Consider the following 57,671-nt stretch of genomic DNA (forward strand, 5'->3'; position numbering starts at 1 on the left):
AGCAGGACGAAGACGAAGGGCAGGGTGAAGAACAGCGCGGCGGCCACCCCGAGGGCGTGGACGGCGATCCACTCCAGGAGCGCCCGGCGCCGCGCGGTCCGCTGCGCGGGGGAGCGGGCGGGCGCGGGCAGTCGCACCGGCTCGTCCAGTACGTGGGCCATCTCAGTCACCTGCCTGGAGGAGACCGCCCCGGCGCCGCATCAGGAACGCGGTGAACGCCATCGACAGGGCGAAGAGGACGAGGGCGACGACGCAGGCGGAGCCGTAGTCGAAGCGCTGGAAACCGAGGTTGTAGACCAGCTGGGGAAGGGTGAGCGTGGACTTCTGCGGATACCCGGGCTCGAACTGCGTGCCCGCGCCCTGGATCACCCCCGAGGCGACCTTCCCGGCGATCAGCGGCTGCGTGTAGTACTGCATGGTCTGGATCACTCCGGTGACCACGGCGAACATGACGATCGGGGAGATGTTCGGCAGCGTGACGTACCGGAAGCGCTGCCACGCCGAGGCACCGTCCAGCTCCGCCGCCTCGTACTGCTCCGCCGGTACGTCGAGCAGCGCGGCCATGAAGATGACCATCAGGTCGCCGACCCCCCACAGCGCCAGCAGGGTCAGCGCCGGCTTCGACCAGGAGGGGTCGTTGAACCAGCCGGGAGTCGGCAGCCCGACCTGCTCCAGAGCTGAGTTCACCGGCCCCGTACCCGGGTTGAGGAGAAAGGCGAAGGCCATCGTCGCGGCCACCGGCGGGGCGAGGTAGGGCAGGTAGAACAGGGTGCGGAAGACGCCGGTGCCCGTTCTGATCCTGGTGATGAGCATTCCCACGCCGAGTCCGAAGACGACCCGGAGGGTGACCGCCACGAGCACCAGCCACAGGGTGTTGCGCAGCGCGGGCCAGAAGAGGGGGTAGTGCTCGAAGACGTAGGTCCAGTTCTTCGTGCCGCTCCACGTCGGCGCCCGGAAGCCGTCGTAGTGCATGAACGAGAAGTAGACCGTCGAGATCAGCGGGTACGCGAAGAAGACCGCGAAGCCGATCAGCCAGGGCGACATGAACGCGACCGTGCGAAGCGCTGCCCGGCGGCGCTTCGACGCGAGGGTGACGGTGCTCATCTCCGTGGCCCCGGGCTACTTCGCCTGCGCGATGTCCGTGTCGATCTGCGCGGCCGTCTTCTCCAGACCGGCCTTCAGATCGGTGACCTTGCCGCTCTCGTAGTCGTAACCGAACTGCTGGATGGTCACCAGGTAGGTGCCGCCGTCGACCGACGCGGGGGTCGTGGTGGAGTGCGGGTCGGCGGCGATGTCCAGGAAGGTCTTGAACCGCGGGTCGTACTTCAGCTTCGGCGACTTGAGGGCGGCCAGCGTGGAGGGCAGGTTGTGGATGGCGTTCGCGAAGCCCACCACCGCGTTCGTGTCGGTGGTCATGTACTTCACCAGTTCCCAGGCCGCGTTCTGCTTCTTGCTGGTGGCGGCGATGCCCGCGATGGTGCCGGTGACGTAGCCCTTGCCGTACTGGTCCGCCAGCTCGTCGGGCACCGGCAGCGGCGCCACGCCGATGTCGAAGCCCGACTGCGCCAACTCGGCCATGCCGAGCCGCCACTCGCCGTCCAGCTGCATGGCCACCTGCCCGGTGTGGAAGGGGTGGTTGATGCCCCACTCGTCGCCGAGCGTGGCGCGGAACTTCTCCAGCTTCTGATATCCGCCGAGTTCGTCCACGAGCTGCTTCTGGCGGGTGAACCCGGCCTCGAAAGCGGGGTCCTTGGCCAGGTTCGACGTGCCGTCCGGGGCGAAATACGTGGGTGAGTACTGCGCGAAGTAGTGCTCGGTGGTGGATTCCCAGCCGTGGTAGTTCGGCATGAATCCGAGCTGTTCGTAGCTGTCGCCCTTGGTGATCGTCAGTTTCTTCGCGTCCGCCACGAACTCGCTCCAGGTCTTCGGCGGTCCGGCGATGCCCGCCTTCTCGAACTCCTTCTTGTTGTAGTAGAGCCCGTAGGCGTCGCCCAGCAGTGGCACCGAGCAGCGGTCGCCGTCGAACTGGGTGTACTCGTTCATCGCCTTCGGGAACGTCGCCGCGGGATCGATGCCCGACTTCTTGAACAACGGGTTCAGATCGATCAGCGCGCCGGAGGAGCAGAACTTGCCCACGCTGTTGGTGGTGAAGGAGGAGATCACGTCGGGCGCCTTGGTGCCGCCGGTGCGCAGCGCCTGGTTCATCTTGTCGTCGGTCATGTTGCCGACGACATTGACGTGGATGGTGGGGTGGGCCTTCTCGAAGCCCGCGATCAGCGACTTGACCGCCTGCACCTCGCTCGGCGCGCTCCAGGCGTGCCAGAAGTTGATGGTCGTCTCCTTGGAGGGGTCGTCAGCACCCCCGCCCGACTGGCCGGTGCAGGCGGTGGCGAGCAGAGCCAGCGAGGCGGTGAGGGCGAAAGCCGTCTTTCGGACCACTCCGGGTGCCGGCGTTCGGACCACTCCGGGTATGGCGTGGGGCATGGCGGTGTCTCCCTAGGGCGGGCGGTGCGGGACGGGGGCCGTGCGGTGCGGGGGCCGTGCGGTGCGGGGGCGGTGCGGTGCGGTGTGGTTGCGGGAAAGGGGTGGGCGGGAAAGGAAGCGCGGGCTCGGCTCAGCGCGAGGTGTCGAAGACCTCGTCGCGGGTGGTGGCGAGCGCGCTCTCCAACGCGCCGCGCAGCACGGGGTGTTCTAGCACCTCGCCGACGACGAGGCGCGGGCGGGGCGCGGCCAGTTCCTCCAGCTCGGCCTGGACGAGGGCGCGCAGCACCTCGCCGCCCGCGGTGAGGGCGGTGCCGGTGAGGACGACGAGTTCGGGGTCGAGGACGGCGACGAGCGAGGCGAGACCGGTGGCCAGCCGGGTGGCGTACGTCCGCAGAAACTCCCGGTGGGGGCCGCCGCCGTGGTCGGCGGCGCGGCCCACGAGCGCCGCCGCGGCCTCGGCGTACGGTCCGCCCGGCACGTCCTGGACGCCCAGCTCCCGGGCCAGCCGGGGCAGCGCCTGGGAGCCGGCGAGTTCCTGGTAGCCGCCACTGTTGGCCTTGGCCACCTGGCGCACCAGCGGCGTACCCGGCACCGGCAGGAAGCCGACCTCGCCGGCGCCGCCGGTCCAGCCGCGGTGCAGTCTGCCGCCCAGGACCAGGGCGGCGCCCAGGCCCTCCTGGTTCCACAGCAGTACGAAGTCGCCGTGTCCGCGGGCCGCGCCGAGCCGCTGCTCGGCGATGGCGACGAGGTTGACGTCGTTCTCGTACTCGACCGGCATCGGCAGCGCCGCGGCGAGTTCGTCGAGCAGCGCCGGGGCGTGCCAGCCGGGCAGGTGGGAGGCGTAGCGCAGACGGCCGGTGCCCGGGTCGAAGGCGCCCGGGGTGCCGATGACGAGGCGGTGCACGTCGCCCCGGGCCAGTCCGGCGGCCTTCACCGCGCCGTCCAGGGCGTCGGCCACCTGCCGTACGACCGGCTGTGCGGGGCGTCGGCCGGGGGTGGGCAGTTCGTACTCGCCGACGGTGCGGCCGGTGATGTCGGCGACGGCGGCGCGGATGCGGCCGGGGGTGACGTCGAGCCCGGCGGCGTGCGCCGCGGCCGGGTTGACCGCGTAGAGCTGGGCGTTGGGGCCCGGACGGCCCTCGCTGGTGCCGGTGGCCAGCACCAGCCCGGCCGCCTCCAGACGGGCGAGCAGTTGGGAGGCGGTCGGCTTGGACAGGCCGGTGAGCTTGCCGATCCGGGTGCGGGACAGCGGCCCGTGCGCCAGCAGCAGGTCCAGCGCCGCGCGGTCGTTCATGGCGCGCAGGACGCGGGGAGTGCCCGGCGTGCCGGCGGATCCTGCCATCAGTGATCGACACCTGCCCTTCCAGCTGACCAGCCGCTCAGTGGCCCTGGTGGCACATCCACCCATGGTCACTGTTAGGAAAGTTTCCTGTTGGCTGGAAAACGTAAGCTGCCGCGCGAGGGGCGTCAAGAGCGAGTTCGGGCGGCAATCCAGTCGTTACCTGCGGGATCCGGCTGGAGCGGGGCGATCGGTGGGGGACGGGTGACACTGCGGGGCGGGCTGCTGGTACGGCTCTGGGGGACGGCGCTTGCGGAGGTCGTGCCGTTGATGGCGCTCACGGGTCTGTCCGACGCCGTCCACGACGAGGCCGCGCGGCACCTGCGGATCGAGGTCCGGGCGACGGACACCCTGCGGGCCGCGGCCGGTCTGGACAAGGGCGGCGCCTTCATCGCCCTGTGCCAGGTGGCGCGGTGGGCGCGGCCGACCGGTTGTGGCGCGCTCGGTGAGATGGGTGCGGAAGGGGTCAGTCCGTGAGGAAGGCGGTGGTGTCCAGGGCGGGGTAGGGGGCGGGGAGGGGGAGGGGGAGGCCCAGGTCGACCTTCACCTCCCGCCGATAGCGGTGCTTGACCGTGGCATCGCCCGTGGTCGCAGGAACCGTGGTGTCCTCGGTGGCCGCGGGATCCGAGAAGCAGTAGGCCACTTTTTCCTTGCGATGGATGAGGACGTACACGGGAACCCCGGCACCCGCGTAGATGCGCAACTTGGGACCAGTGTCGACTTCGTGGTTCGTGGACGTCACCTCTCCGACCACGGCCAGCATGTCGATGGGATACCAGCCCTTGTGAGTTTTGGAGTACGCCTCGTCCAATTCCGTGGCCTTGCGGCGGCGGACATAGAAGTCCGGGATGACCAGGGCCGCGGTCCGGCTGTCCTCGTGCGCGGCGCGGAAGCCCATGCCGAAGCCCGCGAAGCGGAATCCCGCGTCGTTGAACTGGAGAAAAAGCTGTGCGATACCGTCGCTGTGTTCTTCGTCCGGTTGAGGCGGCACGATGCCCGTCTCCTCGATGTACTCCGCTCGAATCGGCATCGGCGACGCCTCCTCGAACGCGATCAACAGGTCGATGGGGTCCACCTGCGTCATCACCGGCTCCATGATCGGTTCGGCGCTCATCGCTGGTTCTCCTTGCCGCGCTGCTGTCAGGCTAAGCCCGCGCCGGGTGCCCCGGCACAACAATGGACGGCCCGGTCGGCGTGCGGTACCGGAACAGCGGGCGCCGTCACTCGAACGAGCGTGCCGAATCGATCCGTCGCCGACCGCCCCGCTCCGTCACTTCGTCGGCGGCCGCTGGGGTGTGATCGGGGCCGCCGCCTCCGCCTGCGGGGACGCCGAGTTGCTGAACGCCGACGGGGCCGCGACCGACGCCGTCGGGTCGGCCGCCTCGGCGTCCACCGCCGGAGCCTCCCCGCCGACGATGCGGATGTCCGCCGCGTCGAAGGCCCGCTTGATGCGCCAGCGCAGCTCACGCTCCACGGACAGGGACTTGCCCGGCATCGTCCTGGCGGACATGCGGACCACCATCGAGTCGATCAGGACGCTGTCCAGGCCGAGCACCTCTACCGGGCCCCAGAGCAGTTCGTTCCAGGGCTCCTCCTTGCTCATCCGCTCGGCCACCGAGTCGAGGGTGGCCCGCACCCGGTCCAGGTCCTCGCTGGGGCGCACCGTCACGTCCACACCGGCCGTCGCCCAGCCCTGGGAGAGGTTGCCGATGCGTTTGACCTCGCCGTTGCGGATGTACCAGATCTCGCCGTCGCCGCCGCGCAGCTTGGTCACCCGCAGGCCGACCTCGACGACCTCGCCGGTGGCGACGCCCGCGTCGATCTGGTCGCCGACGCCGTACTGGTCCTCCAGGATCATGAAGACACCGGAGAGGAAGTCCGTGACCAGGTTCCGGGCGCCGAAACCGATCGCCACGCCCGCCACACCGGCCGACGCGAGGAGCGGGGCCAGATTGATCTGGAAGGTGGACAGCACCATCAGCGCCGCCGTGCCGAGGATCAGGAACGAGGCGACCGACCTGAGCACCGAGCCGATCGCCTGCGAGCGCTGCCGACGGCGCTCGGCGTTGACCAGCAGCCCGCCCAGCGCCGTGCCGTCGACCGCCTGGACGGTCCGGGTCATCCGGTCTATCAGCTTGGTGATCGCCCGCCGCACCAGCACTCTCAGCACCGCCGCGATCACCAGGATCAGCAGGACCCGGAGCCCGATGGCGAGCCACGTCGACCAGTTCTGCTCGACCCAGCTGGCGGCGCCCACCGCACTCTCGTGGGCGTCCTGGAGCGTGGGCAGCGTCGGGACCGTCGACTGCGACGGGGACGGGGGCAGTGACGAGGTGGCGGTCGTCACGGCGGCGGACAGGGACACGGCGGGTACCTCCAGGCGCAGCGGTCTGCCTCCGGCACGGCGGTCATGGTCGGCAGGGCGTCATGGTCGTCGGCGACGCCGAGGTGCTCGTGGCGTCGGGGTGGGCGAGATCACGGAACTGTCACCGGACGGGCAGAACCAACACACTAACGGGGCATTGTGTGTGCGCTGTGCGGCGAGCACGGGAGAGACCCGGGTCACGCGGGCTTGAACAGGCCGTGATCCGGGGGATGAATCCAGGTGTGGTCGAAAACACTCCCAGCCCGTTACCGGGACATGGTGGCGCTTCCACCAGGCATGAGGGGAGACTGACTGCAGATCGTCCCGGCGCGAGCCACGCGCCGCCGGCGTACAAGGAGGCATCCGTGCCGCATGTCCTGGTCCTCAACGCGTCGTACGAGCCGCTCGGCGTCGTACCGCTCCGCCGCGCGCTCGTCCTCGTCCTGGAGAACAAGGCAGTCGCCTTGGAGGAATCGGGCGCCTTCATGCACAGCGCAACCGTCACACTCCCCGCACCTAGCGTGGTCCGGCTCAAGCGATTCGTTCGGGTTCCCTACCGGGGGCCCGTTCCTCTGACCCGACGGGCACTCTTCGCCCGGGACGGGGGCCGGTGCATGTACTGCGGTGGCGTCGCAACCAGCGTCGACCACGTCATCCCGCGCAGCCGCGGGGGCAAGCACGTCTGGGACAACGTGGTGGCCTCCTGCCGCCGCTGCAACCACGTGAAGGCCGACCGACACCTCTTCGAGATCGGCTGGCGGCTGCGCCACAAACCGGCCCCGCCCACCGGCCTTGCCTGGCGCATCATCGGCACCGGCCATAGGGACCCGCGCTGGCTGCCCTACTTGCAGCCGTGCGGCGCGGAGGACGCCATGGCCCGGATCGACGGCATTTCCGCCTGACGATCCGGGCCTTCGCACACCCCGTGGCCACCCCCGGCCACGGGGCACTGCACGCTGCCCCGCCCACGAACGCTCAAGCCCCCTCAGGGGGCGCGGGGAACTGCGCGCTCAGCCCCATTCCACTTGCACGGCGCGGCACTCCCAAGCCCATCCCGCCCGCACACACCGACGCCCCGAGCCCGCACGGCGAGTGCGCCCCACCCCGCGGAGGGGCGAGTGCGACCGTCGCGACTGGGTAGGGCTGCCGTTACCCGCAGAACGCTATCGTCGGAATCCGTCGTTACCCGACAAAGGAGACCACCGTGCCCGCACCGGCTCATCTCTCGTTTCCGGCCCAGCACAAACCGGGTCACAAACCCGGTCACAAGGCCGGTCACGAACCCGTCCGCGCACCCGGGTACGAACCCGGACCGGTGCCGCCGACCGACCCCGAGAACACCCACCACTGCGTGTTCAGCGCGGAGGGCGCACACGTCGAGACCCCGCTGACCAGCGAACCACCGCTGCCCGACGCCGAGCCCCTGACCAGCGAGCCGCCGCTGACCGACCTGGCCCCGCTGACCAGCGAGTCCGACGCGGCCGAGGACCCCATCGGTGCGGACATGCTCACTCCGGGACGGTAGGTGACCGCGCCCGGACCGGCCGCCGCCCCCGACGACGAGGAGCTGCGCCGGCTCGCCGAGCTGTACGGCGTTGCCACCTCCTACCGCCCCGCCCCGGACCGTACGGTCGCCGCCTCCACCGCCGCCGTGGTGGCCGCCCTGGCCGCGCTGGACGTCGCCGCCTCCACCCCGCAGGAGGTCCGCGCCGCGCTCGCCGCCCGCGAGCGTGAACTGCGCGAACGGCTCCTGCCGCCCACGATGGTGCGCTGGACCACCACGGCGAGTCCGCCCGACACCGCGGGCGACACCGAGCCGTCCGGCACCGCGAGCCCGCCCGACACCGCGGGCGACACCGAGCCACCCGGCACCCCGCCGCCCGGCACCGCGAGCCCGCTCGGCGCCCTGCCGCCCGGCACCCGGCTGCGCGTCGACACCGAACAGGGCGAGAGCCGCGCCACCGCCGACCGGCTCCCGGCCGGGGTCCACCGGGTGACGGCCACCGCCCCGGACGGCCGCATCGCCGAGAGCCATCTGATCGTCGCCCCCGACCGGCTGCCCACCCCCGCCGGACGCTCGTACGGGCTCCTCGTCCAGCTCTATTCGCTGCTGTCCGGGCGGTCCTGGGGCATGGGCGACCTCGGGGACCTCAGCGAGCTGGCCGACTGGGCGGCGCGTACCGCCGGTGCCGGATTCGTTCAGGTCAACCCGTTGCACGCGGCCGTACCCGGCGCGCCGACCGACCCCTCCCCGTACCGGCCGTCCTCCCGCCGTTTCCCCGACCCGGTGCATCTGCGGGTGGCGGACGTGCCCGAGTTCGCCCAGGTCGAGGACCGCGCACAGGTCGGCGGCCTCCTGGACCGCGCCGCCCGGCTGCGCGCCGACGTGCTCGACAGGGGCGCGCTCATCGACCGGGACGCGGTGTGGGAACTCAAGCGGGAGGCGCTGGAACTGGTCCGGCAGGTGCCCCTCGCCCCGGACCGGCAGGCCGCCCTCGCCCGCTTCCGCACCCAGGAGGGCCAGGCGCTGGAGGACCACGCCACCTGGTGCGCGCTCGCCGAACTGCACGGCTCCGACTGGCACACCTGGCCGCCGGAGCTGCGCGACCCCCGCTCGCCCGGCACCGCCAGGGCCCGCACCGAGCTGACGGACCGGGTGGACTTCCACTCCTGGCTGGCCTGGCTCACCGACACCCAGCTCGGCGCCGCCCAGCGCACCGCACGCGAGGCGGGCATGCCGGTCGGGATCGTGCACGACCTCGCCGTCGGCGTGCACCCCCGGGGCGCCGACGCCTGGGCCCAGCAGGAGTTCTTCGCCGCCGGGATGTCGGTGGGCGCCCCGCCGGACGCCTTCAACGCCCTCGGCCAGGACTGGGGCCTGCCGCCCTGGCGCCCCGACCGCCTCGCGGCCTGCGGCCACGCCCCCTACCGGCAGCTCCTGCGCGCCCTCTTCCGCTACGCGGGCGCGGTCCGCATCGACCACGTCATGGGCCTGTTCCGGCTGTGGTGGGTGCCCCAGGGACAGCCGCCGACGGAGGGTACGTACGTCCGCCACGACGCCGAGGCCATGCTCGCGCTCCTCGCCCTTGAGGCGTCCCGGGCCGGTGCCGTGGTGATCGGCGAGGACCTCGGCACCGTGGAGCCGGGCGTCCGCGAGACCCTGCGGCGCCACGGGGTGCTCGGCACGTCGGTGCTGTGGTTCGAACGGGACTGGACGGGTGACGGCCTTCCGCTTCCGCCCGACCGCTGGCGTGCCGACTGCCTGGCCACCGCCACCACCCACGACCTGCCGCCCACGGCCGCCCGGCTCACCGGCGAGCACGTCGACCTGCGCGACCGCCTCGGCCTGCTCACCCACCCGGTGGCCGAGGAGCGCGCGGCAGCCGCCGTGGACACGGAGGAATGGCTGGACCTGCTCACCCGCCTCGGACTGCTCCGGCCGCCCGCCGGTGACGGCTCGCCCGCCGGTGACGGCTCGCAGATCGGTGACGTCGCGCAGATCGGTGTCGGTTCGCAGACCGGCTCGCAGGCCGCCGAAGAGGCCCGGATCCAGGCAGTCCACCGCTTCCTGCTGCGCACCCCGGCCCGCCTGGTGGGCGTCTGGCTGCCGGACGGCATCGGCGACCGCCGCCCGCAGAACGTGCCGGGCACCTGGGACCAGTACCCGAACTGGCGCCTGCCCGTCGCCGACGCCCAGGGCCGCCCGGTGACCCTGGAGGAGCTGACCGCCGCGCCCAGGCTGCACGCGCTGCTGGAAACCCTGCGCACGGCCGGATGAGCCGGGACCGGGGCCCTTTTGCCACCTGTCGTCGGCGCGCCAAGGGCACCCCGGACGCGCACCGGGTTCCGGCGTTCGCTACTTTTGCACCGTGGACAAGAAGAACGCCCTGCGCGCCGGCGCCCTGGCCGCCGGTACGACGCTGATGATGCTGCTCATGTCGTCCCCCGCGCTCGCGCTCACCCGCGACGACGGCGACGATCCCGGCAAGGGCCTGAGCGTCATCCAGACGCTGGGCCTCTTCGTTCTCGCCCCGCTCGCGCTGTTCGTGATCATCGCGGGTCTGGTGATGGTGCTGGACAAGTCGAAGATCCGCGTGACGAAGGGCAAGGCGAGGGTCTGACCCGCCGTCGGCCCGCGCCGAGGGCGCCGGCCGCCACGCCGCACGACACGCCGGAAAGACGACGAAAAGGGGCGCCACGCCGGGCGCCCCTTCGTCGTGCGCGTGTCGACGCGCCGCGGACGACTACGCGGTCGCCGCCGCGGCGTCCGCGGCCTGGGCCTTCAGGGCCCGCTCGACGCCCGCGCGGGACTCCGACACGAGGCGGCGCAGGGCCGCGCCCGGCTCGGCCGCGGCGAGCCAGGTGTCCGTCCTCACCAGGGTCTCCTCGGACACCTGGATCGACGGGTAGAAGCCGACCGCGATCTGCTGGGCGATCTCGTGCGAGCGGGAGTCCCAGATGCCCTTGACGACCTCGAAGTACCGCTCGGCGTAGGGCGCCAGCAGCTCCCGCTGGTCGGTCTGCACGAAGCCGCCGATCACGGCCTCCTGGACGGCGTTCGGGAGCTTGTCGGACTCGATGACCGACGCCCACGCCTCCGCCTTGGCCTCCGGCGTCGGACGGGCCGCCCGCGCGGTGGCCGCGTGCCGCTCGCCCGCGGCGGTCCGGTCCCGCTCGTACTCGCCCGCGATCTCCGTCTCGTCGAACCGGCCGACCGCCGCCAGCCGCTCCACGAACGCCCAGCGCAGGTCCGTGTCCACGGCCAGGCCCTCGACGGTCTGCGTGCCCTCCAGCAGACCCTCCAGCAGGTCCAGTTGCTCCGGCGTGCGGGCGGTCGCGGCGAACGCGCGGGCCCAGGCCAGCTGGTGGTCGCTGCCCGGCTCGGCGGAGCGCAGGTGCGCCAGGGTGGCGTCCGTCCAGCGGGTGAGCAGCGCCTCGCGCGCGGAGGGCGCGGCGTACATCTCGATCGCCAGCTTCACCTGGCGCTGGAGCGACTGCACGACGCCGATGTCGGACTCCTTGCCGATGCCGGACAGCACCAGGGACAGGTAGTCACGGGTGGCCAGCTCCGCGTCCCGGGTCATGTCCCAGGCGGAGGCCCAGCACAGCGCGCGGGGCAGCGAGGACGCGAAGTCGCCGAGGTGCTCGGTGACGAAGGCCAGCGACGCCTCGTCCAGGCGGACCTTCGCGTACGACAGGTCGTCGTCGTTGAGCAGGATCACGGCCGGGCGGCGCCGCCCGGCCAGCTGCGGTACGGCCGTCAGCTCGCCGTCCACGTCCAGTTCCAGCCGGTCGCCCCGCACCAGCTTGCCGCTCGCCGCGTCCAGGTCGTACAGGCCGACCGCGATCCGGTGCGGGCGCAGCACCGGATCGCCCTTGGCGCCGGCGGGCAGGGCGGGGGCCTCCTGGCGGATCGCGAAGGACGTGATGACACCGTCGGCGTCCGTCTCCACCGCCGGGCGCAGGATGTTGATCCCGGCCGTCTCCAGCCACTTCTTCGACCACGTCCGCAGATCGCGGCCGGAGGTCTCCTCCAGGGCGCCCAGCAGGTCGGACAGGCGCGTGTTGCCGTAGGCGTGGCGCTTGAAATAGGTCTGCACGCCCTTGAAGAACTCGTCCATGCCGACGTAGGCGACGAGCTGCTTGAGCACGCTGGCGCCCTTGGCGTACGTGATGCCGTCGAAGTTGACCAGCACGTCGTCCAGGTCGCGGATCTCGGCCATGATCGGGTGCGTGGAGGGCAGCTGGTCCTGCCGGTAGGCCCACGTCTTCATGGAGTTGGCGAAGGTGGTCCACGAGTGCGGCCACCGGGATCCGGGCGCGTACGCCTGGCAGGCGATGGAGGTGTACGTGGCGAACGACTCGTTCAGCCACAGGTCGTTCCACCACTCCATGGTGACCAGGTCGCCGAACCACATGTGGGCCAGCTCGTGCAGGATGGTCTCGGCCCGCGTCTCGTAGGCCGCGTCGGTCACCTTCGACCGGAAGACGTACTGGTCCCGGATGGTCACCGCGCCCGCGTTCTCCATCGCGCCCGCGTTGAACTCCGGCACGAACAGCTGGTCGTACTTCTCGAACGGGTACGGGTGGTCGAACTTCTCCTGGAACCACTCGAAGCCCTGCCGGGTGACCTCGAAGATCGCGTCCGAGTCGAGGTACTCGGCGAGGGAGGGACGGCAGTAGATGCCGAGCGGCACGCTCTGCCCGTCCTTCTCGTACACGCTGTGCACCGAGGTGTACGGCCCGGCGATCAGCGCCGTGATGTAGGTCGAGATGCGCGGCGTCGGCGCGAAGACCCAGACGTCGTCCTTGGGCTCGGGCGTCGGCGAGTTGGAGATGACGGTCCAGCCCGTGGGCGCCTTCACGGTGAACTGGAAGGTCGCCTTCAGGTCCGGCTGCTCGAAGGAGGCGAAGACCCGGCGGGCGTCCGGCACCTCGAACTGGGTGTACAGGTACGCCTGCTCGTCGACCGGGTCGATGAAGCGGTGCAGCCCCTCACCGGTGTTCGTGTACGCGCACTCGGCCACGACCCGCAGCTCGTTGCGGCCCGCCTGGAGGCCCGGCAGCGCGATCCGCGAGTCCGCGAAGACCGCGGCCGGGTCGAGCGGGTCGCCGTTGAGCGTCACCTCGTGGACCGCGGGGGCCACCAGGTCGATGAAGGACGCGGCGCCCGCTTCCGCGACATCGAAGCGCACGGTGGTCACGGACCGGTAGGTGCCCCCCTCCTGCGCGCCGGAGAGGTCGAGATCGACCTCGTACGAGTCAACGGTGAGCAGCTTCGCCCGCTGCTGCGCCTCTTCCCGAGTCAGGTTTGTGCCAGGCACGCGGTCATCTCCTCGTTATGTGTGGGTTGTGCCATCCTTCCACGGGTCATCCACAGAACGCGATGTCCGCATCCCGCCGGTGACCGGGGCGGACGCGCGCCAGCCTGGTGGGATGACGACATACACCGCACGTCCCCTCGACCCGGCGGCCCTTGAGGAACTGCGCGCCGTGGACGACGCGGGGCGCGAGACGGTTCCCCTGACCGACGAGGAGGGCGGCGCGCCGCTGCGCTGCTGTCTGCGCCGCAGCACGCCCGGCGAGTCGACAGCGCTCGTGTCGTACGCGCCGCTGCGCCGCTGGGCGGCCGGGACGGGCGCCGAGCCCGGCGCCTACGACGAGCAGGGGCCGGTCTTCATCCATGCCCGGGAGTGCCCGGGGCCGGTCGCCGGGGGCGGCCACCCGTTCGCGAACGCGCACCGGACGGTGCGCCGCTACTCGGCCGACGGCCGGATCCTCGGCGGGCGGCTCGTGACGGAGCCCGACGGCTTCGAGGCGGCCTTCGCGGAGGCGTTCGCGGATCCGGAGGTGGCGCTGGTCCATGTGCGGGCGGTGGAGTACGGGTGCTTCCTCTACGAGGTGCGCAGGGGTTAGCGCCCGCACGGTAGTACGACTGGTGGCTAGCTTGGTCATACCCTGCTAGCGTGGTGGTATGAAGATCAGTGTGAGTCTGCCGCAGGAGGATGTCGCCTTCGTCGACGAGTACGCGGCCCGTACCGATGCGGAGTCCCGTTCGGCGGTGATACACGACGCCATCGAGCTGCTGAGGCAGGCGCGGCTCGTGGAGGAGTACGCGGCGGCGTTCGCCGAATGGGACGGCAGCGAGGACGCCGAGTTCTGGGACCGGTTCTCGGGGGACGGACTGATCGATGAAGCGCGGTGACATCTATCTCGTCGACTACGAACCGTCACGGGGCAGCGAGGCGAACAAGGCCCGTCCCGCGGTGATCGTCTCGAACGACAGCGCCAACGCGGCGGTCGAGCGAACGGGACTCGGCGTGGTCACGCTGGTCCCACTGACGACCAACACCGCTCGTGTCCACCCGTTCCAGGTGCTGCTCCCCGCGGGCGAATGCGGTCTTCTCAAAGACTCCAAGGTGCAGTGCGAGCAGGTGCGTGCGCTCGCCCCCGACCGGTTGCTGCGGCCGCTCGGCACGGTGCCCCGGCAGCAGATGGCGAAGATCGACGTCGCTCTGCGCAGACATCTTGCCCTGTGAACCCCGAAGGGGCGCCCACCGGCCGGTGGGCGCCCCTTCTCGTGTGCCTGCGTGTCTCACCCCGCCAGTTCGGCCGCGACCAGCTCCGCGATCTGGACGGCGTTCAGGGCCGCACCCTTGCGCAGGTTGTCGTTGGCGACGAACAGGGCCAGACCGTGGTCCGTCGTCTCGTCCCGGCGGATCCGGCCGACGTACGACGGGTCCTGGCCGGCCGCCTGGAGCGGGGTCGGGATGTCGGTGACCACGACGCCCGGCGCCGCGGCGAGCAGCTCGGTGGCCCGCTCCGGGGACAGCGGACGCGCGAAGCGGGCGTTGATCTGGACGGAGTGGCCGGTGAAGACCGGGACCCGGACGCAGGTGCCGGAGACCTTGAGGCCGGGGATCTCCAGGATCTTGCGGGACTCGTGGCGGAGCTTCTGCTCCTCGTCGGTCTCGTTCAGACCGTCGTCGACGAGGTTGCCCGCGAAGGGGAGCACGTTGAAGGCGATGGGCCGCTTGTAGACCTGCGGTTCGGGGAAGTCGACGGCCGCTCCGTCGTGGGTGAGCCGGTCGGCGTCGGCGACCACCTTCTGGGCCTGGCCGTGCAGCTCCGCCACGCCCGCGAGGCCCGAACCGGAGACCGCCTGGTAGGTGGCGACGACCAGGGCTTCGAGGCCCGCTTCCCGGTGCAGCGGCTTGAGCACCGGCATCGCGGCCATCGTGGTGCAGTTCGGGTTGGCGATGATGCCCTTGGGGCGGTGCGCGATCGCGTGCGGGTTCACCTCGGAGACCACCAGGGGTACGTCCGCGTCCCGCCGCCAGGCGGAGGAGTTGTCGATCACGACGGCGCCCTGTCCGGCGACCTTCTCGGCCAGCGCCCGGGAGGTGGCGCCGCCAGCGGAGAACAGGACGATGTCCAGGCCGGTGAAGTCGGCGGTCGCCGCGTCCTCCACCGGTACGCCGTCCAGGACCGTCCCCGCCGAGCGGGCCGAGGCGAACAGCCGCAGTTCCTCCGCCGGGAAACTCCGCTCGGCGAGGATCCTGCGCATGACCGTGCCGACCTGACCGGTGGCTCCGACGATTCCGACCTTCACGGGTTCCTCCGTACTACGTGTGTGTGCGGCCTCTGTGCGTGCGGCACGGCGGCCGCTCCAGGATGCGTCTGTCCATGCCCGTCCTGTCCAATCCATTGTCCGGGTGGTGGGACGGGGAGGCGAAATCCCCGGGCCCGCAGCGAACGTTTCGCCCCGCTTCCGCGTCGTAGGGGAAACGCGGGGAGGGGAGAGGTGGCTGTGCTGCGTAGAAGGGCCCGCCGCGGGCAGGAGGCGGTCCGCGGCGGGGACGATCCGCTGGACGCGGCCCAGGAGCGACGGGTGCGGGCGGTGCTCGCGCTCGGCGGCGTGCCGCAGTCGGACCTGCCGGACGGGGTGCAGCAGGTCCGGCTGCGGCTGCTGGAGCGGGCCGCGAGCGGTCGCGAGGCGCCGCGGGACGTGTCGGCGTGGGTGGCGGTGGTCGCCTCCAACCTGGCCATGGACTGGCACCGGGCCAGGCGCCGCCAGGAACGGCTGGGGGAGCGGCTGGCCGCGCTGCGCGAGCCCGCGCACCCCTCGGGCGAGGAGACCAGCCTGCTGTCCCTCGCGGTCGCCCGGGGTCTGGACGGGCTGCCGGCCGCCCAGCGGCAGGTGGTCGTGCTCCGGTTCTTCGCCGACCTGTCGGTGCGGGGGATCGCCGAGGAACTGGGCATCCCGGAGGGCACGGTCAAGAGCAGGCTGCACACGGCGGTCCGCGTGCTGCGCGACCGGCTGCACGAGGACGAGGTGGTGTGACATGACCGCCGGACACGAGGATGCGCGGGACACCGGAGGAGCCGGAGGCGCCGGTGGCACCGGTGGCACCGGAGGCGCGGGAGGCGCGGGAGAGCAGCACGGGGAGTACCGGGAGTACGGGGGGTACGGGGAGTACAGGGCGATCGGGGAGCACGACGACGCGGACGCCCTGATGGCCGCGATCACCGGGGACCCGCTGCCGCAGGAGGTGTGCCGCGACCCCGCCCGGCTCGCCGCACACCGGGCGGCCGAGGCCGACGTGGCGGTGCTGCGGGACCAACTGGCCTGGCTGGCCGAGGCGTTGACGGGGGAGGAGACGGCCAGGGGCGCGGTGGCCGGGGCAGCGGTGATCGGCGGGACCGGTACACCGCAGGGCGCCGGCGGACCGGAGGGCCCCGGTACGGCGGAGGGCCCCGGTCCGGCGGTGCCCCCCGCACGGCGTGCCCGGAGCCGTACTCGCCCCGCCGGTCCCGGCCGGCCGCCGGAGCCCGGCCGTCCGGGCGGCCGTCGGCGCGCCCTGCGGATCGCGCTCGGCTCGCTCGCCGGTGCCGCGGCCTTCGCCCTGGTCCTGGGCTTCGGCTGGGTGGTGACGCGGGCCGGCGGCGGCGCGGACGACAGCGCCGGGGCGGCGGCCAAGAGCGACGCCGGGGTCGCGGGCCGGGACGCCGGGCCCGCCGGCCGGCCGGCGGACCCGGAGCGCGAGCTGGCCTGTTCCCGCCTGGTCGTGGAGGGCACGGTGGCCCAGGTGGAGCCGCGGCCGGGCACCTCCGGGGGCAGCAGCGTCACCCTGACCGTGCTCCGCTCCTACAAGCCCGCGCACGGCCCGGCCGAGGTCCGTGTCCTGCTCGACGCGGCCGCGTCGCCCGCGCCGCGCCCCGGACAGCACGTGCTCGTCCTGGTCGGCCGGGGCGAGCGGGACGCGACCCGGTGGGTCGTGGGCGACATTCGCGTGGCCGTCGAACGCGACTGGATCACGGACGCCCTGCCCGGCTCACTCGACGCTGCCTGCCCTTCCGGCGGCGCGTCCTGAGCCGGGGAGCCGGCGGGCCCGGTCGGGTGCGCCCCGGGCGGCGGTCCGGGGCCGTGCCGGACGGAGCGGGGCGGGCGTCCGTCAGGACACCCGCCCCGCCCGTCGGCGTCACAGCCTCACAGCGTCACGGCGTGACCTTTTCGATCTGCACGCTGCCGACGCCCGCGACCGTGCCGCGCGCGTTCACCAACTGCACCTGGCCGAAGAACTCACGGCCCGCCGGAGCCGCGGCCGCGGCCGTGACCTGCCCGGTCACCGTCGCCGATGCGCCCGTGCCGAGCTTGACCGGAGCCGAGCCGTCGACCGTGACGGAACCGAGCGCGGAGGAGAAGAACACGTCCCGGTAGTCGAAGTCGGTCGAGCCCGACGGCACCGAGTAGCCCACGACCTCGACGGTGTAGGTGCCCGCGGCCGGCTCCGGGATGGAGACCGCCTCCTCCGAGTCGCCGTCCGCGGACAGCGCGACCTGGTTGCCGTCCGCGTCGTACACGGTCAGGTCCAGGTCGGCGGCGGTGTCGGAGACGTTGCCGATGGCGACGTCCAGCGTCTCGGCGCCCGCCGGGACGGTCACCTCGGTGGTCCGGGTCTCGCCCTGCGCGATGGCGGGCCGGTCGGACTTCGCGGAGCCGAGCGGGCCGCCGACCAGCTTGCCGTCCAGGGCGGCGAAATTGTTGGTCACCTTCCAGGACGCGGTGGCCGGGACGCCGACCTTCGCCTCGGGCACCGTCACGGTCGCCGGGTCGAAGGCCGCGCCGAGCACGGTGACGTCCAGCTTGTACGGGTTGTCGAGCAGTGGCGAGGTGCGGCGCGACTCGACCTCGATCTCCCAGACCCCGGCCTGCGGGTCGGCGTACGAGCGCAGGTCGGGCCGGCAGCCGTTGCCGTCCAGGTAGTTGTTGTAGCAGTACGGCGTGGAGGTCTCGTCGACCGGAACGCCGTACGGGTGGATGGAGATGAACCGGGTCTGGCTCTTGTCCTTCAGCCCGCCGATCGCGACCTCAAGGGACTTGGCGCCCTCGGGTACGTCGAGGAAGTACGACTGCGTGCTGTTGCGCTGCACCGAACCCGACGCGGAGAAGGTGTGGTCGACCGGCGTCGCCACCACGACCGTGGTGAGGATCTGCTTGTCGACGCCCTCGGTCCTCGGGTCGTCGACCTCAAGGATCGCGCTCTTGAGACCCGCCGACTTCGGGGCCGCCCGGACCTTGACGGTCACCGGCTGGTTCAGCGGCAGCTTCACCACGTCGTCGCCGACGATCCGGAAGGTGCCGCCCGCGTTGTTCTCGAAGTGCAGCTCGTGCCGGACCGCCGTGGCCGGTCCGGAGGTACGGGTGATCGTGACGTCGTACGTCTTCTTCTGCCCGGCCTCCAGTCCGCCCTCGCGGTCGTACAGGCCGGTGCCGAAGCCCGGCGTCCTGAGCGCGTAGTCGATCGCGGTGTCGACCGGTGCCTTGACCGTGTAGTCATGGGCGCCCGCGCCGTTCCTGACGGCCTTCCAGGCGTCCACGATGTTGATCAGGCCCGCGCCCTCCTCGTACGCCTGCGCGCCCGCGATGTGGTCGGCGGTCGAGGTCAGCGCCGTACGCAGCTCGGCCGGGGCGAGGTCGATGTGCCGCTGCTTCGCCGCGCTCAGCAGCAGCGCGGTCGCACCGGTCGCCTGCGGGGAGGCCATCGAGGTGCCCTGGAGCATCGAGTAGCCGGCCGGCAGGGAGTAGCCCGCCTCGGGTACCGGGCCGCCCGGCAGCCAGGTCTGGGTGGTGTTGATCGCCGCGCCGGGCGCGACCAGGGTCGGCGCGAAGCCGCCGTCCTCGCGCGGGCCGCGCGAGGAGAAGGGCATCAGCGCGTACTTCTTCTCCACCTGGGAGCCGTAGTTCGCGGCCCAGGTCTCCTTGGAGATGCCCGCGCCGACCGCGATCACCTTGTCGGCCAGGCCGGGGTCGCCGATCGTGTTGGCGCCGGGGCCGTCGTTGCCCGCGGAGATGACGAGCTGCACGCCGTAGGTGTCGATGAGCCGGGTGTACAGCTCGGCGCGCGCGTTGTTGCCGTCGTTGAGCGCCGGGAGGCCGCCGATGGACATGTTGACGACGTCGACGCCGCGGTTCGCCACCAGGTCGATCATGCCCTCGGTGAGCGCGACGTTGGTGCAGCCGCCGGACCAGGTGCAGGCGCGGGAGGAGACGATCTGCGCGCCGGGCGCGGCGCCGTTCATCTTCCCGCCGAACAGGCCGCCTGCGGCGGTGATGCCGGCGACGTGGGTGCCGTGCTCCGACTCGATGACGCCGATGTTGACGAAGTCGGCCTTCTTGCCGACCCAGGACCCGCCGTAGGGGTCCATCGGCACGTCCTTGCGGATCTGCACGACGAACGGCTGGCGCTCGACCACGTCGGTCTTCGGGTCGTCGGTGCCGAAGTAGCCGATCTGGTAGCCGTCCTTGTACGGCTTCATCGGCGTGTCGTCGGAGAAGTCGTTGTTGTTGTTCAGGTCGACCCGGACCGTGCCCGCCGCGGGGTCGTACAGCACGCCCCAGGAGTCGGTGGTGTCGCCGTCGCGGTTGGCGTCGCCCGCCGCGTCGCCGCCCGCGGTGGAGGACTCCTTGAACACGCTGATCTGGTAGGAGCCCGCCGGGGCCCGCCAGCTCTGGCCGCCGTAGGCGAACGACGGCCCGGAGACGGCGTTGACCATCGGGCGCCAGGTCTGGTCGCCGTCGACGATCGGGTCGGTCGCCGTCACCCAGTCGACGATCTTCCGCTCGCCGGTGGTGGTCTTCTGCAACGCCGGGTGGCCGAGGTCGACCCCGGAGTCGAGGATGCCGATGGTGACGCCCCGGCCGTCCGCCTTCGGGTTCTGCTTCACGAAATCGACGGCGCCCGTCTCGAACGACGGGTTGTACGGGTTCTTTGCGGGCGTGTGCCCGTCCGGCGCCGGATAGGTCTTCGTCGTCGCGGCGGACTCGGTGCCCGGGGCGCCCTGGGCGGCGTCCGCGGCCGGCGTCGGGTCGTCGAGGGCGATCTCCTGGCGCAGGTCGATGGCGTGCACCGAGGACAGCTCGGTGGCGGCCGCGATGGCCGCGTCCGCCGCGCCGGTCGGGACGGTGGCACGGACGTAGCCCAGCTTGTCGTAGGTGCGGCCGACCGAGCCGCCCTTGACCGCGTCCAACTGCTCGGCGACCTGCTCGGTCCGGCCCGGCGCGGTGGCGATCATCATGGTGACGTTCTTGTCGCCCGCCGCCTTGGCCGCGGCGAGCAGATCGGCGTCGTCGGAACCCAGCTTGGGGGTCTCGGCCGACTTGACGCTGGGGTCGGCCGTCGTCGCGGGGGCGGTCGCGGCGACGGCCAGGGGTATCGGGCCGGCCGCGGAGAGCGCGGCCACCAGACCGGCGGCCACGGCGATGCGGGCCACGCGTCTCGCGCCCGGCGTCGGGTCGCTCTTGGAGGAGTGGATCATCGGCATCCCTTGGAGGTAAAGGAACGTTGAACACGGCAGTCCGGATGTCGGTGCCGGACGATCGCTCAGCTTTACCCAAGGGTGAGAACTTTGGGGAGAGTTGACCGTGGCGTGAGGGACGGATGGCGTACACCCGCCATACGCCACGGGGGATTTAAGCCCGCAAAAGATGATCTTTCGCTGATTGTTTCGGGAACATGAACGCGAACCGTGGCGGAATACCGTCGCACCGTGGCCGGAACCGTCGTCCGGCCCCCGGACCCGGCACACTCGGACTAACGTCCCTCCGTGCGCAGGAAACTGAGGGTGGCGGCCTACGCCGTGTGCGTTCGCGACGTGGGGGCCGCTCCGGCCGACGGCCCGGGACGGATCCTGCTGGCCCGCTCGCCGGCCCCCGAGGGTCCGCCCGAGTGGGTGCTGCCCGGCGGCGGCATGGAGCACGGCGAGGATCCCCACGACACCGTGCGCCGGGAGGTCTTCGAGGAGACCGGCTACCACATCGAGGTGACCGGCCTGCTCGGCGTGGACTCGCTGCGTCGGACCGCGCCGGGGCGCTTCGGGCGCGGCGTCGACCGCCACGCCGTACGGCTCGTCTACGAGGGCCGGATCACCGGCGGTGAACTGCGCAACGAGGAGAACGGCTCCACCGACCTGGCCGCCTGGCAGGACCTGGCCGCGGTGGCCGGTCTGAACCGGGTCGCGCTCGTCGACACAGCGCTCAGGCTGTGGCGCGAGCGCCCGGCGTCCGGACGGCTGCCGGACGGGCCCGGCGGCCTCCTGCTACCCCCGCAGATGAACACGGAGTGACCGTCCACCGGCCGCCCGAAATCCACCGTATGACCGTGTCCGGTACACCGTGATCCACGTACGGTGATCGGCGCCGCACGTTGCTGCCTCGTTCACGCGCAGGTCACCCCTGGTGCCAACGATCCCAAGCAGCGGGATGTTCGCGATGGCGATCACCCGCGAACCACTGCTGACGCGTTCGCACCCGGGGAGACCGCGCCATGTCGCGCATACGCTCTGTCGCCACCTCCGCGCTGGGGGTCAACCGCCGTACCGTCCTCGCCGCCGCCGGAGCGGTGTCGGTCTCCGCGGGCATCGGCTACGCCCTGCGCCCCACCGACAGCCAGGCCGCCACCACCCAGGAGGCACCCCTCGCCTCCTCGCGGACGGCGCCCGCACCGCCGCTCACCCCCTACATCAAGGGCACCACCCTCGAATCCGCCGCCACCGCACCGGGCGGCTCCGGCTACCGGCGCCTCGGCGACGGACCCGGCTGGCCGCGGGTGGTGCGCGAGGAACTGGCCGCCGCCAAGTCCGGCCGCGCCGACCGCCGTACCCTGCTCGCCGCCTTCGTCCAGCTCACCGACCTGCACCTGATGGACGTCCAGCACCCGCTGCGGCTGGAGTTCCTGCGCTCCGCCGACCGGCACGCCTGGCGCCCGCACGAGGCGCTGACCGTGCCCGGGGCCGTCTCGCTGGTCGAGCGGATCAACTCGCTGCGGGGCGGGCCGGCCACCGGCTCGCCGCTGCACTGCGTGATGACCACCGGCGACAACACCGACAACAACGCCCACTCCGAACTGGAGTGGTTCATGACGATCATGAGCGGCGGGAACATCACCCCCAACACCGGGGACCCGCGCCACTACGAAGGCGTGCAGAGCAGTGGCCTCAGCCTGTACTGGCAGCCCGACTCGGCCCTGCGCGACCAGGACAAGACGGCCGGATTCCCGCAACTCGACGGCTACTTGGCCGCGGCCCTCCGGGAGGTCCGCAGCCCCGGCCTGCACCTGCCCTGGTACTCCACGGTCGGCAACCACGACGCCCTGCCGCTCGGCTGCTACGGCTCGCACGGCGACCCCTACCTCACCGAGTTCGCGGTCGGCGGCAGGAAGCTGATGAGCCTGTCCGCGGCCGAGGCGAAGAAGCTCCAGGACAGCATCAGGAACGCCGCCGACCCCCGGGGCACCGGCTTCCGGGACCTGCTCCAGGCGCACGCGCGCGATCTGCGGCCGGTCACACCCGACGACAGGCGCGCCCCGTACACCCCCGCCGACTACCTCAAGGCCCACCTCGACCCGGCCCACACCGGATCCGGCCCGGCCGGCCACGGCTACTCGTCGGACAACGTGGCCGCGGGCACCCAGTACTACTCGTTCCGCATCACCGACGACGTGATCGGCATCAGCCTGGACACCACCGACCCGGGCGGCCACTACGACGGCTCCATCGGCACCGCCCAGCTGACCTGGCTGGAGAACACCCTGCGGGACAACAAGGACGCGTACGCCGTCGTCTTCAGCCACCACACCAGCGCGACGATGGACAACACCCGCCCCGATCCGGCCGACCCCGGCGAGCAGCGGCACGACGGCGCCGCGGTCCTCGCCCTGCTCGCCCGCCACCCGGGCGTCCTCGCCTGGGTGAACGGCCACATCCACCGCAACGTGATCACCCCGCACAGCACCGCGGGCGGCCACTCCTTCTGGGAGATCTCCACCGCCTCCCACGTCGACCACCCCCAACTCGCCCGGGTCGTCGAGCTGGTGGACAACAAGGACGGCACGCTGTCGCTGTTCACCACGCTCGTCGAGTCCGCCGCGCCGCACCGCGCCGATCCGGCCGACCTGTCCCAGACCGGCCTGGCCGCCCTCTATCGTGAGCTGTCCTTCAACGCCCCCGGCGCCAGCACGACCCTCGGGGGTTCCGCGACCGACCGCAACACGGAGCTGGTGCTGAAGAAGGGCTGAGGTCGAAAGGGCCGATACACGCTCAACCGGCGTACGGCCGGGCAACCTTCACCGCCGCCCCGGTGTCCCTCCCCGCGACCGAGCTCGACGAGCCCAGCGAACAGGGGAAACGACATGTCCGTACGTATGGCGGTGGTGGCGGCGACGGCCGCGGTGCTCTCGACGGCACTGGCGGCGACACCGGTGCTCGCGGCCGGCGCCGCCGAGGGCACCGACGGCCACGCGGCCACCCGCCGGGCCATGGCGGCCGCGGTCGCCGACGGGGTGCCCGGCGTCACCGCGGGCGCCCGGGACGCGCGGGGCGCCTGGTCGGCGACCGCGGGCGTCGGCGACACCCGCACCGGTGCCCCGCGTTCCGCCGCCGACCGCTACCGCGTCGGCAGCATCACCAAGACCTTCGTCTCCACCGTCCTGCTCCAGCTGGCGGCCGAGGGCAGGCTGTCGCTGGCCGACCCGGTGGAGAAATGGCTGCCCGGCGTGGTGCGCGGCCATGGCCACGACGGCCACGCGATCACGCTCCGCATGCTCCTCAATCACACCAGCGGCATCTACAACTACACGGCCGACGACGACTTCGGCCGCGCCTACTTCGTGAAGGACGGCTTCTTCCAGCACCGCTACGACACCCTGGCCCCGAGCGAGCTGGTGGCGATCGCGATGCGCCACGCACCGGACTTCGCGCCGGGCACGTCCTGGAACTACTCGAACACCAACTACGTTCTCGCGGGCATGATCGTCGAGCGCGTGACGGGCCGTCCGTACGCACAGGAGATCGAGCGGCGGATCATCCGCCCGCTGAAGCTCACGGGCACCACGGTGCCGGGCACCCGGGTCACGGTCCCGCAGCCGAGCAGCCGCGCCTACTCGAAGCTGGGCCAGCCGGTGGCGGGCCCGTCGTACGACGTCACCCGGCTGAACCCGTCCATCGCGTCGTCCGCGGGCGAGATGATCTCCGACTCGGCCGACCTGATCCGCTTCTACCGGGCCCTGCTCGGCGGCCGGCTGCTGCCCGCGCGGCAGCTGAAGGAGATGAAGACCACGGTCACGGCCGAGGGCATCCCGAACACGGGCTACGGCCTCGGGCTCATGGACCGCACCCTGTCCTGCGGCGTCCACGTCTGGGGACACGACGGCGGCATCCACGGCTCCAGTTCCTCGGCGGTGACCACGGCCGACGGCCGGCACGCGCTGGCGGTCAACTTCAACGGTGACTGGGCCGGGGACATGGACGCCGTGCTGGAGGGGGAATTCTGTTAGACACCGTTTCGCCGGCGTCTTTCCGTCTTAACGCGCATGCAATGTCCGTACCGCCATATATCGGCTAACCCGCTGTTCACGGGGATGGCTTGAATCAGGTGCAAGGCGGGTGGTCGCGTGCGCGCGAAACGTGATCTGCGGGTGCTCTCGGTCTACGAGGGCTTCTTCTCCGGCGGTGCCCGGATCGTCCACAGCGATGTCCTGCTGGGACTGGTGGAGGGCGGCAGGCAGCACCACCAGGTGCTGAGCATCCATGGTGAGGTCCACCGGGAGGCGACCCGGCAGCGCATGGAGGACGACGCCTGCTATCGCGCGCTCACGGCCGGCGGGGTACCGGTCACCTCGCTCGGCCGGAGCGCGGGCCTGGTCGACGGCACCGTCGCGGCGCGGGCGTTCAGCGGGCCCGAGCTGGCCGCGACGGCTCGGGCGATGGCGGGCGCGGACGTCATCCTCTCCCTGAAGGAGCAGCCGCTGGCCCTGCTCAACCAGGCGGGGCTGCCGCGCCGCCCGGTGGTGGTCTGCCTGCACCGCTCGGACCCGGAGAACCAGGGACCGGCGCTGGACGAGCTGAGGACGGCCATCGCGGACGGCACGGTCGTGGCGTGCGTGTGCTGCGCCGAGTCGACCCGCGACGCGTACCTGGCCGCCGGGATCCCGGCGGCACTGCTGCACGTCATCCCGAACGGGGTGGACCTGCTGCGGTTCCGGCCGGACGCGGAGGCGCGGCAGCGGGTGCGGGGTTCGCTCGGGATCCCGGCCGCGGCACCGGTGGTCGTCTTCGCCGCGCGCTACGCCGCGATGAAGAACGTCCCGCTGCTGCTGCGCGCGGCCCGGCTCTGGCTGGGCCGCGAGGGCGGCGGGCACGTGCTGATGTGCGGGGCCGGCATGACACCGGAGAACCCGGCCCTGTGGGCGGACATCGAGGTCGCCTTCGGCGCCGAGCGGGCGCTCGCCGAGCGGGTGCACCTGCTCGGCGTACGGCGGGACATGGCGGCGGTGCACGCCGCCGCCGACGTCGTGGCGCTCACCTCGTCGGCGGGGGAGGCCGCGCCGCTGAGTCTGATCGAGGGCATGATGTGCGGGGCCGTGCCGGTGACCACCGACGTCGGCGACAGCGCGGCCATCGTGGCCGGGCACGGCTTCGTCACCCCGCCGGACCCGGGCGCCGTGGCCCTGGCCTGGTCCGGCGCGGTCGCCGGCCACGCCGACCTCGCGCCTGCCCTGGCCCACAGCCGGGAGCGGTTCAGCCGCACCCGGATGATCGCGGCGTACGCGACCCTGCTCGACCGGGTGACCCGGCGCCCCGCCTCCCGCCACGAGGAACCACAGCAGTCGCCCTGACCCGCGCCGCCGATATCCGTGTGGCCCGTATTCGTGTGGCCCGTATTCGTGTGGCCCGTACCTGTACGACCCGTACCCGTGTGGCCCGTACGGCCGGTACCCGTGCGGCCGGGCTCGGCCCGCGGCTCGGCCTCCGCTCCCGGCTCGGCCTCCGCTCCCGGCTCGGCCCCGATCGCCGGCCCGGTCCCGCTCCCGGGCCCCGTTCCGGCCGTCCCCGGGCGGCACTACCGCGGCAGGACCACGACGTACGCGGCCGGGTCGCGGTCGCCGGAGGCCATCAGGGCGGTGCGGACCACCGTCGCCTGCTGCTCCAGCGACTCCCGGAGCTTCCTGGGGGAGATGTGCACGACGGTGATGCCCAGGCGCTCCAGGTGCTCGCGCTTGCGCGCGTACTCCGACCAGAGGGCGTCCTCGTCCTGGCGCGGGGCCCGGGTGTCCAGCTCCACCGCCACCGCCTGGTCCGGCCAGTACGCGTCCAGGCCGCCGAGGTGCGGGCCGCCCGGCAGCCGCAGGTCCACGTTCCACACCGGGTCCGGCAGGCCGTACTCCCGCACCATCCGGTACAGGCGGTCCTCCGCGAGCGCCCGGCCCTCGGCCACCAGGGAGTCCACCGCGTCCACCACGTGCGGCAGGGTCAGCAGCTTGGCCTGGTTCAGTTCCCGTACCACCGCGGCCGGTTCGCAGTGGCCGGCCCGGACCGCCTCGGACAGCAGCACGCGCACCGTGGCCGCGTCCGAGAGGTCCGCCACGGCGTCCGCCACGGCCCGCGGCACCGGCGCCACCGGCACCCCGGACACCTGCCGCGCGGCGGGCAGGTCCGGGGTGCGGACGATGCGGGCCAGGCCCGCCGAGCGCAGCCGGCGTGCCCGCGGGACCAGCACGTCGATGCGGTCCAGGGCGGACAGCGGCGGCGCCGCGGCGAAGCCGTGCAGGCTCAGCGCGGCCAGGCCGGTGACCATCACCTCCGGGTACCGGGACGCGGGCGACTCGGGGGGCCTGGGCTGTGGCGGCACGGCGGCGCCCGCCGGGACGCGCGCCGCGTACAGCAGTACGGCGTGCAGCCGCTCCTCGCCGGTCGGCGGCCCGGCGTGGAGCAGGACCACGCCCGGCAGGAGCTGCTGCCAGGGGCCGTCGGGGCGGCACCGCTCGTTCAGGTCGGCCGTCGAGACACCGTGCTTGCGCAGCCGGGCCGCGGTCAGCACCCGGTGGTGGACGTCGCTGAGGTGGTGGAGGGGGCGCGGGGAGAGCGGGGTGTTGTGGTTCATGACCTCCGGATTCCCGCGGCCGGACGGCCCTTTAACCGCTGTTACACACCCGTCGACAAATACGGACAAGGCGGCACTAAAGGACGAATGTTCGGATGCCGAGTAGCGCTCGAAAACCCCTGGTCCGTTCGGGTGCGGACCAGGGGTTACGGCTCCAATTGACCGAATTCCGTAACGGTCACGGACGCGCCGAGCCTTGGCCAGAGGCGGCGGCGTCGCAGGACTGCCCGCGCAGCGATCGCGCCAGGTCGTCCCGTGCCTCCAGCACCAGCCTGCGCAGCGCGGGAGCCGACTCCCGGTGCGCTTCCAGCCACGCGTCCGTCGCCGCCAGCGTCTCCGGCGAGTCCTGGTAGGCCGGGAACAGCCCCCGGACCACGTCCATGCCGATCTGGATCGACCGCTCCCGCCACACCCGCTCGATCACCGCGAAGTACTTCTCGGTGTACGGAGCCGCAAGCTCCCGCTGCGCGGGCTGCGCGAACCCGGCGATCGTCGCCCCGACCAGCGCGTTGGACAGCGCGTCGGACTCCACCACCTGCGCCCACGCCTGCGCCTTGACCGCGGCCGAGGGGCGGGCGGCCAGACAGCGGACGTGGTGCCGCTTGCCGGACGCGGTGTCGTCGCGGGCCAGCTCCGCCGCGAGCACGGCCTCGTCGGCCGCCCCGTGGACCGCGAGCGGCTCCAGGAACGCCCAGCGCAGCTCCTGGTCCACCGCCAGCCCGTCGACCACGGCCGAGCCGGCCAGCAGCTTCCGCAGCAGCGCCAGGTGCGGCTCGCCGGACGCCACCGTCGCGAAGAACCGAGCCCAGGCCAGCTGGTGCTCGCTGCCCGGCTCGGCCCGCCGCAGCTCGTCGAGGGCCCGGTCGGCGACCAGCCGCTCACCGGTCGCCCGCCACTTGGGCGCCGCGTAGTGCACCAGCGCCGAGTTCGTCCACGCGTGCAGCATCTGCACGACGCCGATCTCGCTCTCGCGGCCCGCGAAGCGCAGCACCAGCTCGACGAAGTCCCGGGTCGGCAGCAGCCCGTCCCGGGTCAGGTTCCACAGCGCCGACCAGCACTGGGCGCGGGCCAGGGGGTCGGTCAGCGCACCCAGGTGGTCCCGGAGGGTGGCCAGGGACGTGGCGTCCAGCCGCATCTTGCAGTACGTCAGGTCGTCGTCGTTGACCAGGACCAGCTCCGGGGCCGCGGCACCGGCCAGCTCCGGCACGACCGTGCGCGGACCGTCGACGTCGGTCTCCACGCGCGCGTACCGCTCCAGGTCCCCGGCCGGACCGCGCCGGTACAGGCCCACCGCCACCCGGTGCGGACGCAGCTGCGGATGCGCCTCGGGCGCCTCCTGGAGCACGGCCAGTTCGCTCACCCGGCCCTCGGCGTCCAGCAGGACCTGCGGGGTCAGCGAGTTCACCCCGGCCGTCTGCAACCAGGCCCGCGCCCAGGTCGCCATGTCCCGGCCGCTGGTCTCCTCCAGCACCGACAGCAGGTCACCGAGCCGGGTGTTGCCGTACGCGTTCCGCTTGAAGTAGCGCCGGGCCCCCTCCAGGAAGGCGTCCTGCCCGACGTACGCGACGAGCTGCTTCAGCACCGACGCGCCCTTGGCGTAGGTGATGCCGTCGAAGTTGAGCTTGGCGTCCTGGAGGTCGCGGATGTCCGCCGTGACCGGGTGCGTGGAGGGCAGCTGGTCCGCGCGGTACGCCCAGGCCTTGCGGCGGTTGGCGAAGGTGATCCAGGCGTTCTCGAACCGGGTCGCGCCCGCGTTCGCGAACGCCCCCATGAAGTCCGCGAAGGACTCCTTGAGCCACAGGTCGTCCCACCACTCCATGGTGACCAGGTCGCCGAACCACATGTGCGCCATCTCGTGCAGCAGGGTGTTGGCGCGGCCCTCGTAGGACGCCTGCGTCACCTTGCCGCGGAAGACGTACTCCTCGCGGAAGGTCACCAGGCCCGGGTTCTCCATCGCGCCCAGGTTGTACTCCGGGACGAACGCCTGGTCGTACTTCCCGAACGGGTACGGGTAGTCGAAGTGGTCGTGGAAGAAGTCCAGTCCCTGCTTGGTGACCAGGAAGACGTCGTCGGCGTCGAAGTGCGGGGCGAGAGCCTTGCGGCACATCGCGCCCAGCGGGATCCGCAGCCGCGTGCCGTCCTCGAAGGTCCGCTCGTAGGAGTCGGTCACATAGTGGTACGGGCCCGCCAGCACGCAGGTGATGTACGTCGAGATCGGCTTGGTCTCGGCGAACCGCCACACCCCTTCGACGAGTTCGCCGGCGCCGTTGCTCCACGCCGTCCAGCCCTCCGGCGCCCGCACCTCGAAGCGGTAGGGGGCCTTGAGGTCCGGCTGCTCGAAGTTGGCGAAGACCCGGCGGGCGTCGGCCGGCTCGTACTGGGTGTACAGGTACACCTCGCCGTCCTCCGGGTCGACGAAGCGGTGCAGGCCCTCACCGGTACGGGAGTAGGCGCAGAGCGCGTCCACCACCAGCTCGTTCTCGGCGGCCAGGTCCTCCAGCGCGATCCTGGCGCCGTCGAAGACCTCGCCGGGGTCGAGGTCCCGGCCGTTGAGCGAGAGCGCGGTCACGGCCGGCGCGATCAGGTCCGCGAAGCTGGACGCACCGGGCTCGTTGCAGCGGAAGCGGATCGTGGTGACCGAGCGGAAGGTGCGGGGCGCGTCGTCCCCGTCGCCGACGGCCGACCGCAGGTCCAGGGACACCTCGTACCCGTCGACGGACAGCAGGGCGGCCCGCTCGCGGGCCTCGTCGCGGGACAGATTCTCACCGGGCACGGACGGCACTCCCTCGTTGTCGTGGTATGGCAGGGTTCGGCTGGGGTTCAACAGCACCGATCCTCCCATGTGCCCCTGACGGGGGTCAGCAGGGGAATGACGGAACGGCCGGACGCGTTGGCCGGGGAAAGGCGTATCCCCGAGGAGTGACATGTCTGAGAAGACCCCCGTCGACTTCTGGTTCGACCCCCTGTGCCCCTGGGCCTGGATGACTTCCCGATGGGTGCTGGAGGTGGCGAAGCAGCGGGACATCGAGGTCCGCTGGCATGTGATGAGCCTCGCCGTGCTGAACGAGAACAAGCTCGACACACTGTCCGAGGAGTACGCCGCGAACATGCGTCCCGGCGGCAAGTCCTGGGGCCCGGTCCGGGTGGCCGTCGCCGCTCAGCAGCAGCACGGCGACGAGGCGGTCGGCAAGCTGTACACCGCGCTCGGCACCCGCTTCCACAACGAGGGCCTCGGGGTGAATCCCGAGAGCATCGCCGCCGCGCTCGCGGACGCGGGCCTGCCCGCCGAGCTGATCGAGTACGCGGACAAGGACACCTACGACACCGAGCTGCGCGCCTCCCACAAGGAGGGCATCGACAAGGTCGGCCAGGAGGTCGGCACCCCGGTGATCGCCGTGCCCGGTCCCGACGGTGAGGAGATCGCCTTCTTCGGTCCGGTCGTGACCCCCGCCCCCAAGGGCGAGGAGGCCCTGCGGCTGTGGGACGGCACCCTCGCCGTGGCCTCCGTGCCCGGCTTCTACGAGATCAAGCGGACCCGTACCAAGGGCCCCGACTTCAGCAACCTCTGAGACTTCGGCACCCTCTGAGTTCCGTCGGCGCCCCGGGAGTTCCGTCGGCACCCTGTGAGTTCCGTCGGTACCCTCACAGCGCGCTCGGCACGTCCCGTGCCCGGCGCGCCCGCTGAACAGCACCGGCCCCGCGAGTCACGTCCTCGCGGGGCCGGTCCCTTTCTCCGCCCGCCGCGTGAAGGGTGAGAAGACGATCACGAGGCAGGACGATCCGGGTACGCCGTCAGGGCGCCAGCAGCAGCACCCCGGCGCGGGACCTGGCGGCCTCGTAGCGCCGGGCCACGTCCTGCCAGTCGACGACCGCCCACATGGCGTCGATGAAGTCGACCTTCTGGTTCTTGTATTGCAGGTAGAAGGCGTGCTCCCAGGCGTCGAAGACCAGGATCGGGGTCGCGCCCTGGCCCACGTTGCCCTGGTGGTCGTAGACCTGCTCGACGACCAGGCGGCCGCTGAGCGGCTCGTACGCCAGCACGCCCCAGCCCGATCCCTGGGTGGTGGCCGCGGCCTTGGTCAGCTGGGCCTTGAAACCGGCGAACGAGCCGAACGACTCGGTGAGCGCGTCCGCCAGCCCGCCCACGCCGTCCGCGGCCAGCGGTTCGCCGCCGCCGTCACCGGTCATGTTGTGCCAGTAGATCGAGTGCAGGATGTGTCCGGAGAGGTGGAAGGCCAGGTTCTTCTCCAGGCCGTTCAGCGAACCCCACTGCTCCTTGTCGCGCGCCTCGGCCAATTGCTCCAGCGTGTCGTTGGCGCCCTTCACATAGGCCGCGTGGTGCTTGTCGTGGTGCAGCTCGATGATCTCGGGGCTGATCACCGGGGCGAGCGCGGAGTAGTCGTAGGGCAGTTCAGGAAGCGTGTAGACGGGCATGGGTGGTCCCCTCCGAACCTCTTATTGCAAAGGGCTTGCAACTACACGCTAGCAACAAAAAGCCCTTCGCGGGTGCAGGGGAAGAGGTGGTGCCCGTGGACCGGGCGGTGGCGTGAGCCAGGTATCGCGCCCTCCGTGACCGTTGTCACCTCGCACGGGGTGTAATCGGCACCCTTTGTATGGAGCCGACCAGCCCGCCGTTTCAGCCTTTGTCGAGCACTGACGGTGAACGTCCCGACCAGGCGGTATAGCGTCACGGTGTCCCAGCCCGCCCACACCCGCGGAGTCCTCATGAGCACCGCCACCGCCGGCGCCCGTTCTGGTGCCGTCCTCGCCGACCTCCTGCCCGCCTCCCGTGTGCGCGATGTCGCCCTCGTGCTCGGTGGAGCCGCGCTCACCGGCCTGGCGGCCCAGCTCTCGGTGCCCGTACCGGGCTCCCCGGTCCCGGTGACCGGGCAGACCTTCGCCGCCCTGCTCGTCGGCACCACGCTCGGGGCCGGCCGCGGCTTCCTCTCCCTCGCGCTCTACGCGATCGCGGGCATGGCGGGCGTGCCGTGGTTCGCGGGCGGCGGCGCGGGCACGGCGGCCCCGTCCCTCGGCTACGTCTTCGGCATGCTGCTGGCCGCCTCCGTGGTGGGCGCGCTGGCCCGCCGCGGCGCCGACCGCTCGATGCTGCGCACCGCGGGCACGATGATCCTGGGCGAGGCGATCATCTACGCCGTCGGCGTCCCCTACCTGGCCGTGGCCACCGGCATGTCCGCCTCCGCCGCCATCGCCGCCGGCCTCACGCCGTTCCTGATCGGCGACGCCCTGAAGGCCGCGCTGGCCATGGGCCTGCTGCCCACCGCCTGGAAGCTCGTCGACAAGCGCTGACCGCGGCGCCGCGCCGGGACCCCGCCGGCACGGGACCCCGCCCGCACGGAGGCGGCGAGCGGCGCCGACCGCACGCCGGAACACGGCAGAGGCTCGCCGGGCGATCGATACCGCGCCCGACGAGCCTCTGCCGTGTTCCGGCGTCTCCGCCGCTTGTCGCCGTTCGGCCGTGCGCCTCCTGGCCTCTTGCCTCCCGGCCTCTTGCTTCTTGGCCTCCGGGCCGCTCGGCCCATCGGCGTGCCGCGCCGCGAAACGTCCCACGGCATTCGGGCCGGTCGGCCGACACGGGGCCGGTCGGCCGACGCGGGGCTCAGCCGACCGGCACCCGGTCCTGCTCGCTCTGCTCGGTCGCGTCCTGGTGGCTGCCCGCGAGGCGCTGCCGCACCACCGCGATGACCACCACGACCGCCGCGACCAGCAGCGACAGCAGGACGGTCGTCCGGCCGCTGCTCTCGCCCTCGGTGTCGGTGAGCATGTAGCCGAGCACGAACACGATCAGCGCGGCGGTGGCCCAGGTCAGATACGGGTACAGCCACATCTTCACGACCAGCTTCTCCGGCGCCTCACGCTGGATGATCTTCCGCATCCGCAGCTGCGAGAAGCAGATCGCCAGCCAGACGAACAGGGCCACCGCGCCACTGGAGTTGACCAGGAAGAGGAAGACCGAGTCCGGGAAGCGGTAGTTGAAGAAGACGGCGACGAAGCCGAACACCACCGACGCGATGATCGCCGCCATCGGCACACCCCGGGACGTGGTCCGCGCGAACGCCTTCGGCGCGTCACCGCGCTGGCCCAGCGAGAAGGCCATCCGGGAGGCCGTGTACAGGCCCGAGTTGAGACACGACAGCACCGAGGTCAGCACGATGAAGTTCATGATCTGACCGGCGTGCGGGATGCCGAGCGAGTCGAGGGCGGCGACGTACGAGCCGTCCTTCGCGATCGCCGGGTCGTCCCACGGCACCAGGGAGACGACGATGAGGATCGAGCCCAGGTAGAAGACGCCGATCCGCCAGATGATGCTGTTGGTCGACTTGGTGACGGCCCGCCGCGGGTCCTCCGACTCGCCCGCGGCCAGCGTCGCGATCTCGCTGCCCATGAAGGAGAACACCACGAGCAGCACCCCGGTGAGGATGGTGCCGGGACCGTTGGGCAGGAAACCGCCGTGGCCGGTCAGGTTGCCGAAACTCGCCTTGTCGCTGTCCACGCCGGGCAGCACGCCGAGGACGGCAAGCAGTCCGACCACGATGAACGCGCCGATCGCCACGACCTTGATCCCGGCGAACCAGAACTCGAACTCGCCGTAGGAGCCGACCGAGACCAGGTTGGTCGCGGTGAGCACGACCATCACGATCAGTGCCCAGCCCCACTGCGGGACCGCGGGGATCCAGCTTTCCAGGATCTTGGCCCCGGCGGTGGCCTCCACGGCCAGCACGACGACCCAGAAGAACCAGTACAGCCAGCCGATGGAGAAACCGGCCCAGCGGCCGAGCGCCCGGTCGGCGTGCGCGGAGAAGGAGCCGGAGGCGGGGTTGGCGGCGGACATCTCACCGAGCATCCGCATCACGAGGACGACGAGTGCGCCGACGAGGGCGTACGACAGGAGGATGCCGGGTCCGGCAGTGGCGATTCCGGTACTGGATCCGACGAAAAGGCCGGCTCCGATGACGCCGCCGATGGCGATCATCGAAAGATGACGGTTTTTGAGCCCTGCCTGGAGTCCGGCGCCGGAATTTCCGGTGTCAGGATCTCCAGGGGCGGGGTGGGGCGGCTGCGAAGTCATGGGGGATTCCTTTGCGCCGGGTGAGGGTTCTCCCGTACCGGGGTGTACGAGCCGGTCCAGTGAATCGGAGGTGAACGGAATCAGCAGCCGTCGAATCCAAATTGTTACTTGAGGTTTTCTTGAGGTTCTATGGTTTTACCTGCCTTTTTCTTTCTTGAAGCCCGAAGCTGCCGCCCGGTCGTGCCCGTGTCACACTGCTTGCCATGCGCGTGTATCTCGGCTCGGACCATGCGGGCTTCGAACTCAAGAACCACCTCGTCGAATGGCTGAAGGGGGCCGGTCACGAGCCCGTCGACTGCGGCCCCCACATCTACGACGCCCAGGACGACTATCCGCCGTTCTGCCTCCGCGCCGCGCAGCGGACGGCGGCGGACCCCGACGCCCTCGGCATCGTGATCGGCGGCTCCGGAAACGGCGAGCAGATCGCGGCGAACAAGGTCAAGGGCGTCCGCGCGGCCCTCGCCTGGAGCGAGGAGACCGCCACCCTGGGCCGGCAGCACAACAACGCCAACGTCGTGGCCGTGGGTGCGCGCATGCACTCGACGGAGGAGGCGACGAGGTTCGTCGAGACCTTCCTCGGCACCCCGTTCTCCGGCGACGAGCGGCACATCCGCCGCATCGACATGCTGTCGGACTACGAGACGACGGGCGCCCTGCCCCCGATCCCGGCCCACCACCCGCAGCAGGACTGAGGTACCGGTACCGACCGAGGCACTCCCCGGGCACCGGTCCGGGCGAGGGGAGAGGACGCCGCACCGTGCCGGAAGGGCACACGATCCACCGGCTGGCGCAGGACATCGCCGGCCGCTTCGGCGGCCGGCCCGCGCGGGTGAGCAGCCCCCAGGGCAAGTTCTCCGACGCCGCCGCCCTGCTCGACGGGGCGGAACTGCACCGTACGGAAGCCCACGGAAAGCACCTCTTCCTGGGCTTCCGCGCACCCGGCCGCACCGACACTCATCACGCCGCTGACGCCGCTGACGCCGCTGGAGCCGAGGGCACCACGGACGCCGCGACCGCCGAAGAATCCGAGGACACCGAAGACAGCGAGGACACCGAAGACACCGCCTGGGTCCACATCCACCTGGGCCTCTTCGGCAAGGTGACCTTCGGCGACGCCCCGGCCCCGCCGCCCACCGACACGGTCCGCCTCCGCCTCGTGGGCCCCACCGCCTACGTCGACCTGCGCGGCCCCACCACCTGCGCCCTGATCGCCGACGCCGAGAAACGGGCGATACACGCGCGCCTCGGCCCGGACCCGCTGCGCGACGACCCCGACCCGGCCACCGCCTACGCCCGCGTCCGGCGCAGCCGTACCTCGATCGCCGCGCTCCTCCTGGACCAGAAGATCATCGCCGGCGTCGGCAACGTCTACCGCGCCGAAGTCCTCTTCCGGCACGGCATCGACCCCTACCGCGCGGGCCGCGACCTCACGCCCGCCGAGTGGGACGCGATCTGGGCCGACCTCGCCGCACTGATGCGGGAGGGCGTCCGGCACAACCGCATCGACACCGTCCGCCCCGAGCACACCCCCGAGGCCATGGGCCGGCCGCCGCGCGTCGACGACCACGGCGGCGAGGTGTACGTCTACCGCCGCGCCGACCTGCCCTGCCACATCTGCGGCACCCCGGTCCGCACGGCCGGTCTCGCCGCCCGCAACCTCTTCTGGTGCCCCGCCTGCCAGCAGACCTGACCCCGCCACCGCGCCCCCGGGCGAACCCCCAGGCTCGCCCGGCGGCGCTCCCCCGGATCCCTAGAACCCGTGCGGCAGCCACGGCGCGACCGGCGAGCCGAACGCCACCGACGCCTCCGTCAGCGCCCCCACCCGCACCTCGCGCACCCGCCCGGCCGCCGCCAGCGACGACAGCGACACACCGCCCAGATACGCGGCCCCCAACTCCCGCACCGACAGCGCCAGGTCGGCCGCGTCCTCGGTACGCGCGCACGAGGCGCCCTTCGCGTCCCCGGTCAGCCGCCAACGCCCCGCGTTCCACGGGCAGAAGGCGTCCTCCACCTCGAACACGACGTCCACCGGCGCCTGGTACGTCCGCGCCTCCAGCGCCGCGCCGACCTCCACGAGCCGTACGTACAACGAGTCCCGCAGTGTGATCCGGCAGCGGCGGACGTCCGACACCAACTGCTGCCAGCCCTCGTCCAGCGGGCGCCCCCGCGCGACGAGCGTCGAGGTCAGATCGATGTCGAACAGGAACCGCCACACCGCCGCGTGCGCGGCCGGGTCCAGCGTCTCCAGGTCCTCCAGCACGACCGTGCCCTTCGGCCCGGCCTGGTCCCAGTCCGGCTTGACGCGGAACCGCGCGAAGCCGACCGGCTCCCCGTCCCGCTCGGCCACCACGCACTGCAACGGCGAGGCGCCGTCCCGGTCGCCCTCCGGGTCGAGCAGCGCGACCCGCTCCCACCCCGGCAGCCGCGCGATCATCCCGGGGCGCAGCGGCACCTGCCGGGCGTACAGCGCCTCGCACGCGTCGAGCGCATCGGCCGGGGCGGCGTACCTGAGCCGTACGTCGTCGGTGCCGGGCGGCAGCGCGAGCCGCACCCGGCTGGTGTCGATCTCGGCGCCCGCGTGGAACGTCCCCGCGCCGTACCCGAACCGTCCGTAGATGTCCGGTTCCGACGCCGTCAGCACGGCCAGCGGCCAGCCCCAGGACCGTACGTCGTCCAGTTGCCGCCGCATCATCGACGTGAGCACCCCGCGCCGCCGATGGGTGGCGGCCACGCTGACCATGGTGATGCCGGCGGCCCGCACCGGCGCCCCGCCGGGCACGGTCAGCCGGAAGGCGAACGCCCCGGCCGTCCCCACGCACGCGTCCCCGTCCCAGGCACCGACGGCACGGTCCGGCTCGATCAGCTCCAGGGACAGCTGCCGTTCCTCGGCCGATTCCGGCACACCACCGAAGGCGCGGATCAGATTGTCGTACCACTCGTCCAGCTCATCGGGCCGTACCGTCCGCAGCTCGATCCGGTGGTCGTTCCGTGCAAGGTCAGTCGCCATGGACCATGCGTATCAGCGCATTGCGGGACAAGCGAACGAATTTCCGCCAGGTGGCAGCGCGATGGCGTTCCGTGAAGTTCACTGTGAAGTTGAGCCTCGGACGGGGGACAAGTGGGACCTCCCGTGCCAAGCGACTGCTCCGATGGATAGGGTCCCGAACTAATGGCAGCAGGACGAGAGCGGCGCGGGAAGGCGGAGACCTTCACGGCCCGGTTGCGGATGCAGTGGCACCGGGCTCGCGTCGGCGTGCGCCGAAGCGCCGTCGACTACTTCCGCGGCGACGGGTCGGACTGGATCGCGCTGGTCGGACTGCTGCTGACCGTACCCGTGCTCGCGGCGATGACGCTCGCGAACTCGGTGTGGTTCGCGCCGGGCGCCCTGGTGCTCCCGATCATCGCGGGCGGGCTGCTGCTGCGCCCGGCGAGCCTGCTCGGCCTGTACGCGGCGGCGGCCACGGCGCTGATCGTGGAGTCGGTGCAGCTCGGGCCGTACACCGAGGGCCCGTCCCGGGTCACCCCCGGCGTGGTCCTGGTGGTCGCGGCCTGCGGTTTCTTCGGGCTGCTCACCGCCCAGTTCCGCAGCCGGGTGGGCGTGCCCTGGCGGCGCGGCGGCACCATGCTGTTCGACCTGCGCGAGCGGATCCGCGTCCAGAGCAAACTGCCGAAGCTGCCGCAGGGCTGGCACCGGGAGATGGCGCTGCGGCCCGCGGGCGGCCAGTCCTTCTCCGGTGACTTCGTGGTCGCGGCCCGTACGAACGGCGGGCGCACCATGGAGGTCGTGCTCACCGACGTGTCCGGCAAGGGCATGGACGCGGGGTCCCGCGCGCTGCTGCTGTCCGGCGCCTTCGGCGGCCTGCTGGGCTCGCTGCCCCCGCACGCCTTCCTCCCGGCCGCCAACGGCTACCTGCTCCGGCAGGACTGGGACGAGGGCTTCGCCACCTCCATCCACCTGGTCCTGGACCTCGACTCCGGGGACTACGAGCTGTACTCCGCCGGTCATCCGCCGGGCCTCCAGCTCAGCGCGGGCACCGGACGCTGGGAGGAGAAGGCCGCGGAGGGACCGCTGCTCGGTGTGTACGACGGTGCCCAGTTCGATCCCACGAAGGGCTCGCTGCGCCCCGGGGACGTGCTGATGCTGTTCACGGACGGTCTGGTCGAGACCTCCGACCGAGACATCGTCGAGGGCATGGACCGCCTCACCGGCGAGGCCGACCGCTATGTCGCGGGCGGCTTCCACGGGGCCGCCTGGCACCTGATCGAGGCGGTGGCCAAGGACGTCAACGACGACCGCGCCCTGCTGCTGATCTGCCGGGAGGGCCCGTCGGCCCCGCTGCCCCGCTGACTCACCGGGAAAGGCAGGAGCCATGACCGAACCGCAGCCCACGCTCACCCCGGCCGAGGTGGAGGCCATCGCCCGGACCGCCCACGCGGGCCAGACGGACAAGGCGGGACGGCCCTACGCCGAGCACCTGGAGGCTGTCGCGGAGGGCGTACGGGCCCGCGGCGGCGACTCCGACCAGATCGCGGCGGCCTGGCTGCACGACGCCGTGGAGGACGCCGCACTGACCCGTGAGTGGCTGGCGGGCGCCGCGCTCAGCGCACGTACCAAGGCCATCGTGCTGGCCGTCACCAAGCGCCCCGGCGAGGAACCGGAGGCGTACGCACGCCGCATCCTCGGCACCCCGGGCGCCCTACTGGTGAAGGAGGCGGACCTGTCCCACAACACGACCCCGACCCGCCTGGCCGCCCTGGACACCCCCACCAGAACCCGCCTGACCGAAAAGTACAAAAAAATGCGCAAACTCCTGGGCCTACCTACCTGACCCCACCCCCTCTTTCAGGGGCGCGGGGAACGGCGCGCTCGGCCACGACGCTCCCGCAGCCGAGCAACGCCCCCCAGCGGAGCGCTCAGCGTCGAAACGCCCAAGCCATCCCCGGCTCCATCACGCACCGGAACACCCGCCGCACGGGCCGCGTGCACAGCAACGTCACCACGGTGCCCGCGAGCACGGTCACCAGGATCTCGCCCAGCGGCCGGTGCAGCCACGCCGCGTCCAACCAGCCTTTGTAGTCGGCGAGTTTGACCACGAAGCCGTGCAGCAGATAGCCGTACAGCGTGCCCGTGCCGAGCGCGGTGAACCACCTGGTGCGGCGCGGCACCAGAGCGAAGAAGCAGGCGGTCAGCACCAGCGAACAGCCGAACAGGGCGAGCACCATGAGCGGACCGCACCACCACGGCACGCCCAGTTCCTGCGCCGAGTCCCGGTGGTAGAACCACGCGGCCTTCATGCGCGGCACGACCCACCAGCCGAAGACCAGCGCGGCGGCGAACACGGGCACCGCGGCGATCCGCAGCCAGCGACGGCGCACCAGCTCGAAGTGTTCCGGCTTCAGGCACAGGCCCAGCACGAAGTACGGCAGGAACTGGAGCACCCGCTGGAGATCGAGGTCGTCACCGATGCTCGGGGAGACGGTCGCCAGCATCGCGATGCCGAACGCCACCGGGAGCGGCCAGCGGATCATCCTCCAGATCGGCGTCGTCAGGCGCCAGATGAACAGCGCGCACAGGAACCAGGTGAGGTACCAGGGGTCGAGGAGGCTGATCTCCTGGTCGGGGGAGTGGTCGACGTACCGCTTGAACAGCGGGTAGGCGGTCTCGAAGACGACGTACGGCACGGCGACGCCGGTGATGAGGCGCTGGAGCCGGTCCGGGCGCAGGTCGAAACTGCGCGAGAAGAAGCCGGAGATGATGATGAACGCCGGCATGTGGAAGGCGTACACGATCATGTACGCGCCCTGGAGCACACGGCTGTCGCCCTTCAGCGGCTCCCAGGCGTGGCCGATGGCCACGAGGACGATCGCCAGGTACTTGGCGTTGTCGAAGAACGCGTCGCGCTGCTTGCCGGGTCTGCCCGCCGGGGGAGGCGTGCCGGGCGTTCCGTCGCGCGGCGTCTGTGCCGGGAGGAGCAGCTTTCGGTTCTGGCCGGGGGACGGAGCGGCGTCAAACATCTGAGGAACCCTAGCGTTGTCCCCGGGTTTACGTAAAACTCCCCTGGAATTCCCCAGGTCAGAGCTTCAGTTGTCCGTGGAATTACCGAACCCGGCCATTCCTTCGGCGTGATGATGAGCACATCTATGATTGTTCAGGTGCCCTTGATGTACCGATTCATCCAGACTAATTGCCGCATATGGCCCTTCCTTTGGTGATGAACACCGGACATTCGAATTACCTGTGAACGTGATGTGTGATCGATGAAACGATGCCCCGCGATTGCCCGTTACGATGCCCGCGGCAATCTGCCGATGCCCGTGCGGGTCCGCCCTCGAATTGCTGTACGGGGTGCCGTGCGGGCCCAACTCCCCGGTGGTCGTGCGGTCGATGATGCGTCAGGTGCCGCATACAGTGGCCGGGTTGGTGGCACGATGGTTCTGGCGGGGGCGCGAGGCAGCATCCCCGGGCCGGGAGAGCGGACCGACCGAAGGTGTGATCAGCGTGGCCATTTCACTGTCCGTGGTGCTGCTGTTGGCGATCGTCCTCGTGGTGTTGATCCGAGGGGGGAACATCAAGGCCGGACCCGCCATCGTCGCCATACTCTTCGGCTTCTTCCTGGCTTCGAGCGGCATGGCCCCGTCCATCCAGCGCTTCCTCGACTCGATAGCCCAGACGATCAACTCGATCAGTTTCTGAGCGGCCGGGGCTTCCCGCCCGGACCGCGGGCACCGTCCGCCGCCGACACAGCGGGCGGCCGACGCGGCCTCCGTCCCGGGCGACCTCCGTCCGGGACGTTTTCCGGCCGGGTGCACCCCGGCCGGCCCCGGCCATCCGCCCGGCCGGCCTCGGCCATCCGCCCGGCCGGAACCCAGGACCCCGGGCCGCGGCCTTCCGGGCGCGTAAAGGGCACGTGTGGGTTCTACGCCGTGTTCGCAGCCTCGTTCACAGCCTTCCGGCATCCAGGCCCGCCCTTGGCTCCTGGTCGGCCCTCACGCGTCCGTCGAGAGTGCCTCCCGGTGGCCCCGGACCTGGGCCCGACCGGTAGCGTCACGTGTCGTCTTCGAGGGATCGCCAGGTCAGAGGGGCAGCGCATGGCACCAGTGATCTCGAACCGCGGGCCGTCGCGGCCGGCGAACCCGGCCCAGCGGCTGGTGTTCTCTGTCCTGTTCGCGCTGACCGGGGCCGGGCTGAGTGTCTTCGGGCTGTACCAGGCAGGCCACGCCGTCGGCCTGCTGGGCGAGCCCGGCACGCTCACCGTCGCATCCTGCGCACGGGTCGGTCAGCCGAAGTCCGAGATCTGGTGCGGCGGCACCTTCCGGTCGGACGACGGCCGCTCCACGGACCCGGCAGCACACTTCACCGTGAACCCCTCCTTGGCCTCGGGGGCGACCGCTCGCCTGGACCGGGTCCACGCGGGCTCCTACGTGCGGATCAGTCCGGCCCGCAGCGCGGGGTACGCGGCGTTGACGCTGTTCGGCATGGCGCTGTTGGTCCTTGCCGGCGCCGGATTCGCCTCCCGGGCCAACTCCACCGGCCGACCCGAACTCCGCGCCGGCCTCGTCGACCGCGTAGGGCCCCGACTCGGTCAATCCGGGGTCATCCTGCTGCTGGGGGCCGCGCTCTGCGTGGTCATCGCGTTCCTGAGCACGCTGCTGGGCGGCTGACCGAGTCGTCCCGGGGAGTGCGCTGTCCTCCGCCCTGGGGCACACGGGGGACGCGCACACCCGATCAGGCCCCGGAACGACCTGAGGCCCAGGGAGCGGAAAACTGCCTCTCACCTGGGCCTCGGCCATACAGAGCGGGCGACGGGAATCGAACCCGCGTAGCTAGTTTGGAAGACTAGGGCTCTACCATTGAGCTACGCCCGCACACCGAATGCCGCTGGTCGGGGGACCGCGGCACAAGGAGCATCGTAGCGGGTCGCACGCCGCGCAGGCCAACGTGTTGGTCTGCGGGTATGCCGCAGCAAGGTCGACCGGGAAACCGGCCGACGCGACCGGTTCGGGCATGTACCCTACGTGTCGCACCAGCACGGGGTGTGGCGCAGCTTGGTAGCGCGTCCGCTTTGGGAGCGGAAGGCCGTGGGTTCAAATCCCGCCACCCCGACCACCGACCGAGGGCACCCTCGTGATCGCCTTTTGGGGCGCTGACGGGCTGCGGCTACTATGCAAGCTGCGCGCCCGTGTGTCCCGGCCCACTCGGCCTACGAACTCCTCCGGGCGGCGAAGTCCGCCGGACCTGCGTGGCTCCGGCAGAACCCGAGAAGTCAGCCACAAGGAGACCGAACCGTGAAGAGCGCCGTGGAGACCCTGAACCCGACCCGGGTTCGGCTCACTGTCGAGGTGCCCTTCGAGGAGCTCAAGGACAGCCTCGACGCGGCGTACAAGAAGATCAACCAGCAGGTCACGGTGAAGGGCTTCCGCAAGGGCAAGATCCCGGCCCGCGTCATCGACCAGCGGTTCGGCCGTGGCGCCGTGCTGGAGGAGGCCGTCAACGACGCGCTCCCGAAGTTCTACACGGAGGCGGTCAACGAGGCCGAGCTGAACCCGCTGGGCCAGCCCGAGGTCGACATCACCGAGCTGAAGGACGGCGAGACGCTGAACTTCACCGCCGAGGTCGACATCCGCCCCGCCCTTGAGCTGCCGGACTACAGCGGTATCGAGGTCGAGGTCGACGCCGTCGAGGTCACCGACGAGGACATCGAGAAGTCGGTCGAGCAGCTCCGTGAGCGCTTCGCCTCCACCACCCCGGTCGAGCGTGCCGCCGAGGACGGGGACGTCGTCACCGTCGACCTGGAGGCCAAGGTCGACGGCGAGGTCCTGGAGGACGGCGTCGCCAGCGGCGTCTCCTACACCATCGGCTCCGGTGAGCTGCTGGACGGCATCGACGACGCGGTCAAGGGCCTTGAGGCCGGCGGCGAGGCCACCTTCGCCTCCGAGCTGAAGGGCGGCTCCGCGGCGGGCAAGGAGGCCGAGGTCACCGTCAAGGTCAGCGAGGTCGCGGCCCGCGAACTGCCGGAGCTGGACGACGAGTTCGCGCAGCTCGCCTCCGAGTTCGACACCCTGGAGGAGCTGCGGGCGGACAGCCGCAAGCGCCTCGCGAACATGAAGCAGTACGACCAGGCCACGCAGGCGCAGGAGCGCGTCCTGGACAAGCTGCTGGAACTGGTCGAGGTCCCGGTCCCCGAGAAGCTGCTTGAGGACGAGATCAACACCCGCAAGCACAACCTGGAGCACCACCAGCTCGCCCAGATGGGCCTCACCCTCGACAAGTACCTGGAGCTCCAGGGCAAGACCGCCGAGGAGTTCGAGACCGAGACCCACGAAGCCGCGGTCAAGGGCATCAAGACCCAGTTCGTCCTCGACGAGCTGGTCAAGCTGGAGAAGCTCAACGTCAACCAGGAGGAGCTGACCGAGCACCTCATGCGGCGCGCCGCCTCCTCCGGCATGTCCCCCGACCAGTTCGCCCAGGCGGTCGTCGAGGGCGGCCAGGTGCCGCTCCTGGTCGGCGAGGTCGCCCGCGGCAAGGCCCTGGCCATCGTGGTCGAGGCGGCCACGGTGAAGGACACCAACGGCGAGGTCGTCGACCTGGACGACGAGGACGAGGACGAGGACGAGAACGAGGGCGAGGACGGCGCGGAGGGCTCCGCGGAGCAGGCCGAGGCGTCCGCCGACGACAAGCCCGAGGTCTGACCCTCACCGCACAGCACCGGCACCACCCCGAGCGGGCCCCTGGGAACCTTTTCCCCGGGGCCCCCTCCGTCCCGCTCCAGGCCCCCTCACCCGCGCCCGAGCACTCCTCCCGCGCCCTCCTCACCCGTGCCCGAGCACCCCTCCCGCGCCTACCTCACCCGTGCCCGAGCACCCCTCCCGCGCCCTCCTCACCCACACGCGTGCACTCTCCCGGGCCCCCTCCGCCCCGCCTGTTCGAAGGCCCACCCGGCCAGCCGTCCCGGGCCCCCTCCAGGCCCGCCCGCGCAAGCCACCCAGGCCCCCTCTCAGGGCCCTTCCGTGCCCACCCAGTGAGCGGCCCACCCCAGGGGCGCGGGGAACTGCGCGCCGAACCCCCACCCACCCGCACCCCGGCGACACCCGTACCACCCCCGAACCGTCCGCCCCACCCCCGAACCAACCGCCCCGCCCCGGAACCGTCCGCCCCACCCCCGCGTCCCCTGAACCAACCCCACCCCCCAACCGGCGGAGCCACCCCGCTACGCCCCCGGCGAACACCCCCGTCCACGGGATTCCCCGACGGGACCCGCGCGTTAGGGTCCATGAATACGAGGGCAGGGGAGTCTCCCGAAGCCCCCGGCAGGATTACGCAGGATCACGCAGGATTACGCAGGACACGTGAGACGGCCCGGCGCCGTCGTAAGACGAGCAGGTGGATACGTGACGAATCTGATGCCCTCCGCCGCCGGCGAGCCTTCCATCGGTGGCGGCCTCGGCGACCAGGTCTACAACCGGCTGCTCGGCGAGCGGATCATCTTCCTCGGCCAGCAGGTCGACGACGACATCGCCAACAAGATCACCGCGCAGCTGCTGCTCCTGGCCGCCGATCCGACCAAGGACGTCTACCTCTACATCAACAGCCCCGGCGGCTCGGTGACGGCCGGCATGGCGATCTACGACACCATGCAGTACATCCCGAACGACGTGGTCACCATCGCCATGGGCATGGCGGCCTCGATGGGCCAGTTCCTGCTGACCGGCGGCGCCGCGGGCAAGCGCTTCGCGCTGCCCCACGCCGACATCATGATGCACCAGGGCTCCGCCGGCCTCGGCGGCACGGTCTCGGACATCAAGATCCAGGCCGAGTACCTGATGCGTACGAAGAAGCGCATGTCCGAGCTGACCGCGCGGCACTCCGGCCAGACCGTGGAAACGATCATCCGGGACGGCGACCGCGACCGCTGGTTCACGCCCGAGGAGGCCAAGGAGTACGGTCTCATCGACGAGATCATCACGCATGCCTCCGGTGTTCCGGGAGGCGGCGGCACCGGTGCCTGACCGGCCCGGCCACGCCACGCACCGCCGAGACTCCAGCACCCAGAACGCCACCAGGACGGTGAACCTCATGAACAACTTCCCCGGCGCCGCCAGCGGCCAGTACGACGGGCCCCGGCCCGACAACCGCTACGTCATCCCGCGCTTCGTGGAGCGCACCTCCCAGGGCATCCGCGAGTACGACCCGTACGCGAAGCTCTTCGAGGAGCGCGTGATCTTCCTCGGCGTCCAGATCGACGACGCCTCTGCCAACGACGTCATGGCGCAGCTGCTGTGCCTGGAGTCGATGGACCCCGACCGGGACATCTCGATCTACATCAACAGCCCCGGCGGCGACATGACCGCCCTCACGGCGATCTACGACACGATGCAGTTCGTGAAGCCCGACATCCAGACGGTGTGCATGGGGCAGGCCGCCTCCGCGGCCGCCATCCTGCTCGCCGCCGGTACGCCGGGCAAGCGCATGGCGCTGCCGAACTCGCGCGTGCTGATCCACCAGCCCGCCGGCAGCACCGGCCGCGGCCAGCTCTCCGACCTGGAGATCATCGCCAACGAGTTCACGCGCATGCGTACGCAGCTGGAGGAGATGCTGGCCAAGCACTCCAACCGGCCGATCGAAAAGGTGCGCGAGGACATCGAGCGCGACAAGATCCTCACGGCGGAGGAGGCCCTTCAGTACGGCCTGGTCGACCAGATCATCTCCACCCGCAAGATGAACAACGACAGCGTTCGCTGAGGCGGAGTGCGGATCTCCCCTGCGTGCGGCACACGGAGGGGACGTCCTTTGCCGCCCCCGGCACGGTGCACGTCAAAGTGAACCGTGCCAAGGGGGGCCCGAACGGGGGGCTCGGCAAGGTACCGTCGGACATAAGGCAGCACCAGGAGCCGCTGGACCCATAGTGTCCAGGCGTCTCCCAGGCGAAGGGGAAGCACACCGTGGCACGCATCGGTGACGGCGGCGATCTGCTCAAGTGCTCGTTCTGCGGCAAGAGCCAGAAGCAGGTCAAGAAGCTCATCGCAGGGCCCGGTGTCTACATCTGCGACGAGTGCATCGACCTCTGCAACGAGATCATCGAGGAGGAGCTGGCGGAGACCAGCGAGGTGCGCTGGGAGGAACTGCCGAAGCCGCGCGAGATCTACGAGTTCCTGGAGGGCTACGTGGTCGGCCAGGAGGCAGCCAAGAAGGCCCTGTCCGTCGCGGTGTACAACCACTACAAACGGGTCCAGGCGGGCGAGAACGGCGGCGCCCAAGGCCGCGACGACGCCATCGAGTTGGCGAAGTCCAACATCCTCCTGCTGGGGCCCACGGGCTCCGGCAAGACCCTCCTCGCACAGACCCTCGCGCGCATGCTGAACGTCCCCTTCGCCATCGCCGACGCCACGGCGCTGACGGAGGCGGGCTACGTCGGCGAGGACGTGGAGAACATCCTCCTCAAGCTGATCCAGGCGGCTGACTACGACGTCAAGAAGGCCGAGACCGGGATCATCTACATCGACGAGATCGACAAGGTCGCGCGGAAGAGTGAAAACCCCTCGATCACCCGGGACGTCTCGGGCGAGGGCGTCCAGCAGGCCCTGCTGAAGATCCTTGAGGGCACCACGGCCTCGGTCCCGCCGCAGGGCGGCCGCAAGCACCCGCACCAGGAGTTCATCCAGATCGACACGACGAACGTGCTGTTCATCGTGGGCGGCGCCTTCGCGGGTCTGGAGAAGATCATCGAGGGTCGGGCCGGCGCCAAGGGCATCGGTTTCGGCGCGACGATCCGCTCCAAGCGCGAGCTGGAGTCCAAGGACGTCTTCGAGGACGTCATGCCGGAGGACCTGGTCAAGTTCGGCATGATCCCCGAGTTCATCGGCCGGCTCCCGGTCATCACCTCGGTCCACAACCTGGACCGCAAGGCCCTGCTCCAGATCCTCGTCGAGCCGCGTAACGCCCTGGTGAAGCAGTACCAGCGGCTGTTCGAACTCGACGGTGTGGAACTGGACTTCGAGCGCGAGGCGCTGGAGGCCATCGCCGACCAGGCGATCCTGCGGCAGACCGGCGCCCGCGGCCTGCGCGCCATCATGGAGGAGGTCCTGCAAGCGGTGATGTACGAGGTGCCGTCCCGCAAGGACGTGGCCCGCGTCGTCATCACGGCGGACGTCGTCCTGTCGAACGTCAACCCGACCCTGATCCCGCGCGACGCCCGCGGACGGGGCCCGGGTGAGCAGAAGACGGCATAACCCGCGCACCGCGCACGACCCCGCACACGCACGAAAGCCCCGGTCGACGGACCGGGGCTTTCGCGTACGGCGCCTTCGCGTACGGCGCCTTCGCGTACCGGGGTTCCGGGACTCGCGTAGGAGGCCGTGCGCGCCACCGCGTGGTCCCGGGGGAGCGGCGGCGTCAGCCCTTGACGCGTACTTCCTTGCGGAGCTTGGCTGTCGTCTCGGCCGCGGCCGACGGGTCGGCGGCCTTGCCCGAGGCGATGTCCGCCAGCTCCATGGGCATCACGAAACCGATGGTGCTGTGGTCACTCCACGCGCAGTACGTCACGTTCATGGTCTTCGCCATGCCCGCCGAGGCGTCGGAGGAGTTGTCGATGCTTGCGGCCTGGCACTTGAGGATCCCGCCGTCCAGCGAACCCGGCTGGTACTCCTTGGGGCTTCCCTGGAAGGTGACCTCGTTGTTCCCGGAGTCCTTCTTCATGGAGGCGAAGAGACCGTCCAGGGCCTTCTCCGGGTCGTCGATCGACCCGTAGACGCCGCCGAAGGAGATCAACTTGCCGCCCAGCGGGTTGCTCTCGTCCTCCACCTGGTAGGAGGCGCTGACGTCCTTGGGGTTCTGCACGCCCCACGACTCGGCGTCCTTCAGGTCGTCCTTCGACATCGTGTCGCTGTCGCTGTCGGACTTCTTGTACTCGGTGAGCACGGTGTCCGGCGTGATCAACTTGTGCGGCCCGTCGTCCGCGACGTCCGAACCGCTGCCGCCGCCCCCGCCGATCACGAAGAAGGCGCCGACCGCGACCGCCACCAGCACGGCCACCGCGCCGATGATCAGGCCCGTCTTCTTCTTGCCGCCCCCGGGGACCGGGGGCTGCGGGGCACCGAAGGGCTGGCCGTAGGGCTGTTGTCCGTAGGGGGTCTGCTGCGGGGGAACGCCGCCCTGCTGCGGATAGCCGTAGCCCGGCTGGGGCGGCGGACTCTGCTGCGGATAGCCGTAACCGGGCTGGGCCGCCGGGGGCTGCGGCGGCTGACCGTAGCCGGGCTGCGGGGGAGGAGCCTGCGGCGGCTGGCCGTAGCCGGGCTGCTGCGGCGGTGCCGGCGGCTGCTGGGGGTAGCCGTAGCCGGGCGGGGGCGCCTGCGGCGGCTGGCCGTAGGGACCCGGCTGGCCGTACGGTCCAGGCTGCTGCGGCCCGCCGTCACCGTACGGGCCCGGCTGGTTGTGGCTCATCTCTGGGGTCCCCCTCGCATACTTATGTGTTCCTGACATCCTTGCTCAGCCACCGGAAGCTCACGGCAGCAGGGGCCGTACCGTTACAGAACAACGGCGTTTCGGGACTGGGCCGCGGCACCTCTAAACTGGCCCCCGTGACCGAGAACGCTCAGCAGCAGCCACCAGCGCCCAGCACCGAACTGCCGACCCAGTACGCGCCGGCCGACGTAGAGGGCCCGCTGTACGAGCGCTGGGTAGAGCGGGGTTACTTCGAGGCGGACGCGAAGAGCGACAAGCCGCCGTACACCATCGTCATCCCGCCGCCGAACGTCACCGGCTCACTCCACCTGGGCCACGCCTTCCAGCACACGCTCATGGACGCCCTCACCCGTCGCAGGCGCATGCAGGGGTACGAGGCGTTGTGGCTGCCCGGCATGGACCACGCCGGCATCGCCACCCAGAACAAGGTCGAGCAGCAGCTCGCCGAGGAGGGCAAGTCCCGCCACGACCTGGGCCGCGAGGAGTTCGTCGAGCGGGTCTGGCAGTGGAAGGACGAGTACGGGGGCAAGATCCTCGGCCAGATGCGCCGCCTCGGCGACGGCGTCGCCTGGTCCCGCGAGCGCTTCACGATGGACGAGGGCCTGTCCAAGGCCGTCCTCACCATTTTCAAGCGCCTCTACGAGGACGAGTTGATCTACCGCGCCGAGCGGATCATCAACTGGTGCCCGCGCTGTCTGACCGCCATCTCGGACATCGAGGTGGAGTACCAGGAGGACGCCGGCGAACTGGTCTCCATCCGCTACGGCGAGGGTGAGGACAGCCTCGTCGTCGCCACCACGCGCGCGGAGACGATGCTCGGCGACACCGCCGTCGCGGTCCACCCCGACGACGAGCGCTACCGGCACCTGGTCGGCAAGGAGATCAAGCTGCCGCTGACGGACCGTAGGATCCCCGTCGTCGCGGACACCCATGTCGACCCGGAGTTCGGCACCGGCGCCGTCAAGGTGACCCCGGCGCACGACCCCAACGACTTCGCGATCGGCCAGCGCCACGGCCTGCCGGCCCTGACGATCATGGACGAGCACGGGGTCATCACCGTCCACGGCCCCTTCCTCGGCCTGGACCGCTTCGAGGCCCGCTCGGCCGTCGTCGGCGCCCTGCGGGAACAGGGGCGCATCGTCGCCGAGAAGCGCCCCTACATGCACTCCGTCGGCCACTGCTCGCGCTGCGAGACCACGGTCGAGCCCCGCCTGTCGATGCAGTGGTGGGTCAAGGTCGGCCCGCTCGCCAAGGCCGCCGGCGACGCGGTCCGCGACGGCCGGGTGCGGATCCACCCCGAGGAGATGTCGAAGCGCTACTTCGACTGGGTCGACAACATGCACGACTGGTGCATCTCGCGCCAGCTGTGGTGGGGCCACCGCATCCCGATCTGGTACGGGCCGGACGGCGAGGTCGTCTGCGTCGGCCCCGACGAGGAGCCGCCCACCGGCGAGGGCTGGACCCAGGACCCCGACGTCCTGGACACCTGGTTCTCCTCCGGCCTGTGGCCGTTCTCCACGCTCGGCTGGCCGGAGAAGACCCCGGACCTCGCGAAGTTCTACCCGACCGACGTCCTGCTCACCGGCCACGACATCATCTTCTTCTGGGTCGCCCGGATGATGATGTTCGGTCTGTACGCCATGGACGGCGAGGTCCCCTTCCACACCATCGCCCTCACCGGACTGGTCCGCGACGAGTTCGGCAAGAAGATGTCGAAGTCCTTCGGCAACGCGGTCGACCCGCTGGACTGGATGGACAAGTACGGCTCCGACGCGGTCCGCTTCACCCTCGCCAAGGGCGCCAACCCCGGCGCCGACGTGCCGATCGGCGAGGACTGGGTCCAGGGCTCCCGCAACTTCGCCAACAAGATCTGGAACGCGACCCGCTTCGCGCTGATGAACGGCGCCACGGTCGAGGGCCCGCTGCCCGACGCGTCGCGGATGTCGGCGACGGACCGCTGGATCCTCTCCCGGCTGAACTCGGTCGTCGCCGAAGTCGACGCGTACTACGACGACTTCCAGTTCGCCAAGCTGTCCGACGCGCTGTTCCACTTCGCCTGGGACGAGGTCTTCGACTGGTACGTCGAGCTGTCCAAGACCACCTTCCAGGCGGGCGGCGAGCCGGCCGAGGTCAGCAGGCGCGTCCTCGGCGAGGTCCTGGACGTCACCCTGAAGCTGCTGCACCCGGTGGTCCCGTTCGTCACCGAGACCCTGTGGACCACGCTCACCGGCGGGAAGTCGGTGGTCGTCGCCGACTGGCCGCGGGCCGTGTCCGTTCCCGGGGCCGACGCCCCGGGCGGCTTCCGGGACGCCGCCGCCGAGCGGGAGATCGAGATCCTCCAGTCCGTCATCACCGAGGTCCGCCGGTTCCGCGCCGACCAGGGCCTCCAGCCGGGCCAGCGGGTCCCGGCCCGGCTCACGCTGGACGGGACGGCGCTGGCCCCGCACGAGCCCGCCATCCGGCAACTGCTGCGCCTCCAGCCGGAGGGCGACGCCTTCACCGCCACGGCGACCCTGCCGGTCGAGGGCGCGGAGGTCGCGCTCGACCTCTCCGGCACGATCGACGTGGCCGCCGAGCGCAAGCGCCTCGCCAAGGACCTCGCCGCCGCGGAGAAGGAGCGGCAGCAGGCGCAGGCCAAGCTGGGCAACGAGGCGTTCCTCGGCAAGGCGCCGGACCACGTGGTGGCGGGCATCCGGGGACGGCTGGCCAAGGCCGACGAGGACATCGCCCGGATCACCACCCAGCTGGAGCGCCTGCCGCAGGCGTAGGAGCCGATACCCCCGGCACGCGATAGGGGGGCAGGTACGGACGCCCGGAGCCCTTCGGCTCCGGGCGTCCATGACGCGCGACGCGGGGCGCGGGCGGCCCGACGCGCGTGAGGGGTCCCGCACCCGCCCGCCGGGACCGGCCCACCCGCCCGCAGGGACCGTCCGCCGGGACCGGCCACTCCCGTCTCCGGGCTCGACGGGCACCGCTCTAGACTGGGCGCTGTGAGTGAAAGCGATCCGTTCGACGACATCGTCGCCGCCGAGACCGACCGCGACCCCGACCTCGCGGCGATCGAGGCCGGCAGCCGCACCCTGCGTACCCAGGGCGGCCGGGCACAGGCCGACGTGCCCGCCCGGCCCGCGGACCCCGAGGCCGACAAGGCCCTGCGCGAGGTCGAGGCGGAGCTGGCCGGCCGCTGGGGCGAGACCAAGCTGGAGCCGTCCGTCACCCGGATCGCCGCGCTCGTGGACGTCCTCGGGGAGCCCCAGCGGGCCTACCCGTCGATCCACATCACCGGGACGAACGGCAAGACGTCCACGGCCCGCATGATCGAGGCGCTGTTCGGCGCCTTCGAGCTGCGCACCGGCCGCTACACCTCGCCGCACGTCCAGTCGATCACCGAGCGGATCAGCCTCGACGGCGCCCCGATCTCCGCCGAGCGCTTCGTCGAGACGTACCGCGACATCAAGCCGTACATCGAGATGGTCGACGCCCAGCAGGAGTACCGGCTCTCCTTCTTCGAGGTGCTGACCGGCATGGCGTACGCCGCCTTCGCGGACGCGCCGGTCGACGTGGCCGTCGTCGAGGTCGGCATGGGCGGCAGCTGGGACGCGACGAACGTGATCGACGGGGACGTCGCCGTGGTCACGCCCATCGACCTGGACCACACCGACCGGCTCGGCGGCACGCACGCGGAGATCGCCACCGAGAAGGCCGGGATCATCAAGCGCGGCGCGACCGTGATCATGGCGCAGCAGCCGGTGGACGCCGCGCAGGTACTGCTGAAGAAGGCCGTGGAGGCCGACGCCACGGTGGCCCGGGAGGGCCTGGAGTTCGGCCTGGTGGCCCGGCAGGTCGCGGTCGGCGGTCAACTGATGACCCTGCGCGGCCTGGGCGGCGAGTATCCGGAGATCTACCTCCCGCTGCACGGCGCCCACCAGGCGCACAACGCGGCCGTCGCGCTGGCGGCGGTGGAGGCGTTCTTCGGGGTCGGCGCGGAGCACGCCCGGACACTGGACCTCGACACGGTCCGCAAGGCGTTCGCGGCCGTCTCCTCGCCGGGCCGGCTGGAGATCGTACGGCGCTCCCCGACCGTCGTCCTGGACGCGGCGCACAACCCGGCGGGCGCGCGGGCCACGGCCGAGGCGGTGACGGAGGCGTTCGACTTCAGCCGGCTGATCGGCGTGGTCGGCGTCAGCGGCGACAAGGACGTCCGCGGGCTGCTGGAAGCCTTCGAGCCGATCTTCGCCGAGGTCGTCGTCACCCAGAACTCCAGCCACCGCGCGATGGACGCGGACGAGTTGGCCGCGCTCGCCGTGGAGGTGTTCGGGGACGAGCGGGTCCAGGTGGAGCCACGGCTGCCGGACGCGCTGGAGGCCGCGATCACCCTGGCCGAGGAGGAGGGCGAGTTCGCGGGCGGCGGCGTACTGGTCACGGGCTCGGTCATCACCGTCGGCGAGGCCCGACTGCTGCTCGGAAAGGGCTGAGAACCCGATGCGTACGCTCTGCTCCTCCACCCTGATCGGCGAGTTCTTCGTCATCGGCTTCGCCGGACTCGTCGCGATGAAGGACCCGGACCTGTCCACGTCGACGGTGTGGACGGTCAGCGGGATCGCCATGGTCCTGTGCCTGCTGCTGTGCGGCGTGGTGACCCGGCCGGGCGGCGTGGTGTTCGGCTGGGCGTTGCAGATCGCGCTGGTCGCCTCCGGTTTCGTCGTCCCGACGATGTTCGTCCTGGGCGTGATGTTCGGGGCGCTGTGGTGGGCGTCCGTGCACTTCGGGCGGAAGATCGACGAGGCGAAGGCGAGGTTCGCCGCGCAGGCCGCGCAGGCCGGGGCCGCGGGAGCCGCGGGCGCCTCCGGAGCTGACGCTGTGTGAGCGGCGCCCAGACACGCCCTGTAACCTCATCCCACCCATCCCACCGCACCCGTCCGTACCAAGGAGCCCTCCTGTGACCCAGCGCACTCTCGTCCTTCTCAAGCCCGACGCCGTCCGCCGTGGCCTGACCGGCGAGATCATCAGCCGTATCGAGCGCAAGGCGGGCTGGCGGATCACCGCGCTGGAACTGCGCACCCTGGACCACGAGACGCTGGAGCAGCACTACGGCGAGCACAAGGGCAAGCCCTTCTACGAGCCGCTGGTCGAGTTCATGGCCTCCGGCCCGGTCGTGGCGCTGATCGTCGAGGGCGAGCGGGTGATCGAGGGGCTGCGCGCGCTGGCCGGCCCCACCGACCCGATCGCGGCGGCGCCCGGCTCCATCCGCGGCGACTACGGCGTCATCGTCCGCGAGAACCTGATCCACGCGTCCGACTCGGAGGAGTCCGCCGAGCGCGAGATCAAGATCTTCTTCTCGGACCGCGCCTGACCGTTCCGGCTCCCGCGGGTCCGCCCGCCCCGGCCACCCGCCCCCGGGCCCGGCCGGCGCCGGGGCGGCGTACCGCCATCCGGTCCACCGTCCGGCGCGGCGTACCGCCATCCGGTCCACCGTCCGGCGCGGCGTACCGCCATCCGGTCCACCGTCCGGCGCGGCGTGCCGCCGGACGGTGTACCACCGGGTGGCGTACCGCGGACGGCACCACCGGCCGTTCCCCGGCCGGTTCCGGGCGCGGGTGTCCGGCGAGGATGTTTCGTGGCTTTTTCTGAGGAACCGTCAGCACGACTGCCGGGCTGAGCTGTGGTGGACGTACATTTTCGGCCTGCCACCCGGCATAGGCGTGTCGATCGGGGGAACGAGTGCCCCCGTTGGGCCGTCTCCACACGCGAGGCGGCTACGCACATGCTGACAATGGCGAAGACCCTCGCGCAGTGTTCGTGCAGGCGCGTCTACCATGGAAGCCTTCACGTCACAGCAACCCACTTCGCCGACCTGAAATGCCCTCAAAAGCTCCCAGGAAGGCCAGTCGAATCCTGATGGGGAACTCAATGTCGTTCATCGGCCGTGACATGGCTGTCGACCTCGGGACCGCCAACACGCTGGTGTACGTCAGGGGTCGCGGGATCGTACTCAACGAGCCGTCCGTGGTCGCGATCAACACCAACACCGGTGGCATCCTCGCGGTCGGTGCCGAAGCGAAGAAGATGATCGGGCGGACGCCGGGCAACATCGTCGCCGTGCGCCCGCTGAAGGACGGCGTCATCGCCGACTTCGAGATCACCGAGCGGATGCTCCGCTACTTCATCCTGAAGATCCACAAGCGGCGGTATCTCGCCCGGCCGCGGGTCGTCGTCTGCGTGCCCTCGGGCATCACCGGCGTCGAACGCCGCGCCGTCATCGAGGCGTCGTCCCAGGCCGGCGCCCGCCAGGTGCACATCATCGAGGAGCCCATGGCCGCCGCCATCGGCTCCGGCCTGCCGGTCCACGAGGCCACGGGCAACATGGTGGTGGACATCGGCGGCGGCACCACGGAGGTCGCGGTCATCTCGCTCGGCGGCATCGTCACCGCCCAGTCCATCCGCGTCGCGGGCGACGAGCTGGACAACGCGATCATCCAGCACATCAAGAAGGAGTACTCGCTCCTCCTCGGTGAGCGGACGGCCGAACAGATCAAGATCACGATCGGTTCGGCGTACGACCTCGACGCTGACGAACACACCGAGATCCGCGGCCGGGACCTCGTCTCCGGACTGCCCAAGACGGTCGTCATCTCCGCCGCCGAAGTACGCAAGGCGATCGAGGAACCCGTCAACGCGATCGTCGACGCCGTCAAGACGACCCTCGACAAGTGCCCGCCGGAGCTGTCCGGCGACATCATGGACCGCGGAATCGTCCTGACCGGCGGCGGCGCCCTGCTGCGCGGTCTCGACGAGCGGCTGCGCCGGGAGACCGGCATGCCGATCCACATCGCCGAGGACCCCCTGGACAGCGTGGCGCTGGGCTCCGGCAAGTGCGTGGAGGAGTTCGAGGCGCTCCAGCAGGTGCTGGACGCACAGCCGCGCAGATGACACAACTCTTCGACCCCGCCGTACGAGACGATCCCCTCTCGTACGGCGGGTCGTTGACATAGAGGCACGACCTCCCGCAATCGGGCCCCCAGGGACTGCGCTCAGGGTTCGCGCTCCGAGGGGGCCACCCCCGAATTCCTACGAAGAAGGGCACGGCCGCCGCACGTGAGGGACACGAAAGAGAGCCGGCTGCTCCTGGTGCTGCTGATCGCCGTCGCGTTCGCGCTGATCACGGTGGACATCCGCGGCGGCCAGGACTCCCCGGTCGACGGCGCCCGGCAGGCCGCCGCCGCGGTCTTCGGACCGATCGAGGACGGGGTGTCCTCCGCGGTCGATCCCGTCGGCAACGCCGTCTCCGCCGTCCGGGACTCCGGTGAGCGGCACGACCGGCTCGCCCGGCTGGAGAAGGAGAACGCGGCTCTCAAGGCGAAGCTCGGCAGCGACGACCGCAACCGCAGCCGGCTCGCCCAACTCGACAAGATGCTGAAGATCGCGGGCGAGGGGCAGTACGGCATCAAGGGCGCCGAGGTCATCGGGATAGGAGCGGCCCAGGGCTTCTCCTGGACCATCACCATCGACATCGGTGCCAATGACGGCATCAAGCGCGACATGACCGTGCTCAACGGCGACGGACTCGTCGGGCGCGTCACCACCGTCGGACCCGACACCTCCACCGTGCTGCTCGCCAGCGACCCCGACTTCACCGTCGGCACGCGGATGGAGGGCAGCGACGAACTCGGCTTCGCCTCCGGGCAGGGCGACCGGCCGCTGCGCGTCGAACTCCTCAACGGCAAGGCGGAGGTGAAGAAGGGGGACCGGCTCGTCACCTTCGGTTCGGAGGCCGACCGGCCGTTCGTGCCGGGCGTGCCCGTCGGCGTCGTCTCCCGCGTCGACCCCTCCGGCGGCGGCCTGACCCGCACCCTGTACGTCACGCCGTACGTCAGCTTCTCCAAGCTCGACATCATCGGTGTCGTCGTCCAGGCCCCGAAGAAGGACCCGCGCGACGAGGTGCTCCCGGCCAAGCCCAAGCCGACCCCGACCCCGACGGTCACCGTGACGGTCACCCCGTCCGCGAACGCCGGCGACGGCTTCGGCCGGCAGCAGTCCGACACCACCGGCCAGTCCGACACCACCGGCCAGTCCGACGCGAGCCCACCGCCACGGCCGGACACGACCGACCAGGCACAGACCGACACGACCGATCAGCAGCAGTAGGAGCTGAATCCCCCATGCGCGTCAACCGGATCCTGCTCTCCACCGCCCTGATCGTCGTCGCCCTGGTGCTCCAGGTGAGCGTCCTCGCCCGGCTCCACCTGCCGGGCGCCGTCCCCGACCTGCTGCTGCTCACCGTCGTCGCCCTGGCCCTGGTGTACGGCCACGTGGGCGGCGCCCTCATCGGCTTCGGCGCCGGGCTGCTCGCCGACCTCGCCCCGCCCGCCGACCACGCCGCCGGCCGCTACGCCCTGGTGCTGTGCGTCGTCGGCTACCTCGTCGGACTCGCCAGGCCCGGCAACGGCCGGCTCAAGTCGGTCACCGGCCCCATGCTCGTGGTGATCGTCGCCGCGGTCGGCTCGACCCTGCTGTACGCGGGCGTCGGCGCCCTCGTCGGCGACACCGCGGCCCGCCATGTCGGCCTCGGCGGCCTGCTGTTCACCGCCGCCCTCTACGACCTGCTGCTGGCGCCGTTCGTCGTGCCCGGAATCATGGCCCTGGCCCGCCGCGCGGAGAACGATCCGCTCGCCGAGCCCAGTTCCGCGGTCAAGGGCACGGACATCTCCTCCGGCTGGCTCTCCTCCGGGACGGGGCTGCGCATCGGCGGCCGGCGTGGTGGCGTCACCCGCCTGAAGGCCAAGGCCCGCACCCGCACCACCCGCGTCACCCGCATCAAGGGGGTCAAGCGGCTGTGACCACGCGGGAGTTCAGGACGGCCACACACAGCTTCGTCGGATATGACACAGACACACGCGCAGGGAGCGGCAACCGCAGTGCCCCACACCCGCCCGCCCCGCACCACCGACCTGAGAAGAATGGGCTTCGCCCATGACCAATGCCCGCCCGTCGCCCGCCACC

At 71.2% G+C, this 57,671-nt stretch carries 49 protein-coding genes and 2 tRNA genes (1 of these 51 running past the window's edge); 34 read left to right on the forward strand and 17 right to left on the reverse strand.

All coding sequences use genetic code 11. The features are described from left to right. The 4 genes from ACFC09_RS10990 to ACFC09_RS11005 all read right to left on the reverse strand — a co-directional run. Window positions 1-161 carry the beginning of a carbohydrate ABC transporter permease gene (locus ACFC09_RS10990; protein WP_376525813.1) on the reverse strand. 736 nt of this gene lie to the left of the window's left edge, so the window shows 161 of its 897 coding nt (coding positions 1-161); it begins with the start codon at window positions 159-161; the stop codon falls past the left edge of the window. A 1-nt stretch (window position 162) separates the two neighbouring features. Then, entirely contained in the window at window positions 163-1,104 is a 942-nt protein-coding gene (locus ACFC09_RS10995; RefSeq protein WP_376525815.1) for a carbohydrate ABC transporter permease, read from the reverse strand. 15 nt (window positions 1,105-1,119) lie between these two features. Beyond that, the gene (locus ACFC09_RS11000) at window positions 1,120-2,484 is read right to left on the reverse strand and encodes an ABC transporter substrate-binding protein (RefSeq protein WP_376525817.1); all 1,365 of its coding nucleotides are present in this window, start codon (window positions 2,482-2,484) and stop codon (window positions 1,120-1,122) included. 130 nt (window positions 2,485-2,614) lie between these two features. Beyond that, on the reverse strand, window positions 2,615-3,826 hold the full coding sequence (locus tag ACFC09_RS11005; RefSeq protein WP_376525818.1) for an ROK family transcriptional regulator: 1,212 nt from the start codon (window positions 3,824-3,826) through the stop codon (window positions 2,615-2,617). Between the two features lie 201 nt (window positions 3,827-4,027). Between ACFC09_RS11005 and ACFC09_RS11010 the strand changes: the two genes are divergently transcribed. Further along, window positions 4,028-4,300: a hypothetical protein gene (locus tag ACFC09_RS11010; protein ID WP_376525820.1), complete on the forward strand. Its 273-nt coding sequence runs from the start codon at window positions 4,028-4,030 to the stop codon at window positions 4,298-4,300. On the opposite strand, the gene ACFC09_RS11015 is transcribed toward ACFC09_RS11010, so the two are convergent. Both ACFC09_RS11015 and ACFC09_RS11020 read right to left on the reverse strand, forming a co-directional pair. Then, complete coding sequence (locus ACFC09_RS11015; RefSeq protein ID WP_376525822.1) at window positions 4,290-4,937, reverse strand: Uma2 family endonuclease; 648 nt, start codon at window positions 4,935-4,937, stop codon at window positions 4,290-4,292. The genes ACFC09_RS11010 and ACFC09_RS11015 overlap by 11 nt on opposite strands. Before the next feature lie 156 nt (window positions 4,938-5,093). Next, complete coding sequence (locus ACFC09_RS11020; protein WP_376525824.1) at window positions 5,094-6,188, reverse strand: mechanosensitive ion channel family protein; 1,095 nt, start codon at window positions 6,186-6,188, stop codon at window positions 5,094-5,096. A 365-nt stretch (window positions 6,189-6,553) separates the two neighbouring features. Here ACFC09_RS11020 and ACFC09_RS11025 point away from each other — a divergent pair, with 365 nt between their 5' ends. The 4 genes from ACFC09_RS11025 to ACFC09_RS11040 all read left to right on the forward strand — a co-directional run bounded on the left by ACFC09_RS11025 (window position 6,554) and on the right by ACFC09_RS11040 (window position 10,309). Next, window positions 6,554-7,090, forward strand: coding sequence for an HNH endonuclease (locus ACFC09_RS11025; protein WP_376525826.1), 537 nt, complete (start codon window positions 6,554-6,556; stop codon window positions 7,088-7,090). 302 nt (window positions 7,091-7,392) lie between these two features. Continuing rightward, on the forward strand, window positions 7,393-7,713 hold the full coding sequence (locus ACFC09_RS11030; protein ID WP_376525828.1) for a hypothetical protein: 321 nt from the start codon (window positions 7,393-7,395) through the stop codon (window positions 7,711-7,713). Continuing rightward, window positions 7,714-9,966, forward strand: coding sequence for a 4-alpha-glucanotransferase (gene malQ / locus ACFC09_RS11035; protein WP_376525830.1), 2,253 nt, complete (start codon window positions 7,714-7,716; stop codon window positions 9,964-9,966). A gap of 91 nt (window positions 9,967-10,057) precedes the next feature. Beyond that, the gene (locus tag ACFC09_RS11040; RefSeq protein WP_376525832.1) at window positions 10,058-10,309 is read left to right on the forward strand and encodes a hypothetical protein; all 252 of its coding nucleotides are present in this window, start codon (window positions 10,058-10,060) and stop codon (window positions 10,307-10,309) included. 123 nt (window positions 10,310-10,432) lie between these two features. On the opposite strand, the gene pepN (ACFC09_RS11045) is transcribed toward ACFC09_RS11040, so the two are convergent. Beyond that, on the reverse strand, window positions 10,433-13,012 hold the full coding sequence (gene pepN / locus ACFC09_RS11045) for an aminopeptidase N (RefSeq protein WP_376525834.1): 2,580 nt from the start codon (window positions 13,010-13,012) through the stop codon (window positions 10,433-10,435). Between the two features lie 112 nt (window positions 13,013-13,124). Between pepN (ACFC09_RS11045) and ACFC09_RS11050 the strand changes: the two genes are divergently transcribed. From ACFC09_RS11050 to ACFC09_RS11060, 3 genes are read left to right on the forward strand one after another with little or no spacing between them, the layout of a single operon-like run. Next, a complete protein-coding gene (locus tag ACFC09_RS11050; RefSeq protein WP_376525836.1) occupies window positions 13,125-13,604 on the forward strand; it encodes a DUF1203 domain-containing protein in 480 nt (159 codons plus the stop codon). 58 nt (window positions 13,605-13,662) lie between these two features. Next, complete coding sequence (locus tag ACFC09_RS11055; RefSeq protein WP_376525838.1) at window positions 13,663-13,893, forward strand: ribbon-helix-helix domain-containing protein; 231 nt, start codon at window positions 13,663-13,665, stop codon at window positions 13,891-13,893. Beyond that, window positions 13,880-14,227 carry a type II toxin-antitoxin system PemK/MazF family toxin gene (locus ACFC09_RS11060; RefSeq protein WP_376525840.1) on the forward strand — a complete coding sequence of 116 codons (348 nt, stop codon included), beginning with the start codon at window positions 13,880-13,882 and terminating at the stop codon, window positions 14,225-14,227. The genes ACFC09_RS11055 and ACFC09_RS11060 overlap by 14 nt, the downstream gene beginning before the upstream one ends. 56 nt (window positions 14,228-14,283) lie before the next feature. Here ACFC09_RS11060 and ACFC09_RS11065 read toward each other — a convergent pair whose 3' ends face one another. After that, on the reverse strand, window positions 14,284-15,300 hold the full coding sequence (locus ACFC09_RS11065; RefSeq protein ID WP_376525842.1) for an aspartate-semialdehyde dehydrogenase: 1,017 nt from the start codon (window positions 15,298-15,300) through the stop codon (window positions 14,284-14,286). Between the two features lie 198 nt (window positions 15,301-15,498). On the opposite strand from ACFC09_RS11065, the gene ACFC09_RS11070 reads away from it, so the two are divergent. Then, complete coding sequence (locus ACFC09_RS11070; protein WP_376525844.1) at window positions 15,499-16,032, forward strand: RNA polymerase sigma factor; 534 nt, start codon at window positions 15,499-15,501, stop codon at window positions 16,030-16,032. Window position 16,033: 1 nt separating this feature from the next. Next, window positions 16,034-17,062: a hypothetical protein gene (locus ACFC09_RS11075; RefSeq protein WP_376525846.1), complete on the forward strand. Its 1,029-nt coding sequence runs from the start codon at window positions 16,034-16,036 to the stop codon at window positions 17,060-17,062. Between the two features lie 124 nt (window positions 17,063-17,186). Here ACFC09_RS11075 and ACFC09_RS11080 read toward each other — a convergent pair whose 3' ends face one another. Next, the gene (locus ACFC09_RS11080; protein ID WP_376525848.1) at window positions 17,187-20,507 is read right to left on the reverse strand and encodes a S8 family serine peptidase; all 3,321 of its coding nucleotides are present in this window, start codon (window positions 20,505-20,507) and stop codon (window positions 17,187-17,189) included. Window positions 20,508-20,795: 288 nt separating this feature from the next. On the opposite strand from ACFC09_RS11080, the gene ACFC09_RS11085 reads away from it, so the two are divergent. From ACFC09_RS11085 to ACFC09_RS11100, 4 genes are all read left to right on the forward strand, one after another. Then, on the forward strand, window positions 20,796-21,314 hold the full coding sequence (locus ACFC09_RS11085) for an NUDIX hydrolase (RefSeq protein WP_376525850.1): 519 nt from the start codon (window positions 20,796-20,798) through the stop codon (window positions 21,312-21,314). 200 nt (window positions 21,315-21,514) lie between these two features. After that, window positions 21,515-23,263, forward strand: a complete 1,749-nt coding sequence (locus ACFC09_RS11090) for a TIGR03767 family metallophosphoesterase (RefSeq protein ID WP_376525853.1) — start codon at window positions 21,515-21,517, stop codon at window positions 23,261-23,263. Between the two features lie 114 nt (window positions 23,264-23,377). Then, window positions 23,378-24,520: a serine hydrolase domain-containing protein gene (locus ACFC09_RS11095; RefSeq protein ID WP_376525854.1), complete on the forward strand. Its 1,143-nt coding sequence runs from the start codon at window positions 23,378-23,380 to the stop codon at window positions 24,518-24,520. Window positions 24,521-24,661: 141 nt separating this feature from the next. Next, entirely contained in the window at window positions 24,662-25,861 is a 1,200-nt protein-coding gene (locus ACFC09_RS11100; RefSeq protein ID WP_376525973.1) for a glycosyltransferase, read from the forward strand. A 224-nt stretch (window positions 25,862-26,085) separates the two neighbouring features. On the opposite strand, the gene ACFC09_RS11105 is transcribed toward ACFC09_RS11100, so the two are convergent. Both ACFC09_RS11105 and pepN (ACFC09_RS11110) read right to left on the reverse strand, forming a co-directional pair. After that, complete coding sequence (locus tag ACFC09_RS11105) at window positions 26,086-27,126, reverse strand: hypothetical protein (RefSeq protein ID WP_376525856.1); 1,041 nt, start codon at window positions 27,124-27,126, stop codon at window positions 26,086-26,088. A gap of 178 nt (window positions 27,127-27,304) precedes the next feature. Continuing rightward, window positions 27,305-29,899, reverse strand: a complete 2,595-nt coding sequence (pepN, locus tag ACFC09_RS11110; protein WP_376525858.1) for an aminopeptidase N — start codon at window positions 29,897-29,899, stop codon at window positions 27,305-27,307. Between the two features lie 151 nt (window positions 29,900-30,050). Between pepN (ACFC09_RS11110) and ACFC09_RS11115 the strand changes: the two genes are divergently transcribed. After that, the gene (locus ACFC09_RS11115) at window positions 30,051-30,695 is read left to right on the forward strand and encodes a DsbA family protein (protein WP_376525860.1); all 645 of its coding nucleotides are present in this window, start codon (window positions 30,051-30,053) and stop codon (window positions 30,693-30,695) included. A 223-nt stretch (window positions 30,696-30,918) separates the two neighbouring features. Here the strand turns inward: ACFC09_RS11115 and ACFC09_RS11120 are convergent, their stop codons facing one another. Beyond that, window positions 30,919-31,560: a superoxide dismutase gene (locus tag ACFC09_RS11120; protein ID WP_376525862.1), complete on the reverse strand. Its 642-nt coding sequence runs from the start codon at window positions 31,558-31,560 to the stop codon at window positions 30,919-30,921. Window positions 31,561-31,851: 291 nt separating this feature from the next. Here ACFC09_RS11120 and ACFC09_RS11125 point away from each other — a divergent pair, with 291 nt between their 5' ends. Further along, a complete protein-coding gene (locus ACFC09_RS11125; protein ID WP_376525864.1) occupies window positions 31,852-32,433 on the forward strand; it encodes a biotin transporter BioY in 582 nt (193 codons plus the stop codon). A 310-nt stretch (window positions 32,434-32,743) separates the two neighbouring features. Here ACFC09_RS11125 and ACFC09_RS11130 read toward each other — a convergent pair whose 3' ends face one another. Next, window positions 32,744-34,213: an amino acid permease gene (locus tag ACFC09_RS11130; RefSeq protein WP_376525866.1), complete on the reverse strand. Its 1,470-nt coding sequence runs from the start codon at window positions 34,211-34,213 to the stop codon at window positions 32,744-32,746. A gap of 203 nt (window positions 34,214-34,416) precedes the next feature. Here ACFC09_RS11130 and ACFC09_RS11135 point away from each other — a divergent pair, with 203 nt between their 5' ends. After that, complete coding sequence (locus ACFC09_RS11135) at window positions 34,417-34,905, forward strand: ribose-5-phosphate isomerase (RefSeq protein ID WP_376525868.1); 489 nt, start codon at window positions 34,417-34,419, stop codon at window positions 34,903-34,905. 65 nt (window positions 34,906-34,970) lie between these two features. After that, window positions 34,971-35,903, forward strand: a complete 933-nt coding sequence (locus ACFC09_RS11140; RefSeq protein WP_376525869.1) for an Fpg/Nei family DNA glycosylase — start codon at window positions 34,971-34,973, stop codon at window positions 35,901-35,903. 60 nt (window positions 35,904-35,963) lie between these two features. On the opposite strand, the gene ACFC09_RS11145 is transcribed toward ACFC09_RS11140, so the two are convergent. Continuing rightward, entirely contained in the window at window positions 35,964-37,220 is a 1,257-nt protein-coding gene (locus ACFC09_RS11145) for a GNAT family N-acetyltransferase (RefSeq protein WP_376525871.1), read from the reverse strand. A gap of 162 nt (window positions 37,221-37,382) precedes the next feature. On the opposite strand from ACFC09_RS11145, the gene ACFC09_RS11150 reads away from it, so the two are divergent. Then, window positions 37,383-38,561, forward strand: coding sequence for a PP2C family protein-serine/threonine phosphatase (locus tag ACFC09_RS11150; RefSeq protein WP_376525873.1), 1,179 nt, complete (start codon window positions 37,383-37,385; stop codon window positions 38,559-38,561). 22 nt (window positions 38,562-38,583) lie between these two features. Then, the gene (locus ACFC09_RS11155; RefSeq protein WP_376525875.1) at window positions 38,584-39,042 is read left to right on the forward strand and encodes an HD domain-containing protein; all 459 of its coding nucleotides are present in this window, start codon (window positions 38,584-38,586) and stop codon (window positions 39,040-39,042) included. Between the two features lie 85 nt (window positions 39,043-39,127). On the opposite strand, the gene ACFC09_RS11160 is transcribed toward ACFC09_RS11155, so the two are convergent. Further along, window positions 39,128-40,228, reverse strand: a complete 1,101-nt coding sequence (locus ACFC09_RS11160; RefSeq protein WP_376525877.1) for an acyltransferase family protein — start codon at window positions 40,226-40,228, stop codon at window positions 39,128-39,130. Window positions 40,229-40,712: 484 nt separating this feature from the next. On the opposite strand from ACFC09_RS11160, the gene ACFC09_RS11165 reads away from it, so the two are divergent. Then, complete coding sequence (locus tag ACFC09_RS11165) at window positions 40,713-40,907, forward strand: hypothetical protein (RefSeq protein ID WP_376525879.1); 195 nt, start codon at window positions 40,713-40,715, stop codon at window positions 40,905-40,907. Between the two features lie 395 nt (window positions 40,908-41,302). Further along, window positions 41,303-41,875: a hypothetical protein gene (locus tag ACFC09_RS11170; RefSeq protein WP_376525880.1), complete on the forward strand. Its 573-nt coding sequence runs from the start codon at window positions 41,303-41,305 to the stop codon at window positions 41,873-41,875. Window positions 41,876-42,008: 133 nt separating this feature from the next. On the opposite strand, the gene ACFC09_RS11175 is transcribed toward ACFC09_RS11170, so the two are convergent. After that, window positions 42,009-42,079: transfer RNA gene (locus ACFC09_RS11175), tRNA-Gly, on the reverse strand. 164 nt (window positions 42,080-42,243) lie between these two features. Here ACFC09_RS11175 and ACFC09_RS11180 point away from each other — a divergent pair. The 5 genes from ACFC09_RS11180 (at window position 42,244) to clpX (ending at window position 47,440) form a co-directional block, all read left to right on the forward strand. Continuing rightward, a tRNA-Pro gene (locus tag ACFC09_RS11180) sits at window positions 42,244-42,320 on the forward strand. Window positions 42,321-42,499: 179 nt separating this feature from the next. Next, window positions 42,500-43,903 carry a trigger factor gene (tig, locus tag ACFC09_RS11185; RefSeq protein WP_376525882.1) on the forward strand — a complete coding sequence of 468 codons (1,404 nt, stop codon included), beginning with the start codon at window positions 42,500-42,502 and terminating at the stop codon, window positions 43,901-43,903. A gap of 711 nt (window positions 43,904-44,614) precedes the next feature. Continuing rightward, complete coding sequence (locus ACFC09_RS11190; RefSeq protein ID WP_376525974.1) at window positions 44,615-45,220, forward strand: ATP-dependent Clp protease proteolytic subunit; 606 nt, start codon at window positions 44,615-44,617, stop codon at window positions 45,218-45,220. A gap of 67 nt (window positions 45,221-45,287) precedes the next feature. After that, window positions 45,288-45,953 (forward strand): ATP-dependent Clp protease proteolytic subunit, encoded by a 666-nt coding sequence (locus ACFC09_RS11195; protein WP_376525884.1) that lies wholly within the window; start codon window positions 45,288-45,290, stop codon window positions 45,951-45,953. A 200-nt stretch (window positions 45,954-46,153) separates the two neighbouring features. Continuing rightward, a complete protein-coding gene (clpX, locus tag ACFC09_RS11200; protein ID WP_376525886.1) occupies window positions 46,154-47,440 on the forward strand; it encodes an ATP-dependent Clp protease ATP-binding subunit ClpX in 1,287 nt (428 codons plus the stop codon). A gap of 163 nt (window positions 47,441-47,603) precedes the next feature. Here clpX and ACFC09_RS11205 read toward each other — a convergent pair whose 3' ends face one another. After that, complete coding sequence (locus tag ACFC09_RS11205; protein ID WP_376525888.1) at window positions 47,604-48,650, reverse strand: hypothetical protein; 1,047 nt, start codon at window positions 48,648-48,650, stop codon at window positions 47,604-47,606. 137 nt (window positions 48,651-48,787) lie between these two features. On the opposite strand from ACFC09_RS11205, the gene ACFC09_RS11210 reads away from it, so the two are divergent. The 7 genes from ACFC09_RS11210 to mreD all read left to right on the forward strand — a co-directional run bounded on the left by ACFC09_RS11210 (window position 48,788) and on the right by mreD (window position 57,508). Then, window positions 48,788-51,439: a valine--tRNA ligase gene (locus ACFC09_RS11210; RefSeq protein ID WP_376525890.1), complete on the forward strand. Its 2,652-nt coding sequence runs from the start codon at window positions 48,788-48,790 to the stop codon at window positions 51,437-51,439. A 222-nt stretch (window positions 51,440-51,661) separates the two neighbouring features. Beyond that, a complete protein-coding gene (locus tag ACFC09_RS11215; protein ID WP_376525892.1) occupies window positions 51,662-53,146 on the forward strand; it encodes a bifunctional folylpolyglutamate synthase/dihydrofolate synthase in 1,485 nt (494 codons plus the stop codon). A 7-nt stretch (window positions 53,147-53,153) separates the two neighbouring features. Continuing rightward, window positions 53,154-53,537 (forward strand): DUF4233 domain-containing protein, encoded by a 384-nt coding sequence (locus ACFC09_RS11220; RefSeq protein WP_376525894.1) that lies wholly within the window; start codon window positions 53,154-53,156, stop codon window positions 53,535-53,537. Between the two features lie 73 nt (window positions 53,538-53,610). Then, window positions 53,611-54,024: a nucleoside-diphosphate kinase gene (ndk, locus tag ACFC09_RS11225; RefSeq protein ID WP_376525895.1), complete on the forward strand. Its 414-nt coding sequence runs from the start codon at window positions 53,611-53,613 to the stop codon at window positions 54,022-54,024. Window positions 54,025-54,581: 557 nt separating this feature from the next. Beyond that, window positions 54,582-55,601, forward strand: a complete 1,020-nt coding sequence (locus ACFC09_RS11230) for a rod shape-determining protein (RefSeq protein WP_004931372.1) — start codon at window positions 54,582-54,584, stop codon at window positions 55,599-55,601. 165 nt (window positions 55,602-55,766) lie between these two features. Then, the gene (gene mreC / locus ACFC09_RS11235) at window positions 55,767-56,816 is read left to right on the forward strand and encodes a rod shape-determining protein MreC (protein ID WP_376525899.1); all 1,050 of its coding nucleotides are present in this window, start codon (window positions 55,767-55,769) and stop codon (window positions 56,814-56,816) included. A gap of 14 nt (window positions 56,817-56,830) precedes the next feature. Beyond that, complete coding sequence (gene mreD / locus ACFC09_RS11240) at window positions 56,831-57,508, forward strand: rod shape-determining protein MreD (RefSeq protein WP_376525901.1); 678 nt, start codon at window positions 56,831-56,833, stop codon at window positions 57,506-57,508. The last annotated feature ends 163 nt before the right edge of the window (window positions 57,509-57,671 follow it).

The sequence above is a fragment of the Streptomyces sp. NPDC056161 genome, from assembly GCF_042268025.1.
In the GTDB taxonomy this organism is placed as follows: Bacteria; Actinomycetota; Actinomycetes; order Streptomycetales; family Streptomycetaceae; genus Streptomyces.

Coding starts and splice junctions, on each gene's coding strand:
- ACFC09_RS11095 (WP_376525854.1), top strand. CDS start 23,378: ATGTCCGTACGTATGGCGGTGGTGGCGGCGACGGCCGCGGTGCTCTCG.
- ACFC09_RS11105 (WP_376525856.1), bottom strand. CDS start 27,126: ATGAACCACAACACCCCGCTCTCCCCGCGCCCCCTCCACCACCTCAGC.
- ACFC09_RS11060 (WP_376525840.1), top strand. CDS start 13,880: ATGAAGCGCGGTGACATCTATCTCGTCGACTACGAACCGTCACGGGGC.
- ACFC09_RS11220 (WP_376525894.1), top strand. CDS start 53,154: ATGCGTACGCTCTGCTCCTCCACCCTGATCGGCGAGTTCTTCGTCATC.
- ACFC09_RS10995 (WP_376525815.1), bottom strand. CDS start 1,104: ATGAGCACCGTCACCCTCGCGTCGAAGCGCCGCCGGGCAGCGCTTCGC.
- ACFC09_RS11155 (WP_376525875.1), top strand. CDS start 38,584: ATGACCGAACCGCAGCCCACGCTCACCCCGGCCGAGGTGGAGGCCATC.
- ACFC09_RS11000 (WP_376525817.1), bottom strand. CDS start 2,484: ATGCCCCACGCCATACCCGGAGTGGTCCGAACGCCGGCACCCGGAGTG.
- ACFC09_RS11135 (WP_376525868.1), top strand. CDS start 34,417: ATGCGCGTGTATCTCGGCTCGGACCATGCGGGCTTCGAACTCAAGAAC.
- ACFC09_RS11205 (WP_376525888.1), bottom strand. CDS start 48,650: ATGAGCCACAACCAGCCGGGCCCGTACGGTGACGGCGGGCCGCAGCAG.
- ACFC09_RS11015 (WP_376525822.1), bottom strand. CDS start 4,937: ATGAGCGCCGAACCGATCATGGAGCCGGTGATGACGCAGGTGGACCCC.
- ACFC09_RS11230 (WP_004931372.1), top strand. CDS start 54,582: ATGTCGTTCATCGGCCGTGACATGGCTGTCGACCTCGGGACCGCCAAC.
- ACFC09_RS11125 (WP_376525864.1), top strand. CDS start 31,852: ATGAGCACCGCCACCGCCGGCGCCCGTTCTGGTGCCGTCCTCGCCGAC.
- ACFC09_RS11130 (WP_376525866.1), bottom strand. CDS start 34,213: ATGACTTCGCAGCCGCCCCACCCCGCCCCTGGAGATCCTGACACCGGA.
- ACFC09_RS11090 (WP_376525853.1), top strand. CDS start 21,515: ATGTCGCGCATACGCTCTGTCGCCACCTCCGCGCTGGGGGTCAACCGC.
- ACFC09_RS11170 (WP_376525880.1), top strand. CDS start 41,303: ATGGCACCAGTGATCTCGAACCGCGGGCCGTCGCGGCCGGCGAACCCG.
- ACFC09_RS11075 (WP_376525846.1), top strand. CDS start 16,034: ATGACCGCCGGACACGAGGATGCGCGGGACACCGGAGGAGCCGGAGGC.
- ACFC09_RS11055 (WP_376525838.1), top strand. CDS start 13,663: ATGAAGATCAGTGTGAGTCTGCCGCAGGAGGATGTCGCCTTCGTCGAC.
- ACFC09_RS11050 (WP_376525836.1), top strand. CDS start 13,125: ATGACGACATACACCGCACGTCCCCTCGACCCGGCGGCCCTTGAGGAA.
- ACFC09_RS11160 (WP_376525877.1), bottom strand. CDS start 40,228: ATGTTTGACGCCGCTCCGTCCCCCGGCCAGAACCGAAAGCTGCTCCTC.
- ACFC09_RS11195 (WP_376525884.1), top strand. CDS start 45,288: ATGAACAACTTCCCCGGCGCCGCCAGCGGCCAGTACGACGGGCCCCGG.
- ACFC09_RS11190 (WP_376525974.1), top strand. CDS start 44,615: ATGCCCTCCGCCGCCGGCGAGCCTTCCATCGGTGGCGGCCTCGGCGAC.
- ACFC09_RS11115 (WP_376525860.1), top strand. CDS start 30,051: ATGTCTGAGAAGACCCCCGTCGACTTCTGGTTCGACCCCCTGTGCCCC.
- ACFC09_RS11150 (WP_376525873.1), top strand. CDS start 37,383: ATGGCAGCAGGACGAGAGCGGCGCGGGAAGGCGGAGACCTTCACGGCC.
- ACFC09_RS11120 (WP_376525862.1), bottom strand. CDS start 31,560: ATGCCCGTCTACACGCTTCCTGAACTGCCCTACGACTACTCCGCGCTC.
- mreD (WP_376525901.1), top strand. CDS start 56,831: ATGCGCGTCAACCGGATCCTGCTCTCCACCGCCCTGATCGTCGTCGCC.
- ACFC09_RS11005 (WP_376525818.1), bottom strand. CDS start 3,826: ATGGCAGGATCCGCCGGCACGCCGGGCACTCCCCGCGTCCTGCGCGCC.
- ACFC09_RS11080 (WP_376525848.1), bottom strand. CDS start 20,507: ATGATCCACTCCTCCAAGAGCGACCCGACGCCGGGCGCGAGACGCGTG.
- ACFC09_RS11145 (WP_376525871.1), bottom strand. CDS start 37,220: ATGGCGACTGACCTTGCACGGAACGACCACCGGATCGAGCTGCGGACG.